Source organism: Delftia sp. PE138, assembly GCF_018320755.1.
GTDB lineage: Bacteria > Pseudomonadota > Gammaproteobacteria > Burkholderiales > Burkholderiaceae_C > Comamonas > Comamonas tsuruhatensis.
Map to the genome: position 1 here is coordinate 1 of NZ_JABEPN010000011.1, position 56,844 is coordinate 56,844.

The following is a 56,844-nucleotide window of genomic DNA, read 5'->3' on the forward strand; positions in this document are numbered from 1 at the left end:
GAGTTGCCCAGGCTGTCGACCTTCACGTTGCCCAACGAGCCCACGCTGATGTTGTCGCCAGAGTTCGCACCCACCTGGAACACGCCACCCGTGAAGCTGCCTTCCAGCAGCTTCTGGCCATTGAACGTGGTGGTCTTGGCCACACGGTCCACTTCATCACGCAGTTGAGACAGCTCCGACTGCAGCGCCTCACGGTCGCTCTTGCTGTTCGTCGCGTTGGACGACTGCACCGCCAGCTCGCGCATGCGCTGCAGCATGTCGCCGACCTTGCCCAGCGCGCCTTCAGCCGTCTGTGCCAGCGAGATGCCATCGTTGGCATTGCGCGAGGCCACGGCCAAGCCGCGCACCTGGGTGCTCATGCGCTCGGAGATGGCCAGGCCGGCTGCATCGTCCTTGGCGCTGTTGACACGCAGGCCCGAAGACAGGCGCTGCATGGAGGTAGCCAGCGAACTGCCAGACAGACCCAGGTTGCGTTGTGCGTTGATGGACACAACATTGGTGTTAATGGTCATAGCCATAGTGGTATTCCCCTTCTTCAAATGCTCGTTTCTTTGGCATCCGGCCGGCCGATCTTTTCTGCATCCGCCTTCCCGGCACCCGTTTCCAGGCAGTTCCGGCTACCCGTTCTTGCAAGAAGAACGCCGCTATGGCCAAGCCTCGCATGCGTTCTTCAAGTTCCGGACCCGGACGGCAGCGAGCCACCGCCGTCCAGGCCTTGTTCTTACTTCAGCAGGCTCAGCACTTGCTGAGGCAGCTGGTTGGCCTGGGCCACCATGGCCGTGCCAGCCTGCTGCAGGATCTGCGTGCGGCTCAGGTTCGCCGTTTCCTTGGCGAAGTCGGCGTCCACGATGCGGCCGCGTGCCGCAGAGATGTTCTCGTTCATGGAGTCGATGTTCTCGATCGACTTCTCGAAGCGGGTCTGGATGGCACCCAGGTCGGCGCGTGCGGAGTTGACCTTGTCCAGCGCGTTGTCGATGCGCTGCATGGCTTCCCAAGCACCGGCTTGCGTGGAGATGTCCACCTTGTCGATGCCCTTGCCNACTTGCTGAGGCAGCTGGTTGGCCTGGGCCACCATGGCCGTGCCAGCCTGCTGCAGGATCTGCGTGCGGCTCAGGTTCGCCGTTTCCTTGGCGAAGTCGGCGTCCACGATGCGGCCGCGTGCCGCAGAGATGTTCTCGTTCATGGAGTCGATGTTCTCGATCGACTTCTCGAAGCGGGTCTGGATGGCACCCAGGTCGGCGCGTGCGGAGTTGACCTTGTCCAGCGCGTTGTCGATGCGCTGCATGGCTTCCCAAGCACCGGCTTGCGTGGAGATGTCCACCTTGTCGATGCCCTTGCCTTCAGCGGCGGTCGTTGCCGTAATCGCGCCCACCGTGGCGCCAGTGATGGTGACAGCCACGCCGGAGGCATCGCCAGCGGCATCCGCTTCGGCACGGAATTGAATGGTGTTGCCGTCATCGCTGAGGAAGGCCGTCACGCCGGTGTCGGCCGTCTTGGCATTGATGGCGGCGATCACCTTGCCCACGGTTTCTTTGTCCGTGGAGTTGGCATCGGTGGCCACCGCGGTGAAGGTACTGCTGCCAAGCTTTCCGGTCACGGTGACCGAGACATCGGCTGCAGTCGCTGAAATGCCAGCGATGGCAGCCGTGCCGGAGGCGTATGAGGAATTCCCCAGGTCGGCCACCTTCATGTTGGCCAGCGCGCCCACCGTGATGTTGTCGCCCGCATTCGCACCCACCTGGAACACGCCCCCGGAGAAGCTGCCCTCCAGCAGTTTCTGGCCATTGAACGTGGTGGTCTTGGCCACACGGTCCACTTCGTCACGCAGCTGCACCAGCTCGGACTGCAGCGCTTCACGATCGCTCTTGCTGTTGGTGGCGTTGGAGGCCTGAACAGACAGCTCGCGCATGCGCTGCAGCATGTCGCCCACCTTGCCCAGTGCGCCTTCGGCCGTCTGCGCCAGAGAAATCCCGTCATTGGCATTGCGCGAGGCCACCGCCAGACCACGCACCTGAGTGCTCATACGCTCGGAGATGGCCAGGCCGGCTGCATCGTCCTTGGCGCTGTTGACTCGCAGGCCCGAGGACAGGCGCTGCATGGACGTGGCCAGCGAGCTGCCGGACAGGCCCAGGTTGCGCTGCGCGTTGATCGAGACGACGTTGGTGTTGATGGTCATTGCCATGATCGGGTCCTTTGGAACTGACGGTAAGGATGAAGAATTTGCTTGGTTTGCCGGGGCTTGCGGCCGTGTCTATGTGCACTGCTGCCAGCTTTGTCGCCTGCAGGCCTGCCCCGTACAAAGCTGTTATCGGGCCGCGTCAGGAGTTCTTTAGGGCTTTTGTGGGCCTTGCTTGTGTTGGCAAGGGCAGGCATGGGCCGAACGGGGCTTCGGCACACGCCGGAAGCCCGGGAATAAGGGGCAAAACGCACGCTTATCTGCGATATGAGCGAAGGCCCCTCATTGAAAAATAGCCCATCGCTAGCGTTGCCTGTCGCTCATCCGTGCTCATGGTTTCTGTAGCGATGCGATGCAACCTGCCTTTTCTGAAGGAAAAACAGCAATGGCCGCCACTATCAATACGAATCTTGCTTCGATCAACGCACAGCGCAACCTGGCCCTCTCGGGCAGTTCGCTGAATACCACCATGCAGCGCCTGTCTTCGGGCCTGCGTGTCAACAGCGCCAAGGACGATGCAGCCGGCCTGGCCATCTCGGAGCGCATGAATACGCAGGTACGAGGCCTGACCGTGGCCGCACGCAATGCCAACGACGGCATCTCGCTGGCGCAGACGGCCGAAGGCGCACTGGGCAAGGTGGGCGACATGCTGCAGCGCATGCGTGAATTGGCTGTGCAAGCCTCGAACGCCACCAACAGCAAAAGCGACCGTGAGGCATTGCAGGCTGAAGTCAGCCAGCTGTCCGCGGAAATCGACCGAGTGGCCAAGCAGACAAACTTCAACGGTCGAAAAATTCTGGACGGTAGCTTTGCCGGTGCGGTATTCCAGGTCGGGGCCAACTCTGGCGACAACGTGACACTGGGCGCCTTGGCAGACACACGCTCTTCCCAACTGTCGTCGGTGTCGTTCGCCTCCTCTTCTGCTGCGGCAGTCAGTACCACCAACACCACGGCCAACACCACGCTTTCGGACTATGACGACGCGATTGCCGCTGGCACTCTATCCGTCACCGTAGGCACGACACCCAACGCCACCGTGGTGCCGCTGGAGCAAATCGACTCTGCCAGCAACCGCCAGGAACGCCTGGGCCAGATCGTGACGGCCATCAACAACAAGTCTGCCGACACTGGCGTCACGGCCTATCTGACCAAGATAGATGGCACCGAAAACTACAAAGTGGAAATCATGTCCGGCAAGCTCGACGCCAATGGTCAACCCGTGGCAGTGGAGTTTGGGGGCTTTACTACGGAGCTGACGGGCGCGTCTACGGTCGACCTCAGCATCGCCGGCGGTACGGCTACCTCTTCCATCCTCGATGACAAGGGCATTGAAGACATCGACGTGACGACACAGGCAGGCGCCTGGGTCGCGCTCAAAAAGATCGACAGCGCTGTAGATCAGGTCAATAGCGCACGCGCCACCCTTGGCGCCATGCAGACGCGGTTTGAAAACGCGGTCAACAACATCGACATCCAGGTGGAAAACCTGTCTGCCGCCCGGGGCCGCATTGTGGATGCCGACTTTGCCAAGGAAACGGCGAACCTGAGCCGTACGCAGATCCTGCAGCAGGCGGGTACGGCCATGGTGGCGCAGGCCAACCAGCTGCCCCAGAACGTTCTGAAGCTTCTGCAGGGCTGATCTCAAGCAAGGGGCGGATCCGTAGTGCCAGCCTTACGGACCGCCGCAAACAGTCCAGCCGTCGCCAAAATGCGGTCATGACCTCACGGCCCATGCGCCTGGGCTTACCCACACCATGGACGCCGCACAAAGAAAACCCTGCTATCTGGTCACGGCCATCGGCTCGCTCTCAGCCGCTGCGGTGATCGCGTCGCTTCGCGACATTCCCGGATGCTCGATCGTGGGCACGAACGCCAGCCCAGCCGCGTGGATTCATGCCGCTTGTCTAGTGGATGCATTCCATCAGGTGCCGCCTGCCTCGCTGCGTGAAGCCTTCCTCGCTGCCTTGCTCCTCATATGCCGCGAGCATACCGTCACGCATATCCTCCCCCTGACCGATCCTGAAGTTGACGTCTTGTCGGACCTCGAGACGGTACTGGCCGCCGAGGGCGTCACCCTATGCATCGCCCCACCCCATGCCATCAAGGCCTGCCGGGACAAGTGGCTGGCATACCAGCAGTGCGTGCAGGCGGGTGATATTCCAGTGATTCCCACTTGGCTGCCTATGGATGCGGGAACAGATGCATTGCCTTTCCCGCTGATTGCAAAGCCACGCCTGGGCAGAAGCAGCGAAGGTCTCGTGCGGCTGGACGATGTCCGCGACCTTGAGCACTTTCGAACCAAATACCAAGGCCAGCCCTACATCATTCAGCCACTTCTGGCGGGTAGGGTCTGCGTGGTGGATATCGTTCGCCAACGCTCGACAGGCAAGTGGGCCGCCGCCAGCCGAGTCGAGTTGCTGCGCACGTCAAACGGCGCAGGCACCACGGTGCAGATGATGCCAGCCCCTCACTTGTGCGCGCTCGCCCAAAGAGTCGCAGAGCGCCTGGACACCAACGGCTGCATCAACATTGAATTTCTCTGGCCGGACGCATCCGGCAAAGAAAAAGAGCCTTCCGGGGATTCCTCGCTGCTCATGGATATCAATCCCCGATTCTCCGCCGGTGTCGGCTTCAGCAGAATGTTTGGCTATGACATGGTCAAAAACCATCTAGCCTGCTTTTCCTCCGACGCCCAGACTCTGGAGGAATTCCATCCACCGCTGGACTCTCCGATCATCACCCGGCACTACACAGCCACCATAAGCCGCTGAATCTCTCCTCTATGCAGCTGAAGAACCTTGACGAAACATCCACAGCATCTGCCTGGGATTCCAAGTGGTCCACGATTTTCGACCATTATCAAAAAGATCTCCGGCATGCACACTATATGCGTGCGTTGATGCACTCGGACGAGCGAAAAATCTTGGAAATGGCGGCAGGCAGCTTCCGTGACATGGCGGCGCTCCGGCGCGCCGGCCTGGACTGCCATGGAATGGATTTTTCTGGAGAATCCATCGAACGCGCCAAGGCCAATTTTCCGGAGTTTAAAGAGAAAATACACCAGATGAGTGCATTTGGGATGCCGTTTGATAACCAATTCTTTGATGTCAGTTATCACAATGGATTCTGGGTGCTTTTTTCTGATGAGAACATCAGGAAACTTGCCCAAGAACAAGCACGCGTCACGGGGAAACGCATGTTTGCGACTGTTCACAATGCACACAACCGGCAATTCGTGGATTATTTCGACAGATTGAAAAAAGACGATCCACTTTATGATGTGCGATTCTTTCATGTGGAAGACCTCACTGCATTGATGAGCGAGGTGTGTGATGATGTGCAGGTTATTCCGGTAGGCAAAGGCAAGCGCCGCCATGAGGATTGGCTGATCAAGATGGGCATTACCCACCCCCTTCTCCTTCGGAGTTACTTGAAGATTTCCGGAATGCAATACCTGAACAGCAGCGAACGTCTGCTTTGTGTAGGCACACCCAGGCACGCTGCCTAAATCACACGGTTTACGTCCAATTCTTGCCAGGTCTTGATGGCCTTTGCATATAGCCAGCAGCCAACCATCCATGAATCGCATGAACCCATCCCACCCTAGCCCCTCTGCAGCACCGTCCAACACAACGTATGCCGCAGGAGCAATGCACCAATATTACCGCGACACGCTGAGCCAAGATTTCAGCTTCCCGGCCATAGGAGGCATATCCAAGGACGTTATCATGCATCTGGTCCAGACCGGCTCATGTGATGTCACCCGCTTGCTGGATCATTTACTGAGCACTCCCTCAGGCTTGGGGGAAAATCAGGACAAGGCGCTGAAAATGCTGCTGGTGCTGATCTGCCAAGCCAATATGGCTCTGGACAAAAACAACAACGGCATACAGCAAAAGTTCCCACCATCCTACGCCAAGGCGCTATGGGAAGGACTGATGAAGGTCCTCACCCTGGACCCGAACGACCACTACCTCACCATTGCCGCCCAACTGCTGTTTCGCGTCGGCGACATCCAAACCGTGCTAGACATCGCACGCCAGCGCCCCATCATCGCTGAAAAGCACCGCACTTTCCAGAAGATCCTTGCCATGATCCACATGATGGACAAGGACTATGAAAAGGCATTACCCTACTTGGCGGATCTCATAGAGAACAAGCTTGAATCTCAAAACTCCCTGGTCACCCTGATGGCTATGAGTTGCATGTACAAGCTGGGAGGTCTGCCCGAAACACCCATGGACTTTTCCACGCTCGCAGCCGAAGAAGAGGCTGCACAAGCGTCGTCCACAGCAATCGACTGGTTTATAGAACCTGAACCCAGTCGTCAGGCAAAGCCCGTGGTCCTGATCGCCTGCGACGAACGCTATTTCTTCGATCATGCTTTGGCACTCATCTATTCACTGCAGGAAACCAATTCCGTAGAAATGGATGTCCACCTCCATCTCTACAATCCCAATCCCAGTGTTCTCTGGAAATTGCAGCAGCTGAATCAAGCACTTCCAGAACTGCATATCACAGCTACCCAGGAACGTATTCGCACGGATGCGACCAAGATACGTGTGGATTTTGCAAGCCGCAGGTTTGTTGCGGCAAACCAGGTGCTCCAACGACTGAATGCACCACTGATCGTGGTGGATGCAGATGGGCTTTTCCGAAAATCCTGGACGACCTGGCTTGGCAACGTTGATTTGACAGCAGACATCATATATGGCAGCAGCAATGCCGTTCCATTCTGGGAGGAGGTCCCTGCGGGTTTTGTATACCTGAAAAATAGCACTGCGGCCAGCAGCTATATCAGAGAGGTCGCGCGATTCATCGAAAACAACTTGAAAAAAAGCAACCATGTATGGTTTCTGGACCAGATGGCCTTGTCCGCGTGCATGGATCAAGTTTCAGGGGATGCCGCACAAATCTGGGCGCCCCCGGCCTCCACACTGGTGGACATCAACCATACTGCCGACTCTCTGTACTGGGCAGTCACGACAATGAAGTCCGGGGCCAGCCGGTACGATGAATACAAAAAATATCTTCTGGAAAAATATGAGGGCATATACCTTGGGAAACTGGAAGACATCTTCCATTATCTAAGCAAGAGCAAGGAAACAGTTAGGTTCGTACAGGTGGGCGCAATGGACGGCGTCAGCTACGACCCCATCCACAAATATGTGAAGAATTTTGGCTGGCAAGGTATTCTTATCGAGCCGCTTCCAGACATGATGCAGAGCCTCAAGTCCAGCTATCGTGATTGCAAAGGCCTGATTTTCGAAAATATTGCAATATCCGATAAAAAGGAGACCAAGACGCTTTACCGCGTAGAGCCAGAAGTCATCAAGAAACATCAGCTCCCGGACTGGCTTAAAGGCATGTCAACCTTTGTCGACGGCAAGCTTGACAACTACAGACAATATGTAAAAAAACAGCCTGTCCAGTGTTATCCACTGATGAGTGTTCTGGAGAAACATCGGCTTCCGTGCATTGACGTACTGCAGATCGACACTGAAGGGTTCGACTACAAGGTCTTCAAGCAATTGGATTTCAGCAAGTACCGTCCATCCGCAATAAATATCGAGGTTGTCAACCTCGAAGCGGAGGAATTCGATTTACTTCAATCGGAGCTGCTCAATCAGGGATACGTCTTTTACCGCTATGAAATGGACATGATCGCGGTGCACACAAGCCTGTACAAACAGGCGCAAACGGAAGCCTGAACCATGAGATGCAGGCAAGGCATCAGCCTGCATCCAAAAGAATACGGCAGAACGAGCGGGGGCCAGTTTGGCCCTCGTCTGCCCACTTGAGACACCCTAGAGCGTATGCACTTCCACGTGCCCGAGAAAGCCGCAAAAGGGTCCGGAACGAGGCGTAGCACGCATGTCGCGCGGTATCACATGACTCGACCAGGCTGCGCCAGAGAGACAGATGCCAGGCTCTGAACTCCCTGAGTTGCATGGCTTAGGGATGCTGGCGTAAAAACACTGCCAACCACCTCCTCGACCCTCGCAAATTGTTCTTGCGTCATGCCCAGAAAAAAAGGCAGGCCTATCAGGGTCTGAGAAATAGCCAAGGCATTTGGCGAAGGCAATGTATGGCAGCGCTGCTGCAACGCCGGCATATGCTGCAGCAAGGGTTGATACCAGCGACGCGTGGTTATACGGGCCTCCAGACAGAGGCGCTCGAGTTGAGTGCGCATAGCTTCTTGCGGGAGACGCACGCAAAGCGAAGTGGGTGCGAGCAAGGGTCCACCTGATCCCTGGGTCTGCCAACGTAGTTGGCCTCCACTGGCCATATCCAGCGCGGCCATGATGTCCGTCATCAGCGCCCGCCTTGAGGCTGCCTGCCCACTCCACGTCTGTAGCGAAGCCAAACCTATGGCTGCATGGTATTCACTCATCTTTGCGTTGGAGCCGCAAAGGGTCAGCGCCCCAATAGGCACGTTGGAACCCGCATCAAGATTGATGCCGAAATTAGAAAGCTGGCGCACACGTTTGGCCAAGCCTGGCTTGGTGGAGACGATCAAGCCACCCTCGCCGGCGGGCAGGCTCTTGGTGGTGTGCAGGCTGAACACCAAGGTGCCCTGTGCTCCGTTCAATTGCTGGCTGCCGAAAGCTGCGGCCGCATCGACGACCACAGGCAGCCCAGTCGTCTGTTCGAAATACTGCCATTCAGCCATGTCATGCGGCATGCCGAAGGCCGCCACCGGGAGCACTGCGTCCACATGTGTCTGCGCGCAGGCTTGCCGGGCCAGGCTGGGAGTAAGCATCCAGCTGTCTGCGTCCACGTCAGACAGCACGGGCACATGGCCCGCACGTAACACAGCCGTGGCTGTGGCGACGAAGGTAAAGGCCGGCAGCAGCACCCGCGACCCCGGCGGCAGATCAAGTGCCTGCAGCACCAGTTCAAGGCCCAGCGTGGCATTGGCCACCGTGGTCGCCTGGGCCGTTGTAACTCCCAAGTGACCGGCCAACTCGAACTCCAAGGCCTGCACCAAGGGACCGAAATTGGAGTATTGCCGTGCCGCATGCATGCGCTCCAGCCACGGCAGCATCATTTGCGGGCTGGGAAGCTCAGGACGCAGAAGGGGCACCCAATCGTTCAAGCCGGTAGCGGACATGGTCGTCACTCCTTTTCGATTTCCTGCACCAGGGCGTCAAGATCGACGTCCACGCTCAAGGAATTGCGGTCTCCACGCAGCCAGTTAAGCCACATGAGGCGGAACGCCTTTTCCAGATCAGCCGTCCGCGAGGCATAGTCCATGTAGCCGCAGCCGCGCATCTGTTCACGAATGGTCTTGCGCATCGCCTGCAGGCGCTGCGGGTCATCCATGAGAGCCAGCGCCGCCTGAACATAAGCTTCGTTGTCCTTGACAATCTCGCCCCCTGCACCGACTACCTGCAATGTCCTTGCACCAGAAGCATCGACACCTCGCTGGGCATCTATGGTGACGATGGGCAGCCCCATCCACAACGCATGCAAGGCCGTGGTTCCTGCGGAAATGGGGGCGGTGTCCAGCATGATGTCGGCAATATGTCCCAGCTCCATGAATTGGTTCAACGGCTGCTGGTGAAGCACAGACACCCTCTCCAGCGGCATTCCTGCCGCCTCCACGCGAGGCTGCATGCCGGCCTGAGCTGCGTTGGCGTCAGACTCCTTGACCATGATGATCAGACGAGCGTCCTGGCGCATCTCGAGAATGCGCGCCCAAACGGCCAGTATCTCGTCTGTGATCTTTGCAGAATTGTTCAGCGAGATCAGCGTGGGATAGCCGTTGCGCAGCATCGGTGGCAGCTCGCATAGGGGGGCATAGGCAGGAGGTGCGTAGCTGGACGAGTAGCGCAGCTGGAACAGTTTCTCCGCATAGAAAGAGGATTGGCTCGCTGGGACCATGTCCGGAGAAACCAGCCGGTAGTCCATGGCCTTCATGCCCAGCGTCTGCAGGTATCCCAGCCATGTCACCTGCACCGGCGCCGCGCGTCGGGCGAAGACACCAAGGCGATGTCCATGGGTGTAGCCAGACAGATCCACCAGCACATCAATACCGTCGGCGCAGATCCGTTTGTGCAATGCCTCGTCCGACAGCTCCATCACATCCTCCCAATGGGGCACCAAGGCACGCAGCTGCGGCGTGAAATGGTCCCAAGGGCCGTTGTAGTAGACGTGAATGTCGAAACTCTCGTGGTCGTGATTGCGCAGCACGGGCAGCATGAAAAATGCCACCGAATGCTCACGGAAGTCGGCGGTCACATAACCGATCTTCAGCTTCTTGCGAGGGCTACGGTCACGCAGCGGCAAAGGCCGGGCCTGCCGCGTAAGTGGGTCGGCAAAGCGTCGACCCCAGTCGCGAGCTACTTCCAGAGCCTTCATGGGATCCCGTCCGGTATGGGAGTGCAAGTAAGCCCGCATCATCCACTGCGGGCTCGTGCTGCTAGTTTTGACCACCTTGTCGATCAATTCGCAAGCCTCTTGCTGGCGACCCAGGCTGAAAAGAGCCAGGGCCAACAGCATCTTGGCTTGGTCTTCCTGGGGGTTCAGTTGTACGGCAGTCTCCAGCGCACCGATGGCAGGCTTCCAGTGGCCCATTCGCGTATAGGCAAGCCCTATGAACAGCCAGAGTTTGGAATTGCCCATATCTCTTGCCACACGCTGCATCAAGGCCGTCAGTGCCTGCACAAACTGATGGTCGTGGATCAGTTGGTGGATCTGAGGGAGATCGAGAAGCTCGTCCGACGCTTGCTCAGGTTTCTCGCTGGAAAGAATGGAGGACATAGATAGCTGGGAAAGGAGGTTTCAGAGCCTGAGATCTACAGTTGGCCAGTCCAACCGGGCCGGCCGGCATCTCTTAGCGGCACGGCCATTGGAGCATGGGGCCCCATAAATCAAGCCTGCGAATAAGCGGCCACGACACCCGCAATTCCCACCCTAGAACGAACGCGTCAGACGTGTCCGTGACAAGCCTGCCCGCCGTCGCAGCCAGGCTTTTCCGCAAACTCCCCCTACATCCCCTCATCAAGCTGCCGATCTAACAAACAATCACCCGGCTTTTCTTCCCAACGACGCCACCGCGCGCGCTCACAATCCACTCCCATGCTTGTCATCATCGGATACATCGTCGCCTTCGGTTGCATCTTCGGCACCTATGTGCTGCACGGGGGCAACGTCCAGGTCATTCTCAAGGCACTGCCTTTTGAAATGATCACCATTGGCGGCGGCGCCATCGGCGCCTTCATCGTGTGCAACCAGCCCAAGGTGCTCAAGGCCACGGCCAAGGCCATCCCTGGCGTGATGAAGAGTTCGCGCTACACCAAGGCCCGCTTCATGGAGCTGATGGCCCTGCTGTACGAGATTCTGCAAAAGGCCCGCAAGGAAGGCCTGATGTCCATCGAAGGCGATGTGGAGGCACCCAACGAGTCGCCCATCTTCACCAAGTACCCCGAGCTGCTGGCGGACCACCATGTGGTGGAGTTCCTGACCGACTATCTGCGCATGATGGTGTCGGGCAATCTCAATTCCCACGAGATCGAGTCGCTGATGGACAGCGAGATCGAGGCCCACCACGCCGAGGCCCATGCCCCCGTCAACGCACTGACCCGCCTGGCCGGCGCCCTGCCCGCCTTCGGGATCATTGCGGCCGTTCTGGGCGTGGTGAACACCATGGGCTCGGTGGGCCAGCCTCCTTCGGTGCTGGGCGGCATGATCGCCTCGGCCCTGGTCGGTACCTTCCTGGGCATCTTGCTGGCCTATGCGCTGGTGGAGCCCATGGCCGGCCTGGTGGAGCAGCGCGCCCAGGACGCCGCCAAGGAACTGGAGTGCATCAAGACCACCTTGCTGGCCAGCATGCAGGGCTACAACCCCGCCACCGCCATCGAGTTCGGCCGCAAGGTGCTGTTCTCTACCGAACGCCCCGGTTTCCTGGAGCTGGAAACCCACGTCAAGGGCAAGAAGTAATCCTGCACCCAGCAGCGTCAAGCCATGGCAGAGAAAAAGTTACAGCCGATCATCATCAAGCGCGTCAAGAAGACTGCGCATGCGCCCCACGGCGGCGCCTGGAAGATCGCCTATGCCGACTTCGTGACCGCGATGATGGCCTTCTTCCTGCTGATGTGGCTGCTGGGCTCCACGGCCAAGGGCGAGCTGCAGGGCATCGCGGCGTATTTTTCCTCGCCGCTGAAGGTGGCGATGGCCGGCGGCGACGGTGCAGGCAACAGCTCCAGCGTGATTCCCGGCGGCGGCAACGACCTGGCCAAGGTGCACGGCCAGGTACGGCGCTCCGAGGCGGCCGACAGCTCCAACCGGCGCACCAGCGTCGATTCGGGCCGCGCCGATCAGGCCCAGGTAGACTCCAACCGCATCAAGGCGCTCAAGGCCAAGGTGGACGCGATGATCACCAGCAATGCGCGCCTGAACGAATTCCGTTCTCAGATCCGCACCGACGTGACGCCCGACGGCCTGCAGATCCAGATCGTGGACGAGCAAAACCGCCCCATGTTCGACAGCGGCAGCGCCCTGGTCAAACCGTATATGCGCGACATCCTGCGCGAGGTGGGCGCGGCGCTGGCAGGCGCGGAAAACCGCATCAGCCTGTCCGGTCACACCGACGCGGCCCCTTACGGCAATGCCGACCGCGGCTACAGCAACTGGGAGCTGTCAGCCGACCGCGCCAACGCCTCGCGCCGCGAGCTGGTGGCCGCCGGCATGCCTCTGAACCAGCTGGCACGCATCACGGGCCTGGCCAGCAGCGACCTGCTGCTGCCCGACGATCCGCGCGCGCCCCAGAACCGGCGCATCACCATCACCGTGCTCACGCAGGAGGCCGAAAAGCGCCTGCTGGGCCACCGTGGGCCCGTGACGCGCAACGCCTTGCCGCCGTCATTGGCCGGCGGCAGCGGCGGCACCGCGAATGCAGCCACAGCCGAAGCCACGGCCGGCGAGACCGCCGCGCAGCCCGCTGCCGCCGCGCCCGCAGCCGCGCCTTCGGCGCCCGCGTCACCTGATCGTGTAACAAATTAAGGTTTGAGCCCGATGCTGCCGAAAAGCAGGAAAATTCCCACATTGCGCCAAGAAGGTTTCATATTGTTACCATCGCGGCGGATTCTTACCAGTACCGAGCACCTACCGACCGAAAGGGCCTCACGTGGCTAATGCCCTGCGTTTTTTGATCGTTGACGACTTCTCCACCATGCGGCGCATCGTGCGCAATCTGCTCAAGGAGAGCGGCTTTCCCGAAGCCGATGAAGCCGAAGACGGCGTCGTGGCACTGCACAAGCTGCGCAACAGCAAGTTCGATTTCGTGGTGACGGACATCAACATGCCGAACATGAACGGCTTCCAGCTGCTCACCGAAATCAAGCAGGACGACAAACTCAAGCACCTTCCCGTGCTGATGGTGACGGCCGAGGCCCGCAAGGAGGACATCGTGGCAGCGGCCCAGGGCGGTGCGGCAGGCTACATCGTCAAGCCCTTCACCAAGGCCACGCTGGAAGAGAAAGTCAACCTGATCCTCAAAAAGCTGGGCCTGTAGGGCGCGCGCCATGAGCAACCCGGATGTCCCCGACAGCGTCCACTACAAGGTAGGCGTTCTCACACGCCAGCTGCATGACTCGCTCAACGAGCTGGGCTATGCGGACCGATTGCGCGGCAGCATGGGAGAGCTGCCGGATGCGCAAAGCCGCCTTTCCTACATTGCGCGGCTGACCGGAGAGGCCGCCGAGAAGGTCCTCAACCGTGTCGAGCTGGCCAAGAGCCAGCAGGACCGGCTGGCCGAGCGCGTGCGCGCCATGCGCGCGCAGCTGGTCGAGGATCCCGTGGCGGCCGTGGCCAAGGGCCGGGTGATGAACTTCCTCGAAGAGGTCGAGCAGGACACGCAGCAGGCCGATGAGCACCTCACCGAGATCATGATGTCCCAGGACTTCCACGATCTCACGGGCCAGGTCATCGCCCGCGTGGTGTCGCTGGCCGCCGACCTGGAGGACCAGCTGGTGCAGCTGCTCATCCAGACCTCGCCCAACCCGCAGCAGACGGCGCTGGAGCCGCTGGAAAAGCCCAAGGAGCACCTGGCCGGCCCCGTGGTCGATCCCGAGAAGACACCCGATGTGGTGACTTCACAGTCCCAGGTGGACGATCTGCTGGCCAGCCTGGGGTTCTGACACACCCCGAGGCGCCATGCGCCTTTGCATTGGCATTTGCACGGCAACCCTTCCCGCTGCGGGGCAAGGGTTTGCCGGCATGCCGCTGCCTGCCGCACCACACCCCAGACAGCGCATAAGCGCCGCTTGAGCCCTGCTTATCGGGGCTTCGCCCATCCGGCTTGTTCCGACAATGACGCAAATCCTTCCGTCATTGCGCCATGGACTCCAGCCAAGACAAAAACCTGCCAGCCACCGAACGCAAACTGCAGAAAACGCGTTCTGACGGCCAGGGTGCGCGCTCCCGGGACCTGTCCCACCTGGCCATCCTGGGCACGGGCGCGCTGATGATGCTGATGGGCGCCGAGCCCCTGATCCAGCACCTGCGCATGGCGCTGGCCCAGCAACTGGCGTTCGACGCGCACACGGCCAAGACCCCGGCCCTGATGATGGAGCGCATGCTGTCCATGGGCAGCCTGGGCCTGAAGATTTCCCTGGGCGTTGCCGCCGTGACCACGGCCGCGGCCGTGCTGTCGGGCATGCTGGCCGGCGGCTGGATCCTGAGCCTCAAGCCCATACAGCCGCAGTTCAACCGCCTCAACCCGCTGTCGGGCCTGACCAATCTGTTTTCCAAGCAGCAGATGGTGACCGTGGCCAAGATGGTGGCGATGACGGCCATCCTCTCCTTCGTGGCCTGGAAGTTCCTGAGCAGCCACATCGCCGAGATCGCCGCCATCTCCTCCCAGCCTTCGGCCATGGCGCTGACCATGACCGGGCAGTGGCTGGCCAGCGGCGTGGCCCTGCTGCTGCTGGTGGTGTTCCTGATGGCCGTGATCGACGTGCCGCTGCAGGCCTACCTGTTCAAGTCGCGCCTGAAGATGAGCCACGAGGAAGTCAAGCAGGAGCACAAGGAGTCCGACGGCAACCCGCAGATCAAGAGCAAGATCCGCCAGAAGCAGCGCGAGATCGCCGACCGTGCCAGCGTCAACGCCGTGCCGCGCGCCGACTTCGTGGTCACCAACCCCACGCACTATGCCGTGGCGCTGCGCTACGACGAAAAGACCATGGCCGCCCCGCAGGTCATCTCCAAGGGCACGGACCTGGTGGCGCTGAAGATCCGCGAGGTCGCGGGCGCCCACAAGATACCGGTGCTCGAATCCCCGATGCTGGCGCGCGCCCTGTACGCGCACGCCGACCTGGACCAGGCCATTCCCGCCGCGCTGTACACGGCCGTGGCCCAGGTCCTGGCCTATGTCTACCGCCTGAAGGCCGCGCTGCGCGGCGAAGGCCCCATGCCTGGCGATCTCGGCGAACCCGCCGTGCCCGCCGAACTCGATCCGCACCAGGGCCGCCGCGCGCCCGCCGCCGCGACCACTGAAGGTACTGCTCCATGACGACGAATCCGCTCCAATCCCTGCAATCGATGTGGTCGGGCGAGAACACCAGGTTCGCCCAGGGCCTGATGGCGCCGCTGCTGGTGGTGGCCATCCTGGCGCTGATGGTGCTGCCGATTCCGCCGTGGCTGCTGGACACGTTCTTCACGCTGAACATCGCCGTGGCGCTGATGGTGATGATGGTGGCGGCCTACATGATCCGGCCGCTGGACTTTGCGGCCTTCCCCTCGGTGCTGCTGCTGACCACGCTGATGCGCCTGTCGCTGAACGTGGCCTCCACCCGCGTGGTGCTGCTGGAAGGCCACACCGGCCCCGGAGCGGCCGGTGCGGTGATCGAGGCCTTCGGCCACTTCCTGATCGGCGGCAACTTCGCGGTCGGCCTGATCGTGTTCGCCATCCTGGTGGTGATCAACTTCGTGGTGATCACCAAGGGTGCCGAGCGTATCGCCGAAGTCTCGGCCCGCTTCACCCTGGACGCCATGCCCGGCAAGCAGATGGCCGTGGATGCCGACCTGAACGCCGGCCTGATCGACGAAAAGGAAGCCAAGCGCCGCCGCGCCGAGGTGCAGGAGGAAGCCAACTTCTTCGGCTCCATGGACGGCGCCAGCAAGTTCGTGCGCGGCGACGCGGTCGCCGGCATCCTGATCCTGGTGATCAACATCATCGGCGGCTTCGCCATCGGCATGATCCAGCACGGCCTGTCGGCCGGCCAGGCCGCCGACAGCTACATCCTGCTGGCCGTGGGCGATGCGCTGGTCGCACAGATCCCCGGCCTGCTGATCTCGGTGGCCGCGGCCATGGTGATCTCGCGCGTGGGCAAGGAAACCGACATGGGCCAGCAGATCGCGCAGCAGCTGTTCATGTCGCCCAAGGTGCTGGGCATCACGGCCGGCGTGCTGGGCCTGCTGGGTGTCATTCCGGGCATGCCCCACGTCGTGTTCCTGAGCACGGGCGCACTGCTGGGCTGGCTGGCCTGGATGCTCTCGCGCCGCCAGCAGGAACGCGCCGCCCAGCAAACCCAGGCCCCCGCCCCCGTGGCCGCGCCCAGCGACGGCGAAGCCACCTGGGACGACCTGCAGCCCGTGGACCTGCTGGGCCTGGAGCTGGGCTACCGCCTGATCACCCTGGTGGACAAGGGCCGCCAGGGCGACCTGCTGACCCGCATCAAGGGCGTGCGCCGCAAGTTCGCACAGGAAGTGGGCTTTCTGCCCCCGGCCGTGCATGTGCGCGACAACCTGGAGCTCAAGCCCAGCGCCTACCGCATCACCCTGCGCGGCGTGATGGTGGGCGAGGGCGAGGCCTTCCCCGGCATGTTCCTGGCCATCAATCCGGGCGGCATCAGCACCCCGCTGATCGGCACCCAGACCACCGACCCGGCCTTCGGCCTGCCCGCCCACTGGATCGACGAACGCCAGAAGGAAGCGGCACAAATGGCAGGCTTTACCGTGGTTGATTCGGAAACCGTGATGGCCACCCATTTGTCACACTTGATGCAAGTGCATGCCGCCAAGCTGATCAGCCGTACCGAGACGCAGCAGTTGGTGGAGCATGTGGCCAAGCTGGCTCCCAAGTTGATCGAAGAAGTCATTCCGAAAATGGTGTCCATCACGACGTTCCAGAAAGTGCTCCAGCTGCTGCTGGAGGACTCGGTGCACGTCCGCGACATCCGCACCATCATCGAGACGCTGGCCGAGCACTCCTCGACCACCCAGGACCCCGTCGAGCTGGCCCGCCGCGTGCGCATTGCGCTGTCGCCTTCCATCGTCCAGCAGATCTACGGCCCGACCCGCGAGCTGAACGTCATCGCCATCGAGCCCGGACTCGAGCGCCTGCTGGTGCAGGCCCTGTCCAACCCCGGCGCCCCCTCACTGGATCCCGGCGTGGCCGAGATCCTCACCCAGAAGGCGGCCGACATGGCCAACCAGCAAGAAGAGCTGGGCCTGCCTGCCTGCCTGCTGGTCCCCGATTCCATCCGCAACTCCATTGCCCGCCTGGTGCGCCGCGTGGCGCCGCGTCTGCAGGTTCTCGCCCACAGCGAGATCCCCGAGACGCACACCATCCGCATCGGCTCGATTCTTAAAGGTGCATCCGCATGAACATCAAACGCTTCTACGCCCCTACCTCCCGCGAGGCCCTGGCCAAGGCGCGCATGGCTTTCGGAGCGGGCACCCTGATCCTGTCCAACCGCAGCACGCCCGACGGCGTCGAGGTCATGGCCACGGCCGAGGACACGCTGGAGCACAGCAAGGCCGCCGCCAGCAGCACGCCGCTGCAGCAGGCCATCGAGCGCCGCTCGGCCGAGGAGACCACGGGCCTGCGTCCCCAGCTGCAGGCCCAGCTGATCCAGGCACATACCCAGCCGCGCACGGCACAGCAGCCTTCGCCGGCGCCCTCACAGGCGGCTTCGCTGGCAGCCTCGCTGTCGGCAGATGGTGCCGAGCCTGCCGGCCTGCGCCAGAGCGTGCAGGAAGACACCGAGCAACTGGCCATGAGCACCCTGTCCTTCCAGGACTACGTGCGCGAACGCATGCTGCGCCGCCGCCACGAGGCCGGCGTCGACGAGCCCCTGCCCAGCTTTGCCCAGCGCCGCAGCCTGGGCGACGCCCTGCGCGAAGCGCCGGCCGCCTCGCCCATGGCCGCACAGCAGCCGTTCAAGGCACAGCCCGCGCCTTCCGTGGCCCGCCACAATCCGCTGCGCGCCAGCGCCGAGGCGCCGCTGCGCGAGCCCCTGCGCAGCGAACCCGCTCCAGCCATGGCCTCCCAGGCGCTGCGCGATGAGCTGCAGTCCGTGCGCGACCTGATCGAAGAGCGCTTCAACACCCTGACCTGGCTGGGCCAGACGCGCCAGAACCCCATCCACGCCAATCTCACGCACAAGCTGATCCGCGCGGGCTACTCCCCCGTGCTGGCCCGCGCCCTGGTCGAGCACATGCCCCAGGACCTGTCCGCCGGCGACGCCGTGCGCTGGCTGATGCAGGTGCTGGAACGCAATCTGCGCACCGACGCCGGCCAGGAGCCGCTGTACGAGCAAGGCGGCGTCTTCGCCCTGGTGGGCTCCACCGGCGTGGGCAAGACCACGACCACGGCCAAGCTGGCGGCCCTGTGCGCGGCCAAGTACGGCGCCTCCAGCGTCGGCCTGATCACCCTGGACACCTACCGCGTCGGCGCCCACGACCAGCTGCGCTCCTACGGCCGCATGCTGGGCATGGTCGCCCACCTGGCCCATGACCGCGCCGCGCTGCAGGACCTGCTGGGCCTGCTGGCCAACAAGCAGCTGGTGCTGATCGACACCACGGGCGTGGCCCCGCGCGATCCGCGCAAGGACGAAATCCTGGACCTGCTGGACCTGCCCGGCGTGCAAAAGCTGCTGGCCGTGAACGCGGCCGGCCAGGGCGATGCGCTGGACGATGTGATGCAGGCCTTCAAGGCACGCGGCTCCAGCCAGGCCATCCTCACCAAGGTGGACGAGGCCGTGAAGCTGGGCCCCTCGGTGGACACGCTGATCCGCCACCAGATGCAGCTGCGCGGCGTGACCAACGGCCAGCGCGTGCCCGAAGACTGGGAGCGCGCCGATGCGCAGCAGCTGGTCTCCGCCTCCATGCGCGCCTCCACCCGCTCGGCCTTCGATCCCAAGGCGCTGGACCTGGACTTCTTCTTCACCCCGTCCAGCCCCAGCACCATGGACAGCGAGGTCAGCCATGCTTGAGACCTTCCCCCAACTGCACCAGGGCCTGGGCCTGCACGGCCAGCCCGGCGCCGCAGCACCGTCCAGCCTGCGTGTGCTGGCCATGCTGCGCGACACGGCGGCCGACCCTGAAGGTCAGTCCGAGCAATCCCTGCTGTGGCCGGTCTGCGCCAGCCTGCAGCGCCTGGGCATGCCCGTCCTTGTGCTCGATGCCAGCCAGGGCGAGGCGGCCGACGCGCCTGGCCTGGCCCAGCTGCTGCAGCAAAGCGCCTGGCAGGCCCGTACCGGCCTGCACCCCGACCCCCGCCACAGCTCGGTGGCCGTGCTGCCTGCCCGCCAGGGCCTGGAGCTGCTGCCCCTGCAGGCACGACAAGCCGGCATGACGCCCATGCAATGGCTGCAGCGCCATGTGCGCGGCTATGCCATCGTCATGCTGTATGCCGATGCCGACACGCTGGCCCGCAATCTGCCCGGCCAGGCCGTGCACCCGCTGATGGTGCTGCCCGAACACGGTCCCCGCGTGCTGGGCTGCTACCGCCAACTCAAGCAGCTGGCCGTGCATGCCGGCCTGCGCTGCCTGCTGGCGCCGCTGCTGCCCGGCGCTGACCCCGTGGATGTGACCAGCTACGATTGGCGCCGCGGACAGACCGGTGCCCGCAGCCAGGCCGAGGATGCGCAACGGCGCCAGTCACAGATCGACGCGCTGCTGCGCTGCGCACAGCGCCATCTGGGCCACGCGCCCGGGCTGCTGCCCGTACGCCTGCACCATGCACCGGACCTGCAGCGCCTGGCGCTGCAGTTGCTCAACCATGCGGGCAGCGTATTGCCGCATGGCGGCCAGGACCTGGCCGCCGGCTACGCACCGCTGCCTGCATCCCATGCCTGGAGCCACTGACTGCCATGTACACCGCCAAAGGCCAACTCGACCGCGATGCACTGATCCGTCGGCACGTACCCCTGGTACGCCGGATCGCGCTGCACATGATCGCCAAGCTGCCTCCCAATGTGGAGCTTGATGATCTGATACAGGTCGGAATGATCGGCCTGGCCGAAGCCCTGTCCCGCTTCGAGAGCGAGCAGGGCGTGCAATTCGAGACCTTCGCCAGCCAGCGCATCCGCGGCGCCATGCTCGATGAACTGCGCGAGGGCGACTGGATGAGCCGCAGCTCGCGCAAGAGCCAGAAGGACATAGAGCACGCGCTGCACCGCCTGGAGCAGCGCCTGGGACGCACCCCGCTGGAGTCCGAGATCGCCGACGAGCTGGGCATGGACCTGGACGACTACCAGTCGCTGCTGGGCAAGGTGCGCGGCACGCAGCTGGTGTACCTGGAAGACATGTCAGGCGGCGACGAGGGCGAGGACTTCCTCGAACGCCACGTGGCCGACAGCGGCGCCGACCCCTTTGCGCTGCTGCGCGACCACCGCCTGCGCGTGGCCCTGGTCGAAGCCATCAAGGCCCTGCCCGAGCGCGAGCAGTACATCATGGGCATGTACTACGAGCACGACATGAACCTCAAGGAAATCGCCGCCGTGCTGGGCGTGACCGAATCGCGTGTGTGCCAACTGCACAGCCAGGCGATTGCGCGCCTGCGTACGAAGATGCGGGCGCATTGACTGGGGGCACCCCCTGAGGCGCTGACGCGCCTTCCCCCTCTCTACCCGCTTCGCGGGGGAGGGGGACGACACCCTCGCGGCGGGGCGGCCCTTGCTCGGTGTCCCTCGCTTTGGGCCTCGTCGGTTTTTTGCGCTGCTGGTCTGATCTATGTTTGCGGGTCGATACAGTCTTCCCCGCCTTCCGCCCCCTCCCCCTCTCCTCTCTCCCATTCCCTTTTCTATGCGCTGCCGCGCATGGCCTGGACTTCGCGTTCGAAGATGCGCCAGAAGGCGGGTTCCTGCGTGGTGGCGAAGTTGATGCGCATGCAGGTGCTGGGCTGGCGGCCGGCGTGGAACATGGAGCCGGGGGCGATGAAGTAGCCGGCGTCCAGCAGGCGCTGGGCCAGGGTTTCGGTGTCCACGCCGGTGTCCACCCAGCCGAACATGCCGGCCGGCTCGGCCGCGAAGCGGGCTCCGGCCTGCTGGGCCAGTGCCACGCTGCGCATGCGGGCCTGGGCCAGGTGCTGGCGCAGGCGCTCGGCATGGCGGCGCAGCTGGCCCTGGTCCATGCAGTGGGCCAGGGCGCGTTCCGTCAGTGCGGGGGTGGTCAGCGTGGACAGCAGCTTGGTGTCCACCAGGCGCTCCACCAGCGCAGGCGGCGGCGCCAGATAGCCCACGCGCCAGTTGGGCGCCAGCAGCTTGGCGAAGCCGCTCACGTAGATGCTGTGGCCCAGGCGGTCCAGCACGGTCATGCGTGCGGCGTGGTCGGGCGCGATCTCGCCATAGGTATCGTCCTCCACCACGTAGAAGCCGAATCGCCGCGCCAGCTGCAGCACCTCGTGGGCGCTGGCCGGCGACAGGCTGTAGCCGGTGGGGTTGTGCAGCACGCTCACGCTGACGTAGAGCTTGGGCGCGCAGCTTTCGCAGTACCGCTGCATCACGGCCAGGTCCGGCCCGTCGGGGCCGCGCGGCACGGGCAGCACGCGCATGCCCAGCGATGCCAGGCGCGCGAACTCCACGGCCCAGCCGGGCTCCTCCACCATCACCGGATCGCCCGGCTGCAGCAGGGCCCGGCTGACCACGTCCAGCCCATGCGTTGCGCCCATGGTGGTGATGATGTGCTGCGGCGCCGCCGCAATGCCCAGGCGCGCCAGGCGCCGCGACAGCGCCTCGCGCAGGCTGATGTCGCCCAGCGGGTCGCCATAGCCCACGCAGGAGTCGTGCAGGGATTTTCCCGAACAGGCCTTGCGCATGGCAGCGGCCAGAAAGCCTGCCTCCAGCCATTGGGCCGGCAGCACGCCCGCGCCGGGCTGGGGCCTGCCGCCCACGCTCTGGTGGAACATGCCGCGCACCAGCATGGAGGCATTGATGCGCGTGCCCTTGGGCGCGCCGGTGGCCTCGTCCGCAGGCGCGGCGCGGGCCTGTTCGGACTGCAGCAGCGGTGCGTCCTGCACGAAATCGCGCACGAAAAAGCCGCTTTGCGGCCGCGCCTCGACCAGGCCCTGGGCCTGCAGCAGGTCATAGGCGGCCACCACCGTGTGCGTGCTCACGCCCTGCTGGCGCGCGCATTCGCGCACCGAGGGCAGGCGTGCGCCCGCCGGCAGCAGGCGCATGCGGATGCGCTCTCCCAGGCGTTCGGCCAGCTGGGTACTCAGGGTCTGCGGCGCCAGCCGCGAAAGGGGAACGGGCATGATGGGGTCACCAAAACGTCACTGTATCGGGATGGGCGCCGATACAGAACATGCAATTGAGGGTTCAACTGTATTGGTACTGTACAGGTCTTGCACCTATATTGCAGGCATTCGTGCTGCGGAGCAGGCCTGCCGTGCCCTCCTCCCCAACAGCCCCTTGCCGCCTGTATGGAGACCTCCGGGGCCACCGCCTCATGCCACCGTCCGAACTCACCGCCTTGCTGCTGCTCGCCGCTTCCATGAGCTTCAGCCCCGGCCCCAACACCACGCTGTCCACGGCCCTGGCCGCCAACCACGGCCTGCGCCCGGCGCTGCGCTTCGTCCTGGCCGTGCCCGTGGGCTGGTGCTTGCTGCTGGTGCTGAGCACCGCCGGCGTGGGCGCGGCGATCGTGGCGGCACCGCTGCTGCTGTGGCTGGTCAAGGCCGCCGGCATCGGCTACCTGCTGTGGATGGCCTGGCGCCTGAGCCGCAGCGCACAGATGGCGTCACTGCAATCTCAGCAGCAGCTGCAGGTGGGTTTCTGGCAGGGCGTGGGATTGCAATTCGTGAACATCAAGGCCTGGCTGCTGGCCCTGGCCATCGTGGCCGGCTGGCTGGCGGGGCACGACGACCTGAGCGAGCGCCTGTCCGTGGTGCTGCCCGTCATGGCCGCCTATGCCTTCTCCAGCAATCTGCTGTATGCCTGCGTGGGCGCACTGCTGCGCCACTGGCTGGCCCAGGGACGCAGGCTGCTGTGGTTCAACCGTGCCATGGCGGCCATGCTGGCGCTGACGGCGATGTGGATGGTGGCCGCATGAGGGTCTGCCATCCACACCCAGGCAAAGGCCGTACTGGCCTGCCCAGCTATTGAAGGGAGGATGCGCAGACCCTTCACGGCCGCGACAAAATACCCTCATTGCCGGCGCAAGAGCGAAAGCACCATCCGCACTGCGCTCTTCACATGCGGCCGGCCCGTGCCCCACGACGGCATGGCAACCCATACCAGCCCGCCCGCATGGCGGGCACCGCAAAGACCTGGAACTGCTTTTTTTATGACGACCTGGACGCTGGCAGACCGTGCTGCCAAGATGAACCCCTCCGCCATCCGCGAAATCCTCAAGCTCACCGACCGTCCCGGCATCATCAGCATGGCGGGCGGCCTGCCCTCGCCGCTGGCCTTCCCGCTGGACGCGTTCACCCAGGCCTGCCAGACCGTGATGCAGCGCGATGGCGCAGCGGCCCTGCAATACGCCACCAGCGAAGGCTTCGCGCCCCTGCGCCAGGCCGTGGCCGACTTCCTGCCCTGGGAAGTGGACCCCGACCAGGTGCTGATCACCACGGGCTCGCAGCAGGCGCTGGACCTGATCGGCAAGGTCTTCCTGGACCGCGGCAGCCGCATGCTGGTCGAAAAGCCCACCTACCTGGGCGCGCTGCAGGCCTTTGCGCCGCAGGAACCGATTCCCGTGGGCGTGGACAGCGATGACGACGGCATCCTCGTCGAGGACTTCGCCGCCAAGGCCGGCACCGGCGCCGACAAGGCCCGCCTGGCCTACGTGCTGCCCAACTTCCAGAACCCCACCGGCCGCACCATGGCCGAGGCACGCCGCCAGGCCCTGGTGGACAAGGCGCGTGAACTCGACATCCCGCTGATCGAGGACAACCCCTATGGCGACCTGTGGTTCGAGCAGCCCCCTGCCCTGCCGCTGGCCGCGCGCAACCCCGAAGGCGTGATCTACCTGGGCTCGTTTTCCAAGGTGCTGGCCCCGGGCCTGCGCATCGGCTTCCTGGTGGCGCCCAAGTCCGTCTACAACAAGCTGCTGCAGGCCAAGCAGGCGGCCGACCTGCACACGCCCGGCTTCAACCAGCGCGTGGTCTCCGAGGTCATCAAGGACGGCTTCCTGGACCGCCATGTGCCCACCATCCGCGCCATGTACAAGCGCCAGCGCGACGCCATGCTGGCCGCGCTGGAACGCGAAATGGCCGGCCTGGACGTGCAGTGGACCCGTCCCGTGGGCGGCATGTTCCTGTGGGTTCGCCTGCCCAAGGGCATGGATGCGCAAAAGCTGCTGCCCGCCGCCGTGGAACGCGGCACGGCCTTCGTGCCCGGCGCGCCGTTCTACGCGGACGAGCCCCAGGCCAACACGCTGCGCCTGTCGTACGTGACGGTGTCGGCCGAGCAGATCGACAAGGGCATCGCCGCCCTGGCCGACGCCATCCGCTCGCAGCTGTCGGCCTGATACGCACAGCCCCGGCTGTTCCCTGAAAGCCGGCTTTGCGCCGGCTTTCTTCATCCTGCATTGCCCATCGCAACCCTGCCCCTTGCCATGACCTCCACCGCCGCTCCCCGCCAGCGCCCCTTCATGACCGTGGACGTGTTCACGGCACGGCCCTACCTGGGCAATCCGCTAGCCGTCGTGCTCGACGCCACCGGGTTGACCGATACGCAGATGCAATCCTTCGCGGCCTGGACCAATCTGTCGGAGACCACCTTCGTGCTGCCGCCCACCGAGGCCGGCCGCGCCGCAGGCGCCGACTACCGCGTGCGCATCTTCACGCCGGGCGGCGAGCTGCCCTTTGCCGGCCATCCCACGCTGGGCAGCTGCCACGCCTGGCTGGCGCAGGGCGGCGTGCCGCAGCAGGCGGGGCGCATCGTGCAGGAATGCGCCAAGGGGCTGATCTCGATTGCGCGCCAGGACGGACGCCTGGCCTTCCAGGCACCGGCCACCGACATCGGCGCCGTGGAGCCGGGCCTGCTGGCCGAGGTGGCTGCCGCGCTGGGCGCGGAGCCCGGCCAGATCCTGCGCGCCGCCTGGCTGGACAACGGCCCGCGCTGGATGGGCGTGCTCTTCGAGCATCCCGACCAGGTGCTGGCGCTGGAGCCCGACCATGCAAGGCTCAAGGCGCTGAACACCAAGGTGGGCGCCTGCGCTTTGTACGAAAGCGCGCAAGATGCACCGGCACTGATCGGCCGCAGCAGCCGCGAGGCACGCGCCTTTGCCACGGGCCAGCGCCCGGCCGGGGCCGATGCGGATGCCGCCCCCAGCCTGGAAGTGCGCGGCTTCGCCAGCCCCGTCGGCGTCACCGAAGACCCCGTCACCGGCAGCCTCAACGCCAGCCTGGCCCTGTGGCTGCGCGGCGAAGGCCTGCTGCGCGCGCCCTACATCGCCAGCCAGGGCTGCTGCGTGGGCCGCGACGGCCGCGTGCATGTCAGCGAGGACGCCCAGGGCGCGCTGTGGATAGGCGGCCATGTGGTGGAGTGCGTGAGCGGCCAGGTGCTGTTGTAGGGCCTGCCGGGCTGCTGGAATCTGTCGCCAAGGCGGCAGCCAGTCGCCCGCAGGACAAACGCCGGCGCCAGCGCTGGCCACAATCCGCGCCATGGGAACCCTCTATCTTGTGCGCCATGGCCAGGCCTCGTTTGGTGCCGAAGACTACGACCAGCTCAGCGAACGCGGCCAGGCGCAATCGCAAAGGTTGGGTGCCTACTGGCGAGAGCGCGGCCTGCGCTTCGACGCGGTCTACACGGGCACGCTGCGCCGCCATGCGCAGACGCTGGCCGGCATCGCCGAAGGCCTGGGCAGCCTGCCTGCCGAGCAGCACCGCACCCAGGCGCTTGCAGGCCTCGATGAATACGACAGCGGCGCGCTGCTGCAGGCCATCCATCCGGCGCCCCTGCCCAAGCCCGACACACCCGAGCTGTACCGCCACCACTTCCGGCTGCTGTGCGATGCCCTGGCCCAGTGGATGGCCGGCACCATCAGCCCCAAGGGCATGCCCAGCTGGGACGACTTCTCCGGCGGCGTGCGCCAGGTGCTGGAGCGTGTGCGGCATGAACATGCCGACGAAAACGTGCTGCTGGTCAGCAGCGGCGGCCCCATCTCCACCGCCGTGGGCCATGTGCTGGGCACCTCGCCGGAGGTCACCATTGCGCTGAACATGCGCATCCGCAACAGCGCCGTGACCGAGTTCACCACCAGCCCCAAGCGCCTGATGCTGCAGACCTTCAACACGCTCAACCACCTGGACACGGACGAGCACCGCAGCTGGATCACGCACGCCTGATCTAGCCCCGGCCAGGCCGCCACACGGCTATTGCGCCAGGGCATAGCAGCCAGAACACGGGCGATCTGGGCCGGCCTGCGCTTTTGCGCCACACTGGCCGGCCAGGAGACAAAAGACCCATGAACAAACGCCGCTTCACGCGCAGCGCCCTGGCCTGCGCGGCCCTGCTGCTGGCCGCCATCACCAGCCAGGCACAGCCCCTGTCGAACAAGCCCATCCGCATCGTCGTGCCCTTTGGCGCAGGCGGCGTGGCCGACGTCACCTCGCGCGTCGTTGCGCAAAAGCTGGCCTCGCAGCTGGGCCAGCCCGTCATCATCGACAACAAGCCCAGCGCGGGCGGCATCGTCGCAGGCGACACCGTGGCCAAGTCCGCACCTGACGGACACACGCTGTTCCTCATGTCCAACGGCAGCGCCGTCACCGTGGGGCTGTTCAACCAACTGCCCTTCGACATGGTCAAGGACTTCACGCCGATTTCCACCCTGGGCTACTTCGACATCGGCGTGCTCACCGCCAGCGACTCGCGCTTCAGGAACCTGGGCGAGCTGGTGGCCTGGGCCAAGGCCCACCCCGGCAAGCTCAACATCGGCAGCATCGCCATCGGCAGCACCCAGCACCTGGCGGCCGAACTGTTCAAGACCACGGCCGGCATCGACGCCCAGATCGTGCCCTTCAACGGCACTCCCGCCGTGGTCACGGCCCTGCGGGGCAGGCAGATCGACGCGGCCGTCGAAATCCTCACGCCCATCATGGGCCAGATCAACTCCAAGGCCGTCAACCTGCTGGCCATCACCGGCGACAAGCGCTCGGCCCTGCTGCCCGGCGTGCCCACGGCCCAGGAGTCAGGCGTCAAGGGCTTCGTCGCCTCTTCCTGGAACGCCCTGGCCGCCCCCGCCAAGACCCCTCCGGAAATCATCGCCCGCCTGAACAAGGAAATCGCCGCCGCCGTGAACTCCCCCGAAGTCACGCAGAAGCTGCGCGAAATGAACGTCCAAGCCCAATCCAGCACGCCCGAGCACACCGCGCAATTGCTGCAATCGGAAATCAAACGCTGGGGCGACGTGATCGTCCAGGCCAAGATCCCGAAACAGTAAAAAAGGCCGAGCGCAGCGAAGGCCCGCAACAACTCCCCGTATGTCAGCGCCTGCGTCGTGGCGGTTGCGGGGTTGCAGTCCTGCCGAAGGACAGGACTGCTTCGTCATCTGACTCGCCGTGATGTTTGAACGTAGCGCGCAGCGCGAAGAGAGTTTCACGGCGAACCCCGCAACCGTCACGGCGCAGGTGGCCCCGCAGCGCAGCGAAGGGGTCGCGGACATTTGGGCGCATTTCTTTGCCTACTTTCTTGCTGCGCCGCAAGAAAGTAGGTCGGCCGCCGGGCCGAGACCCGGCCTCGAAAAACCACCTTCCGGCAGGGTCCAAAAACGAACCCGCAACAAACCTACAACGGCTCCGGCGCCCGCCCCACCGTATCTGGGGCCAGGGCATGCATCTCCGAGAGCAACTGCACCAGCCCTCTAGCCGACGCCTGCACCATGGCTGCACCACGCTCGGCCGCAGCCCCGGCTGCATTGCCAACGGCGCCGCAAACGTTGTAATCCTCGATGGCCCAGCCCATCTTGGCGCTTCGCCCATTGCCCAGCAAGGCATGCCGCTGCGCCCGATCCTGCGAAGTGGAATGAAAGTCCCGCGCATGCTCCATGCGCACGGTCTCCGGCGCCAGGTGCAGCATCATCGACGTCTCCACCTCGCCGCCATGGATGCCGAAGCGGTGCTCATGCGCGCTGAACTGCGCATTGGCCGCATCGTCCACCAGGCCGAACCAGCTGCTGCTGTAGACCAGCAGGCCGTGGCGCATGCGCAGCTCGCGCGCCACGATGTCCATCACGCTGACCTGTCCGCCATGGCCGTTGAGCAACAGCAGCCGGCGCACGCCGGCCCGCGCCACGCAGGCGCCCAGCTCGGTCCACAGCGCGATCACCGTGGCGGGCGACAGCGTCAGCGTGCCGGCAAACGATTGGTGCTCCACGCTGAAGCCGATGTTCTGAGGAGGAAGAAAGAGCACGGGCAGGTCGGCCGGCAGCAGCGGCAGGGCCGCATCGATCACGCCCTGCAGCAGGCGGGCATCGACGGACAGCGGCAGGTGCGGCCCATGCTGCTCCACGGCGGCCACGGGCAGCACCGCCACGGTTTCCGCGGCAAGCCCCGCCTGGGCCAGCGCGAAATCGCGCGCCGATACTTCGGCCCACCAGCGCGATGGCCAGGTACCGAGGGACGTGTGTGGAGGCGGGGAGCTTGGCATGGCCATGATCTTAGCCCCCGCCCTGCGTCTCATTCGACCTTGAAGTTGGATTCCCTGACGATGCGCTTCCAGCGCTCGTTGTCGGATTCGATCAGCCGCGCGAACTCCTCGGGCGTGCCCCGGCGCGGCACATAGCTGTAGCTGCGCAGCTTGGCCAGCACGTCGGGCATCTGCATGACCTTGTCCATCTGCTGCGCGAGCTGGGCCACGATGTCGCGGGGCGTGCCCTTGGGCGCGAGCAGGCCCGACCAGGAGCTGAAGCCCATGCCGTCCACGCCGGCCTCCTTGATGGTGGGTACCTGGGGAAAGACTTCGGCGCGCTGGGGCAGCAGCACGGCCAGGGCCTTGACCTTGCCCGTGCGGATCATCTCCACCGAGGTGAAGGAGTCGAACGAGAAATCCACCTCGCCCGCCACCACGGCCTGCATCTGCGGCGCCGTGCCCTTGTACTGGGCGTTGACGATGCCCGGCGCGCCAATCACCTTCTTGAACTGCTCGGTGATCAGCGAAATCATGCTGCTGCCCGAGGACACGCTCAGCGGCTTGCCCTGTTTGGCCATGTCAACCAGCTCCTGCAGGCTGTTTACGGGCAGGTCCTTGCGCGCAATGAGGACGAAGCCCACGTCGCACAGATGGCTGATGGGCTCGAAGCTGGCCAGCGCCTCGTAGCTGGTCTTGTAGAGCACCGGGCTCAGGGTCTGCGCGCCGGCCGTGTTCATCAGCAGGGTGTAGCCGTCGGGCGTGGCGCGGGCGGCCAGTTCCGTGCCGATGACGCCATTGGCACCGCCCTTGTTGTCCACCACGAAGGACTGGCCGGTCAGCTCCCCGAGCTTTTGCATGGCCAGCCGCGCCACCACGTCGGTGGTGCCACCGGCGGGAAAGGGCACGATCACGCGCACGGACTTGTCGGGATAGGCAGCGGCCGCGCGCGCGTGCTGCGGCAGCCCCCAGGCGGCGGCCGCTGCCGCGCCGGCGGCCAGGAATTGGCGGCGAGATGTCTCCTGCATGGCTTGTCTCCTTGTGTTGCTCTATCCCGGATGGGTGGCCGGCCCATGATGGGCAACGGACCTATCGCCTGTCCAATACCAAGCGCCTATGCAACGATATCTTTTGCCAATCGTCTTGCAACAACGCACAGAGGATTCCATGGCGCATGGCCGCTACCATCGCCGCCTGTAGCCAGGGGAACCAAAGATCCCGCCCCGGGCTCCCATAGTCCGCCATGCCACTCCAAACGCCTCCTCGCCACACCGCACCCCAGCGCCTCGCCTTCTGGCTTCTTGCCTTCCTTCTGGCCGCCTCCAGCCTGCTGGCCTTCCAGGCCGGCGCGCAGATCCGCCTGAAAACCGGCAGCGGGGCGGCAGCGACCGTGGACACGCCGCGCGTGCGCGCCGAACTCGTGGCCCAGGCGCCCGAAGGCGTACAGCCTGGCCAGACACTGTGGCTGGGCCTGCTGATCACCCACCAGCCCGAATGGCATACCTACTGGAAGAACGCCGGTGACTCCGGCCTGGCCACCGAGCTGAACTGGCAGCTGCCTGCGGGCCTGACGGCGGGCGAGATCCAGTGGCCCGTGCCCGAGGCGCTGCGCGTGGGCCCGCTGCTCAACTACGGCTATGAGGGCCAGGTGCTGCTGCCCGTGCCCGTGCAGGTGGCCCCCGACTTCAAGCCGCCCGCGTCCGGCATGCTGGACCTGCGCCTGCATGCGAACTGGCTGGTCTGCCGCGTGGAGTGCATTCCCGAGGAAGGCGATTTCCAGCTGCAGCTGCCCGTGCAGGGCAGCACGGCAGCCCAGGGTCAGGCCTTCACCCAGGCCTGGGCGCTCAAGCCCCAGGCACTGTCCGCGCCGGCCCAGGCCAAGGTGGTGCCGGCCAGCCAGCCTGCCGCACAAGGCAGGACGCCCGACGAGCGCGTGCAGCTGCGCATCGAGGGCCTGCCGGAATCCCTGCAGGGCCGCACGCTGGACTTCTATCCCGAATCTTCCGACACCTTCCACCACGCGGCCGAACTGGGCAAGGACTGGCAGCAGCATTGGGACGGCACAGCCTGGGTGGCCGAACTGCCGCTGTCCGACATGCGCGGCGACACTCCGGCCAAGCTGCCCGTGGTCCTGGCCCTGCCGCCCGCCGAGCGCGCCGCAGCGCTGGAGCAGGGCCAGCCCGTGGCCTGGCGCGCCGAGGCCCCGGTCGAGGGCCGCTGGACGGCTGCCGCCATGGCCAGCGTCTCGCCCGCACTGGCTGCGGCCCTGGCGGCCAACCAGGCCGCTGCGCCTGCTGCCAGCGCCGCCAGCCTGTGGATGGCCCTGCTCGGTGGCTTGGTGGGTGGACTGATCCTCAACCTCATGCCCTGCGTCTTCCCGGTGCTGGCCATCAAGATCCTGGGCTTTGCACGCCATGGACAGGACCGCCGCGCCCAGCGCCTGGGCGGGCTGGCCTATACGGCCGGCGTGGTCCTGTCCTTCCTGGCCCTGGGCGGGCTGCTGCTGGCGCTGCGCGCGGCAGGCGAGCAGCTGGGCTGGGGCTTTCAGTTGCAGTCGCCAGCCATCGTGGCCCTGCTGGCAGCCCTGTTCACCCTGCTGGGCCTGAACCTGGCCGGCCTGTTCGAGTTCGGCTCCATGCTGCCCGGGCGTTGGGCTGCGGCGCATGCGCGCCACCCGGTGGCCGATGCCTTTCTGTCCGGCGTGCTGGCCGTGGCCATTGCCTCGCCCTGCACGGCGCCGTTCATGGGCGCCTCGCTGGGCTTTGCCATCGACATGCCGGCCCTGCAGGCGCTGACGGTGTTCGCCGCCCTGGGCCTGGGCATGGCCCTGCCCTATCTGCTGGCCAGCTTCGTTCCCGCCGTAGTGCGCTGGCTGCCACGCCCTGGCGCCTGGATGGACACTTTCCGCCGTGCCATGGCCTTTCCCATGTTCGCCACCGTGGTCTGGCTGGTCTGGGTGCTGGGGCACCAAAGCGGCATCGACGCCGCCACTGCGCTGCTGGCCCTGCTGCTGGCCTTCAGCGCCCTGGTCTGGACGCTGACGCTCAAGGGCCGCACGCGCGCCGTGCTGGCCACGCTGGCCGTGGTGCTGGGGGGCGCGCTGCTGGCCACCACCGCACCGCTGATCGCCACACCTGCCCAGGCGGAGGGCACGGGCATGGCGTCCGCTGCAGGCCAGCGCTGGCAGCCCTGGTCGGCCGCCCGCGTGGCCGAGCTGCAGGCGGCGGGCAAGCCCGTGTTCGTGGACTACACGGCCGCCTGGTGCGTGACCTGCCAGGTCAACAAGCGCACCACGCTCAACCATGAGGAGGTGCTGGCCGCCTTCGACAAGCACGGCGTGACCCTGCTGCGCGCCGACTGGACGCGCCGCGACCCGGCCATCACCGCCGCGCTGCAGCAGCTGGGCCGCAGCGGCGTGCCCGTCTATGTGCTGCATGCGCCGGGCAAGCCGCCGGTGGTGCTCAGCGAACTGCTGTCCAAGGGCGAGGTGCTGGGGGCGCTGGCCGCGCTTTGACGGCATCCCCTCCTGGGACAAACCCCGATTTTGGGTAGGTGCAAGACCTACATCTGTTGCAGTGCACGCCGTCCTAGACTGGATCCATCCGGGGAATACCGCAATCCGAACGCTAGGCGCCGCGGCTGCCGCCCGACTCCGGACCCGCCCGCGCGGCAACTGCCCGCCCTGCACGACACAGGAGGTGGGCCATGCATGCACTGATCACCCATTCGCACCCTTCGGGGGTGCACCATCGTTCACGCGGCAAGGGATTGCTGCTGGCGCTGGGACTGGCCAGCCTGGCTGTGGCGGGGATCGTCCTGCCCTTTGTCTGGGACCTGCTGGGCTTCGTCAACGGATTGCCCAAGATGGAGTGGCTGCAGTCCATCCTGGCAGTCTCGCCGGTGTTCAGCTGGCTGATGATGTTCGCCTGGGGCCTGGCCGTTCCCGTGGCGCTGATCTATGCGCTCTACCACCCGCAGACCCATCCCTGGGGCAATGCCGCCATGGTGGCGGGCGCCATGTTCATCGCCGTCACCTGGTACGTGCACATGCCCGCCGCATCGCAATGCACGGCCATGTATCCGCAGACCGGCATGGCCTGCTCGGTGCTGCAATGGGGCTTCAGCATGAGCCTGGGTGTGGCTACGGCGGCCTATGTGTTCCTGGTCTTCATGATTGCGCTGTCCTCGCTGGGGCTGCTGGCCGAATGCGTCTCGCGCAACGAACCGCCCAGGCCCTGAATCCGCACGGTCTTGCGCAAGAGTCCCGGCCGCCGATTTTTGCCGCCGGGCCGCCCCAAGGCAAAAAGCGGCCCCCTCGGGGGGCAGCGGACCTTGCGCAGCAAAGGGAGTGGGGGCTTCTTTTATAATGGCGGCTGGGTGTCCAGACCGCATGGGGCGGCAGGACAGGTGTTGATAGCGCAGGTCGGGCCGCCTGCGCACCGGGGCCGCAAGGCCCCTTTGCTGCTTTGCACATGAACACCTACACGACCCCGCGGCCGTCCGGCCCGCGCACGCCCCTTTTCCTGTCTTTCGCCGATCGCGTCGGCGCCTTCCTGTCCCGCTGGTCCCATGCCGAGGCTGCGGGCGGCATCGTGCTGCTGCTGGCAGCGGCCGCCGCCCTGCTCTGGGCGAACTCCGGCTGGGCCGGCTCCTATGAGGCGCTGTGGCACACGCCGCTGAGCCTGGGCCTGGGCCCGTGGCAGCTGTCGCAATCCCTGCATTTCTGGGTCAATGATGCGCTGATGAGCGTGTTCTTTCTCGTGGTCGGCATGGAGATACGCCGCGAGATGCATTCCGGCGCACTGGCCCGGCCGCGCCAGGCGCTGCTGCCCGTGATGGCCGCGCTGGGCGGCGTGGTGGCGCCGGCGCTGATCTTCCTGGCCTTCAATGCCGCGCCGCCGCTGCGCAATGGCTGGGCCGTGCCCACGGCCACCGACATCGCCTTTGCCATGGGCGTGCTGGCCCTGCTGGGCAGGGGGCTGCCGCCCGCGCTGCGCGTGTTCCTGCTGGCGCTGGCCATCATCGACGACTTGGTGGCCGTGCTCATCATTGCGCTGTTCTATTCGGGCGGGCTGCAATGGAGCCAGCTGCTGGTGGCCGCCGCCGGCCTGGCCGGCGTGTTCCTGCTGCAGTCGCTGGGCGTGCGCCGCGCCTGGGCCTATGTGCTGCCGGGCGCCGTGCTCTGGTGGGGCATCTGGCAGACCGGCGCCCATCCCACGCTGGCCGGCGTGGTGCTGGGCCTGGTGACGCCCGTGCATGCGCTGGCCGGCCGCGAAAGCGCCGCGCCCGTGGAGCGCGTGCAGGCGGACCTGCATCCCTGGGTGGCCTTTGGCGTGATGCCGTTGTTTGCGCTGGCCAATGCCGGCGTGCCGCTGCAGGGGGCGGGCACCGCTGGCATCGATACGGCGGGCACCTCGGCCGTGATGTGGGGCGTGGCCCTGGCCCTGGTGCTGGGCAAGCCGCTGGGCGTGCTGATCAGCTGCTGGCTGGCCGTGCGCCTGCGGCTGTGCGCGCTGCCGCCGGGCATGGGCTGGGGCGACACGCTGCTGGCAGGCCTGCTGGCAGGCATTGGCTTCACCATGGCCATCTTCATCGCCACGCTGGCCTTTGACAGCGAGGCCCTGCTCAATGCCGCCAAGCTGGGCGTGCTGTTGGCCTCGGCCACGGCCGCCGTGCTGGGGCTGGGCTGGGGGATGGTGCTGCGCCGGCGCCATGCTGCGGACGCGACAGCCCTGCCCGCCTGAGCGGAAGGCGCTGCGTACACTGCGGCGCATGAGTGATACAGCAACAGACTCCCGCCTGCGCGACATCCTCGTGCAGTGCCGCACCCTGGCCGTGGTCGGCCTGTCGCCGCAGCCCGAGCGGCCCAGCCACCAGGCCTCGCAGTACATGCAGCGCCACGGCTACCGCATCGTTCCCGTGAACCCCGTGGTGGCACGCGAAGGCGGAAGCATCCTGGGCGAGCCCGTCCATGCCAGCCTGGCCGACGCTGCGGCCGCGCTGGCCGCACAGGGCCTGCGCATCGACATGGTCGATTGCTTCCGAAAGAGCGAGGACATCCCGCCGCTGGCCGCCGAGGCCGTTGCCGTCGGCGCGCGCTGCCTGTGGCTGCAATTGGGCGTGGTCAACGACAAGGCCCTGGAACTGGCCCGCGCTGCGGGCCTGTGGACCGTGCAAGACCGCTGCGTGAAGATCGAACACCAGCGCCTTCTGGCCGATGCCCCGCCCACTGCCCGGTAACTCAGGAATTGCCCATGAAAAAGGCCGCAGCCCCGAAAAGGCTGCGGCCTGCAATTGGCGTGGACCAAGGCCCGGTCAGTCCGGTGCAGGTTACCTGCCTCCGTCCGGGTGTCTGCTTCAGCCCACATCCAGCATCATGCACGGTCTTTGTGACAGCCCTGTGATGCACATCACGGTCCGGCCCATTGCACAAGAAGCCGGCTCCGCCCTCTCTTTCCGAAAATTCCCAATTTCCCCAAAACGCTGCGACGGCCTCAGCCGCGCCGCGTGAACAGGCGCAGGTAGCGCGAAGGCAGGTCCTGCATGCGCATCATGATGGGCAGGTCGGCCGTGTTGAAGTCGCTGTCCCAGGCCGGCGCGCCCAGCACCTTGGCCCCCGTGCGCAGGTAGCCCTGGATCAGCGCAGGCGGCTCCACGCTCATGCCGCTGGTGCTGACGGATGCCAGCTCCTCGGGCAGGGCCACGCGGGGACGCACCTGCAGCTCGGGCTCGGCCAGATGGGTCTGGCGCAGTTGCTGCCAGACGCGCGCCGGGCCCTCGCCATGGGCCAGCCCCGGGTACTGCATGGGGATGCTGGCGCAGCCGACCATGGCGTCGAGCCGGTTGCGCTGCATGAATTCGGCCAGCGCGCCCCACAGCGCCAGGATCACGCCGCCCTGGCGGTGCGATGCGTGCACGCAGCTGCGGCCCAGCTCCACCATGCGCGGGCGCCAGGCGGCGAGCGGGCCCAGGTCGAATTCCTGGTCGGAGTACAGGCCCCCGGCGCGCAGCGCCTGGGTGGGCGTGAGCAGGCGGTAGGTGCCGATGACCACGCCCTTGTCGGCATCGCAGACCATGAGGTGCTCGCAGAAATCGTCGAAGGCGTCGATGTCATGCCCGGCCAGCGGCGTCTGCAGCACGGCGCCCATCTCGGCGGCGAACACCGCGTGGCGCAGGCGCTGCACCTGGCGCACCTCGTCGAGATGGCGGGCCCAGCGCACATCCAGCCGCAGCGGTTTGTCCGCGGCCTGGGGTGGCTGGAGAAGCGCGGAAAGCGGGGGCTTGGCGACGTCGATCGCCGCGTTGCGAAGGGTGTCCAGAACGTCCATATGCCCGCCTTCCTCGTCATGTTGGACGCAGTCGGTGACCTGCCTGTGCCACTCGGTTTGCCTGCGTGCCGCCATTGTGGAAAGCGGCCATGAAAGTCCCGCGACGGTTGCGTTACAGCAACATGTCACACCGCACTGCAATGGTGCACTGCAGCAAATGCCTCTATGACAGGTGTTGCGCGCAAGTTGGTGCACGCCACCACAGGGTTGGCATGTCGTCAAAAATGAAACAAATTGTGCGTTAATGACAGGGCCGCATGCCCGGCCATTGCGGCTTGCGGAGTCCTCAGTCTTCCCTTGCCGCGCCATGCTCCAGACCCTTCGCTCCAAGATCCTTGCCATCAGCACAGCCACCGTGGTCGGCGCCCTTGCCATCACGGGGGCTGCCACGTACCACATCGTTCGCGGCAGCACTTTCCAGACCATTGAACAGGACCTGGATGCCATCACCGCAGGCAACACCATGGCCATCGACCAGTGGGTGGCCTCCAAGGCACGCGCCGTCAGCGCCGCCGCCGCCGTGATCGAGCACGGCGACCCGCAGGGCTTTGCCGCCCACATGGGCCAGGCCAGCGGCTTTCCCATCACCACGGTGGGCTGGGAAGACAAGACCTACAAGTCCACCACCAGCACTCCGCCCGACTACGACCCCACGGCCCGCCCCTGGTACAAGAGCGCCGTGCAGGCCGGCAAGCTGGCCCTGACCAAGCCCTATGGCGACTCCACCACGGGCGTGCCCTATGTGGCCTTCGTGGCGCCCATGCTGCGCGGCGGCGCGCTGCAGGGCGTGATCAGCGGCGCCGTGCCGCTGGAGGGCGTGCGCGAGGTGGTCTCCGCCATCCGCCCCACGCCCGGCAGCCTGGGCTTCGTGGTCAGCCGTGACGGCCAGGTGCTGGCGCATGCCGATGCCAAGCTGCTGCTCAAGCCCACCTCCGACATCTCCGAGCTGCTGACGCCGGCCGCGCTGACTGCGCTTGCCAGCGCCACGGCACCGCTGGAAGTGAACCTGGGCGGCAGCGCCAAGCTGCTCAAGGCCCGCCCGGTGCAGGGCACGGACTGGCTGCTGGTGGTGGCGCTGGACAAGGCCGAGGCCACGACCGGCCTGCAAAGCGTGCTCAAGACGCTGGCCATCGCCATCGTGCTGCTGGCCTGCCTGGCCACGGCCGTGGCGGCGGCGCTGACGGCCCAGTCCTTCCGACGCCTGTCCCAGGTGCGCGACGCCATGGACAAGATCGGCTCGGGCGGCGGCGACCTGACGCAGCGCCTGCCGGTGTCGGGCAATGACGAAGTGGCGCAGATCGCCTCGTCCTTCAACGGCTTCGTCGAGCAGATCGGCACCGTGCTCAAGGATGTGCGCAACGGCGTGGAGTCCATGAAGACCGCCACCGACGAGATCAAGCTGGGCAACCTGGACCTGTCCAACCGCACCGAATCCTCGGCCAGCAGCCTGCAGGAGACCTCGGCCTCGCTGTCGCAGCTGACGGCCAATGTGCGCCAGTCGGCCGAGGCGGCCGCCATGGCCACGCGCCTGGCGCAGTCGGCCAGCTGCTCGGCCACCAAGGGTGGCGACGTGGTGGGCAGCGCCGTGAGCACCATGGACGACATCTCCCGGGCCTCGTCCAAGATCGGCGAGATCATCGGCGTCATCGACGCCATCGCCTTCCAGACCAACATCCTGGCGCTCAATGCCGCCGTCGAGGCCGCCCGCGCCGGTGAGCAGGGCCGGGGCTTTGCCGTGGTGGCCTCGGAGGTGCGCAGCCTGGCCCATCGCAGCGCGGCGGCCGCCAAGGAGATCAAGACCCTGATCGACGCCTCCGGCGCCAGCGTGGCCATGGGCACGGAGCGCGTGCGCGCGGCCGGCCAGACCATGGGCGAGATCGTGGACGGCATCCAGCGCGTCTCCCAGATCATTGTCGAGATCAACGGCGCCATGACCGAGCAGAGCGTGGGCATCGGCCAGATCAACCAGGCCGTGGCCGACATGGACCGCGCCACGCAGCAGAACGCCGCGCTGGTGGAGGAGTCCACCGCCGCATCGTCCGTGCTCAACGAGCAAGCCCACCACCTGTCGCGCACGGTGGCCGGCTTCACGCTGGAAGGGCGTGCACCTGCCCGGGACCAGTTGCTGCTCACGCACTGAGCCTTGACCAAGCGCCACTGAACCCCACCGGGGGCTGCGCGCTCAGGCCTGGGCCGGCGCTCCCAGGCGCTGGGACAGGCTGCGCGCCTGGGCCTGCAGCAGCCGGGCCGGCCGGCCCTGGGGGTCCAGATCCAGCGTGGCCGAGGGGCCGATGGCGGCAATGGCCAGCACCAGCTGGCCAAAGCCGTCGAACACCGGCACGGCCAGCGCGCTCACGCCTGACAGCAGCTGGTTCTCGACCCGGCTCAGGCGGCTGGCGCGGATGGCGGCCAACTCCTTTGCAAAGGCGGGCTCCTCCAGGCTGTGGCCTTCCGCGTCCAGCAGGGGCGCAATGCGCCCGGGCTCGCCAAAGGCCGCAAAGATCTTGCCCGTGGCCGTGTGGCGCAGCGATGCGGGCGTGCCGTGGCGCATGGCCACATAGACATGGGTGGGCCCCTCTTCCACGCGGATGATGGTCGGCCCCTGGCCGCTCCACATGGCAATCGACACCGTGCTGCCCACCTCCTGCGCCAGCGCGGGCAGCTCGGCAATCGCCAGGCGCACGGGATCGGCCTGCTGCAGGCTGATCAGCCCCATCTGTATGGCCAGCGGCCCCAGGCCGTAGTGGCCGCTGGCACGGTCCTGCTCCATCAGGCCCAGTTTGCAAAAGCTCACCAGGTAGGGATGGGCCTTGGCCGCCGCCATCTCGGCCTCGCGCGCCAGATCCTTGAGCGCCATGCGCCGGCCCGTGCGTGCCAGTGCCTTGAGCAACTGGCCGCCGACTTCCACGCTCTGGATGCCGCGCGGGCCGCGCGCGGGCTCGTCATCGCTGCTGTCAGGAAGGAAGACGGGGCTGTTCGGGGAAGAGGCGGCATCGGACATGGCAGGCATTGTGAAGGCTGGAACCCGGAGTTTGCGGCTCCGAGGGTTTTTCACTATGCCAAACGAATTGTTCAATGTTGAATTTTTCCCTAGCATTCAGGCATTCGATAAAAACAAATGCGTTTGTCCATTTCAAAAGCAGGATGCCCATGACCACCAAGACCTTTGCCTCCGCCGCCGACCTCGAAATCAAGCAGGTCAGCTTCGACAAGCTCTCCGAGCACGCCTACGCCTACACGGCCGAGGGCGACCCCAACACCGGCATCATCATTGGCGACGATGCCGTGATGGTGATCGACACCCAGGCCACGCCCGTCATGGCGCAGGACGTGATCCGCCGCATCCGCGAGATCACCGACAAGCCCATCAAGTACGTCACGCTGTCGCACTACCACGCGGTGCGCGTGCTGGGCGCCTCGGCCTTCTTCGCGGAAGGCGCCGAGCACATCATTGCCAGCCAGGACACCTTTGACCTCATCGTGGAGCGCGGCGAGCAGGACAAGGCCAGCGAGATCGGCCGCTTCCCGCGCCTGTTCCAGAACGTGGAAAGCGTGCCCGACGGCATGACCTGGCCCACCCTGACCTTCACCGGCAAGATGACGCTGTGGCTGGGCAAGCTGGAAGTGCAGATCCTGCAGCTGGGCCGCGGCCACACCAAGGGCGACACCGTGGTCTGGCTGCCCCAGGACAAGGTGCTGTTCAGCGGCGACCTGGTGGAGTTCGGCGCCACGCCCTATGCGGGCGATGCCTACTTCCAGGACTGGCCGCACACGCTGGACGCCATCGCCGCCCTGCAGCCCGAAAAGCTGGTGCCCGGCCGGGGCGCCGCGCTGCAGACGCCGGCCGAGGTGCAGGCCGGCCTGGCCGGCACGCGCGACTTCATCAGCGACCTGTGGACCGAGGTCAAGGCCGGCGCCGACGCCCAGCAGGACCTGCGCAAGGTCTACGAGGCCGCCTTCGCCAAGCTGCAGCCCAAGTACGGCCAGTGGGTGATCTTCAACCACTGCATGCCCTTCGATGTGACCCGCGCCTACGACGAGGCCTCGGGCCATGCCGACCCGCGCATCTGGACCGCCGAGCGCGACCGCCAGATGTGGGAAGCGCTCGAAGGCTGAACCACGGCGGCGTGCCGGTCCTGAGCACCGGCACGCCTGCCCATCGCACCCGCCCGCGCACCGGCATTCCCTGATGCCGGCGGGGATGGCTGCGCCTTTTCTCTCTCATACGCCCACGACAGAGGACGAACCCCATGTCCCACCCCGCCATCTCCCTGCAAGCGCTGCGCGGCAGCGGCGCAGACATACAGGCCATCCACATCCCCTACGAGCGCCATGCCGACCAGGACGCCGGTGCGGACACGCCCGCCCGGCATCCCGTGGTCATCGTCGGCGCCGGCCCCGTAGGCCTGTCGCTGGCCATCGACCTGGCCCAGCGCGGGCAGCGCGTGGTGCTGCTGGACAACGACTGCCGGCTGTCCACGGGCTCGCGCGCCATCTGCTTTTCCAAGCGCACGCTGGAGATCTGGGACCGCCTGGGCGTGGGCCAGGCGATGGTGGACAAGGGCGTGTCCTGGAACCTGGGCAAGGTCTTCTTCAAGGACCAGCCGCTGTACCGCTTCGACCTGCTGCCCGAGGACGGCCACGAGCGCCCGGCCTTCATCAACCTGCAGCAGTACTACGCCGAGGCCTACCTGGTCGAGCGAGCCCTGCAGCTGCCGTTGATCGACCTGCGCTGGCACAGCAAGGTCACGGCGCTCGAGCCGCACGCCGAGGGCGCGCTGCTGACCGTGGAGACGCCCGACGGCAGCTACCGCATCGATGCGCAATGGGTCCTGGCCTGCGACGGCTCGCGCTCGCCGCTGCGCGGCCTGCTGGGCCAGGAAAGCCATGGCCGCATCTTCCGCGACCGCTTCCTGATCGCCGACGTGAAGATGCATGCCGAATTCCCCACCGAGCGCTGGTTCTGGTTCGACCCGCCCTTCCACCCGGGCCAGAGCGTGCTGCTGCACCGCCAGCCCGACGATGTCTGGCGCATCGACTTCCAGCTGGGCTGGGACGCCGATCCCGAGGAAGAGAAAAAGCCCGAGAACATCATTCCCCGCATCCGCGCCCTGCTGGGCAAGGACGCGCCCTTCGAGCTGGAATGGGCCAGCGTCTACACCTTCGCCTGCCTGCGCATGGACCGCTTCGTCCATGGCCGCGTGGTCTTTGCGGGCGACAGCGCCCACGGCGTCTCGCCGTTTGGCGCACGCGGCGCCAACAGCGGCGTGCAGGATGCCGAGAACCTGGCCTGGAAGCTGGACCGCGTGCTGCGCGGCCAGGCCGATGCCTCGCTGATCGCCACCTATGGCGCCGAGCGCGAATACGCGGCCGACGAGAACATCCGCAACTCCACGCGCGCCACCGACTTCATCACGCCCAAGAGCGAGATCAGCCGCCTGTTCCGCGACGCCGTGCTGGACCTGGCGCGCGACCATGAATTCGCGCGCCGCATCGTCAACAGCGGGCGGCTGTCCGTGCCGGCCACGCTGCATGGCTCGGCGCTCAACACGCCCGACACCGACACCTTCGACGGAACGCAGCTGCCCGGCGCCGTGCTGGCCGATGCGCCCATGCGCCGGCCCGGCGTGGACGGCACGGCCTGGCTGCTGCGCGCCCTGGGACCGGACTTCACGCTGCTGCACTTCGGCCCCACGCCGGCCTGGGCGCAGGCGCTGCCCGGCGTGCTCAACCTGTCCATCGCGGCCGAGGGCGAGGCCCATGCACCAGACGCCGACCTCATCGATGCGCGCGGCCTGGCGGCCAAACGCCTCGATGCGCGCCCCGGCACCAGCTACCTGCTGCGGCCCGACCAGCATGTCTGCGCGCGCTGGCGCCGCCCCGACGAGGCCGGCGTGCGCGCCGCTCTCCAAAGAGCCTGCGGCGCCGCCGCCACGGCCTGAACCTCTTACGCCCCATCCACAGGAGACCGCCATGCTGCTGTCCACCCACCCCAACCTGCAGGCCTGCGACGATTTCTACGAAGCCCTGATCGCCACCCACCAGGGGCTCGACACCGCGCAAAGCCATGCCCTCAATGCCCGCCTCGTGCTGCTGCTGGCCAACCACATCGGCCACCAGGGCACCTTGCTGCATGCGCTCGAACTGGCCCGCGCCAGCGCAGGACTTGCGCCTGCCGGCGCGGAGCCGGCCGAGCGCGGCGCCGTGACACCGGTCGCCCCGGTGCACGCGGCCGCCTGAAGCCGCGCGCCGCCGCCCGTGCGGCGGCCTGCCATCCCCACAAAGGCGCCCGCCTCACAACTCGGACATCTCACAAGGGCGCCGCATACAACATGGAGACAAGGATGCAACGCAAGCAGTTTCTGGCCGCACTGGCCTGCTCGGGCCTGGCCCTGGCCGCAGGGCCTGCCGCCCTGGCACAGGACAAGCCCCTGGAATGGGTCGTGGGCTATGCGGCCGGCGGCGGCTCGGACGTGGTCGCCCGCGTCATCGCCGAAGCCATGGGCCGCAACATGGAGCGGGTCATCGTCATCAACAACAAGCCCGGCGCGGGCACCAATATCGCGGCCGAGTACAGCGCCCGCTCGCGCGACTACGGCAACCTGATGTTCACGGCCGACTTCGCCACGCTGGCGGCCAACCCCTTCCTGTTCAGCAAGCTCAACTACAACGCCGAGCGCGACTTCAAGCCCGTGGGCATGCTGGTGCGCTTTCCCATGCTGCTGGTGGTCAACAACGATGTGCCCGCCACCAACCTCTCCGAATTCCTGGCCTGGGCCAAACAGCAAAAGACCGGCGTGAGCTGGGGCTCGGCCGGACTGGGCAGCCCCCACCATCTGGTGGGCGAACTGTTCCGCGAACAGGCGGGCATCAGCAACATGACCCATGTGCCCTACCGTGGCGCCGCCCCGGCCGTGCAGGACGTGGTCGGCGGCCAGATTCCCGCCATGTGGGCCGACAGCGCCACCATCATTCCCTTCCTGAGCGAGAAAAAGCTCAAGGCCATCGGCGTGGCCAGCCCTGCGCGCGTGGACGTGCTGCCCCAGGTCGCCACGCTGCAGGAGCAGGGTCTGAAAGGTTTCGAGGGCTATGCCTGGCAGGGCATCGTCGTGCCCACGGGCAGCTCGGCCGAGGTGGTCAAGAAGTTCAGCCAGTCGCTGCAGCAGGCCCTGGCCGACACCCGCACCAAGGCACGCCTGGCCGCCATGGGCGTGGAGCCCATGCCCGGCAGCGCCGAGCAGATGGGCCAGTTCGTGCGCGCCGAGCGCGGCAAGTGGGGTCGGGTGATCGCGGCCAACAACATCAAGCTGGATTGAGCGCCACGCTGCAGACGCAAAAAGGCTGCCGGTCCGGCAGCCTTTTTCGTTGTGGCTGGGGGTTGCGTCTCAGGCCACCGCCGCCGCCTCCGCACTGCGCCCCATCCCCAGATAGGTATCGATGATGCGCCGGTCATGCAGCAGCTCCCTGGCCGCGCCGCTGAGGGCCACGGCGCCCATCTCCAGCACGTAGGCACGGTCGGCCACCTTGAGGGCGGCGCGCGCGTTCTGCTCGACCAGCAGCACCGAGACGCCGTGGTCGCGCAGGCCGGCCACGACCTGCAGCACCTCGCGCACGATCAGCGGCGCCAGGCCAAGCGAGGGCTCGTCCAGCAGCAGCAGGCGCGGGCGCGCCATCAGCGCGCGGCCGATGGCCAGCATCTGGCGCTCGCCGCCCGACAGGGTGGAGGCCATCTGCGGGCGCCGCTCCCTCAGGCGCGGGAAGATGGCGAAGACCTCGTCCATGCGCTGCGCCTGGTCGCGCAGGCCCCGGCGCCAGCGCGAGAAGCCGCCCAGCAGCAGGTTGTCCTCCACCGACATCTCGCCGAACAGCTCGCGCTTTTCGGGCACCAGGGCCACGCCGTTGGCCACCATGACCTCGACGCCGGGGCGTGCGATGCGCTTGCCGTCCAGATGGATCTCGCCGCGCGAGGGCAGCAGGCCCATGGCGGCCGACAACAGCGTGGTCTTGCCTGCGCCGTTGGGGCCGATGACGGTGACGATCTCGCCGCTGCGCACATCCAGATCCACCTGGTGCACCGCCTCCACGGGACCGTAGGACACGCTCAGGCCCTTGAGCTGCAAAAGGGTGTCGCTCATGCCGTCTCTCCGGTTGCCTCGTCGTCGTCGCCGCCGCCCAGGTAGGCATCCAGCACGCGCTGGTTGACCTGGATCTGGGCCGGCGTGCCTTCGGCGATCACGGTGCCGAACTCCAGCACCGTGATGCGGTCCGCAAGATTCATGACGAACTCCATGTCGTGCTCCACGACGAGAATGCCCAGCCCCTCGGCGCGCAGCTGGCGCAGCAGGTCGGCCAGGGCCTGTTTTTCCAGGTGGCGCAGGCCGGCTGCCGGCTCGTCCAGCAGCAGGGCCGCGGGCTGTCCGGCCAGGGCGCGTGCGATCTCCACGATGCGCTGCTGGCCCAGGGCCAGCGAGGCGGCCGGCACGTCGGCGAAGGCGCCCAGGCCGCAGCGCTCGATCTGGCGGCGCGCCTCGGCCAGCACCGAGGCCTCCTCGGCCCGGTCCAGGCGCAGCATGGAGGCCAGCCAGCCCCGGTGCGCGCGCCGGTGCGCGCCCACGGCCACGTTCTCCAGCACGCTGCGCTGGCCCAGCAGGCGCACATGCTGGAAGGTGCGGCCCAGGCCCAGGGCGGCAAAGCGGCGCGAGGGCGCATCGTTCATGGCCTGGTCCATGAAGCGCACCTGGCCCTCGGTGGGCGAGTCCACGCCCGAGATCATGTTGAAGAAGGTGCTCTTGCCCGCGCCGTTGGGGCCGATCAGCGCATGCACCTCGCCGGCCTTGAGCGTCATGGCCACATCGTTGTTGGCCACCAGGCCGCCGAAGCGCTTGGTCACATGCTCGGCCGCCAGCAGCACCTGGCCCGCCGCGGGCAGCGCGCGCTGCGCCAGCGGCGCAGCGTCCGCCAGCTTCAGATCAGACACGGGCCGGCGCACCCAGCGCGCCGTGAGCGCCTGCAGCGTGGGCCACAGGCCTTCTGCAAAGCGCTGCAGCACCAGCACCATCAGCAGGCCGAAGACGATGACCTCGAAGTTGCCGCTGGTGCCCAGCAGGGCCGGCAATATGTCCTGCAGCTTTTGCTTGATCAGCGTGATCAGCGTGGCGCCCAGCACCGCGCCCCACAGGTGGCCGGCGCCGCCGACCACGGCCATGAACAGGTACTCGATGCCCACGTTCAGGTTGAAGGGCGCCGGGCTCACGAAGCGCTGCATGTGGGCGTAGAGCCAGCCCGAGAGCGTGGCCAGCAGGGCCGCCAACACGAAGAGCTTGACGCGGTAGTGCGCCGTGTCGATGCCCATGGACTCGGCCATGACGCGGCCGCCGCGCAGCGCGCGGATGGCCCGACCCTCGCGCGAGTCCAGCAGGTTGTGCAGCAGCCACAGCGCCACCAGCAGCACGGCCCAGATCACCACGCCCATGGCGCGCGGCGAGGCCAGCGAGACGCCACCGATCACCAGCGGCGCAATGCCCGTGATGCCGGTCTGCCCGCCCAGGAACTCCATGTTGCCGAACAGGTAGTACAGGCTCAGCCCCCAGGCGATGGTGCACAGCGGCAGGTAGTGGCCCTGCAGCTTGACCGTGACCGCGCCCAGCAGCCAGGCCACGACGAAGGTGATGAGCAGGCCCAGCGCCAGGCCCACCCAGGGCAGGCCCGCCGCGCCCACCAGCCCGCCCAGCGCGGCCACCGAGGCCGGTGCCGTGCACACCCAGGCCGTGGCATAGGCGCCGATGCCCACGAAGGCCGCCTGGCCGAACGAGGTCATGCCGCCCACGCCGGTCAGCATCACCAGGCCTGCGGCCACCATGGCGAACAGGCCGATGTAGCTGAGGATGACGACGGTGAAATCGGGCAGGAAGCCCCAGGACGCGGCCAGCAGCGCAATGGCCGCCACCGTGAGCACGCGCGTGCTGATGCCACCCGAAGCGGCCTTGGCAGGCGCCGTGGCCTGCGAGGAAACGGGGGCGCTCATTCTTCTTCCTCCACATGGTGGCTATTGCGCGATCGCCACCACAGCACCGGGATGATCAGCGTGAACACCAGCACCTCCTTGTAGGCACTGGCCCAGAACGACGAGAAGGCCTCCAGCAGCCCGACCAGCAGCGCGCCGGCCAGGGCCAGCGGGTAGCTGGCCAGCCCGCCCACGATGGCGGCCACGAAGCCCTTGAGGCCGATCAGAAAGCCGGTGTCGTAGTACACCGTGGTCAGCGGCGCGATCAGCAGGCCCGAGATGGCGCCGATCAGCGCGGCCAGCGCAAAGCTCACGTCGCCGGCCATGGCCGTGGGAATGCCCATGAGGCGTGCGCCCACGCGGTTGATGGCCGTGGCGCGCAGCGCCTTGCCGATCATGGAGCGCTCGAAGAACACGAACAGCAGGGCCACCAGCACCAGGGTCACGCCCACCACCACCAGGGACTGGCCCGAGATCGTGATGTCGCCCAGGCGCAGCTGCGCCTCGGAAAACGCGGGGGTGCGCGAGCCTTCGGCACCGAAGAACAGCAGCCCCAGGCCGACCAGCACGCCGTGCATGGCCACCGAGACGATGAGCAGCATCAGCACCGAGGCATGGGCCAGCGGCCGGTAGGCCAGGCGGTACAGCAGCGGCCCCATGGGCGTGATCAGCACCAGGGTGGCCAGCGCCTGCAGCATCAGCGAGGACGGGCGCAGCCCCCAGGCCAGGGCCACGGCAATGGCCGGCAGCGCCAGGCACCACAGGAAGGTGGCGGGCCAGCTCACCTGGCTGCCCGCGCGCCAGCGCAGCAGGTCCACCACCAGCACGGCGGCGGCCAGGGCCAGCAGCAGCCACAGCGTGGTGGGCACGCGTCCGGCCTGCATCATGGCCAGGGTGAGCGCGCCGAAGGCGACGAACTCCCCCTGCGGGATGAAGATGATGCGGGTGACCGAGAACACCAGCACCAGGGCCAGCGCCATCAGGCCGTAGACGGCGCCGTTGACGATGCCGTCCTGCCCCAGCAGCAGGGCGATTTGCAGATCCATGATCGACTTTCGAGCAGACGCGGCCAAGCGCCACAGCGGCCGCCACCAGGCGCGGCAGCCGCTGCGGCCTCAGGCCTGCAGGTTCAGGGCTGGTACTTCCAGGTACCGTTCTCGATCTTGACCATGACGGCCGCGCGCTGGTCCAGGCCCAGGTGGTCGGTGGGCGTCATGTTGAAGATGCCGTGGGCGCCGGCCACGTCCTTGGTCTGCTCCAGCGCATCGCGCAGGGCGGCGCGGAACTCGGCCGTGCCGGGCTGGGCCTTCTTGAGCGCGGCGGGAATCGCCGCTTCGAGCACGCGGCCCGCATCCCAGGAATGCGCGCCAAAGGTCGAAGCCGTGCCCTTGCCGTTGGCGACCTCGTAGGCCTCCACATAGGAGACGGCGGACTTCTTGACCGGATTGCTGTCGGGCAGCTGGTGGGCCACCAGCACGGGGCCGGCGGGCAGCAGCGTGCCTTCCACATCCTTGCCGCCCACGCGCAGGAAGTCGGCATTGGCCACGCCGTGGGTCTGGTAGATCTTGCCCTGGTAGCCGCGCTCCTTGAGCGACTTCTGCGGCAGCGCGGCCGGCGTGCCCGAGCCGGCGATCAGCACCGCATCGGGCTTGGCGGACATGAGCTTGAGCGTCTGGCCCGTGACCGAGGTATCGCTGCGCGAATAGGCCTCGGTGGCGGTGAGCTTGAGGCCCTTGGCCTCGGCCACCTTGCGGAATTCCTGCAGCCAGCTTTCACCGTAGGCGTCGTTGAAGCCGATGTAGCCCACGGTCTTGATGCCGGCCTTGGCCATGTGCTCGCCGATGGCGGCGGCCATCATGGCGTCGTGCTGGGGCGTCTTGAAGACCCAGAACTTCTTGGCATCCACGGGCTCGACGATCTTGGCCGAGGCCGCCAGCGTGATCATGGGCGTCTTGGCCTCGGAGACCACGTCCACCATGGCCAGCGAGTTGGGCGTGATGCTGGAGCCCAGGATCACGTCGACCTTGCTCTCGCTGATCAGCTTGCGCGTGTTGGCCACGGCCGCCGTGGTGTCGGAGGCGTCGTCCAGGATGATGTAGTTGACCTTCTGGCCCGCCACCGTGCGCGGCATCAGCGCCACCGTGTTCTTCTCGGGAATGCCCAGGGAGGCCGCCGGTCCGGTCGCCGAGACCACCACGCCCACATTGATGTCGGCCAGGGCCGAGCCCCAGACCGTGGCCAGGGTCGCGGCCAGCAGGCCCAGTTTCGTCAAACGCTTCATGTCTGTCTCCTTGTGTTGGATGGGGCGTGGCACCTTCAGGCGCCACAATTTACCGTGGTAACTATTTTTTTGCCAGCGGTTTGATGCACGGGTTTGCCTGGGGTCTGCACGGCAGGCAAGCCTCCGAGGAACAGGTCGGCCACCACGGGGGCCATGGCCTCGTGGTCCAGCGTTCCGTCGGGCCGCAGCCAGGTGAACATCCAGTTCATCATCCCGAACAGCAGCATGGCCAGCGCCTTGGACAGGCCCGCGCCGTCGGCGTCCGGCCGCAGCTGGGCCACCGCCTGGGCAAAGGCCTCGACCACGGCGCGCTCCTTGCCCACCACGCGCTGGCGGTCCTCGTCCTGCAGGAAGCGCACGTCCTCGGTCAGCACGCGGTGGGCATGGCGGGCATGGGCGTACTCCTGCACGAAGCGTTCGATCAGCATGCGCAGCCGCGGCTCGGGCGGCAGGCCCATGGCCTGCACCTCGTCCACCAGGGCCTGCAGCCGCGTCATGTGGCCATCGGTGATGTCCACCAGCAGCGCGTACTTGTCGCGGAAGTAGTGGTAGATGGTGGGCTTGGACAGGCCGCAGGCCTGGGCCACCTCGTTCATCGAAGTGCCGGGGTAGCCGCTGCGCGCGAACAGCGCGGCGGCATGGCCCAGGATCAGTTCGCGCTGGTCGTCGTATCCGGAAGATCGGCCTCGGGCCATGGGACTCCTGTGCGCGCTCAGCGGCTGCGGTGGTCGATCACGCGGCGGGCCTTGCCCACCAGGGTGCGCTCTATGGAATCGGGCCGCAGCACCTCGACCTCGGCGCTCACGCCGACCAGGGTCTTGATGCGCTGCTGCACCCACAGGGCCAGCGCCTCGGTGTCGCCCTGCGTGCCCGGCTGCATCTCGCAGCGCACGGCCAGCCGGTCCAGGTTGCCGTCGCGCGTGACCACCAGCTGGTACTGGCCCGACAGCTGGGCGTTCTGCAGCACGATCTCCTCGATCTGCGTCGGAAACAGGTTCACGCCGCGGATGATGAGCATGTCGTCGCTGCGCCCCACGATCTTGCCCATGCGCCGGAAGCTGCGCGAAGTCGGCGCCAGCAGTCGCGTCAGGTCTCGCGTGCGGTAGCGAATGATGGGCATGGCTTCCTTGGACAGCGACGTGAAGACCAGCTCGCCCTCGCTGCCGTCGGGCAGCACCTCGCCCGTGTCCGGGTCGATGATCTCGGGGTAGAAATGGTCTTCCCAGATCACCGGCCCGTCCTTGCTCTCCACGCATTCGCTGGCCACGCCCGGGCCCATGACTTCGGACAGGCCGTAGATGTCCACGGCATCCAGCCCCGCCTTGCCCTCGATCTCGCGGCGCATGGCCTCGGTCCAGGGCTCGGCGCCGAAGATGCCGATCTTGAGCGAACTCTCGCGCGGGTCCATCCCCTGGCGCTGCATCTCCTCCACGATCACCTGCATGTAGCTGGGCGTGACCATGATGATGTCGGGCCGGAAATCCTGGATCAGCTGCACCTGCTTTTCGGTCTGCCCGCCCGACATGGGCACCACGGTGCAGCCCGCGCGCTCGGCACCGTAGTGCGCGCCCAGGCCGCCCGTGAACAGGCCGTAGCCGTAGGCCACATGCACCATGTCGCCGGGCCGCCCACCCGCCGCGCGGATGGAGCGCGCCACCAGGTTGGCCCAGTTGTCGATGTCATTCAACGTGTAGCCCACGACCGTGGGCTTGCCCGTGGTGCCCGAGGAGGCATGCACGCGCGCCACCTTCTGGCGCGGCACGGCGAACATGCCGAACGGGTAGTTCTCGCGCAGGTCCTTCTTGGTGGTGAAGGGAAAGCGGGCCAGGTCGGACAGCGTGCGCAGGTCGGACGGGTGCACGCCCTTTTCATCGAAGGCGCGGCGGTAGTGCGGCACATGGTCGTAGGCATGCTGCAGCGACCAGCGCAGGCGCAGCAGCTGCAGCGAGGCGATCTCGTCGCGGCTGGCGGTTTCGATGGGATCGAGTTCGCCGGGGGCGGGGCGCTGGACAGGCATGGCTGGGTCTTTTCAGACGGGCTGGTTCAGGCCGGGCACGGTGGGCCGGCCCTTGAAGCTGTGCGAGCGGCCACGGAACAGCGCGATCACTTCCTGGCGCTGGTTGGTGACCTGCACGTCATAGACGCCGGTGCGGCCTGCACGCGAGACTTCGCGGGCCTGCGCGGTGAGCACGTCGCCGGGCCGCCCGGGCGCGACGAAGTCCACGCTCAGGCCCGAGGCCACCGTCATCTCGTTGCGCGCATTGCAGGCATAGGCAAAGGCCGTGTCGGCCAGCGCCGTGATGAAGCCGCCGTGGCAGATGTCGAAGCCATTGAGCATGTCGTCGCGCACGGCCATCTCCATGCGCGCCGTGCCGGGCGCGATCTCGGTGATGCGCAGGCCCAGTCCTTGCGCGGCGCGGTCGCGCGCCAGCATGCCGTCGCGCACCTGCTCGGCCAGTCGCTGGGCGGCCTCGCCCGGGGTGTGGTTGTCTTGCATGGCGCCGCTCCTCAGCGGTCCGAGAACACGGCAGCCCGCTTGCCCAGAAAGGCGGCCACGCCCTCCTGGTAGTCGTGGGCTGCGCCCAGCTGGCCCTGCTGGCGCGCCTCGCGCGTGAGCGCATGCTCGTAGTCCAGCAGTTGGGCCGAGTCCATGGCCTCCCGCGTGCGCGCCAGGGCCCGCACCGGCATGGCGGCCAGGCGCTGCGCCAGGGCCTGGGCCTCGCTGCGCAAATCGGCATCTTCCACGCAGCGCCAGATCAGGCCGATGCGTTCGGCCTCGGCCGCAGGCAGCTTGTCGCCCAGCAGCGCAAGGCCCAGGGCGCGCGCACGGCCCACCAGGCGCGGCAGCAGCCAGGTGCCGCCGCAGTCGGGCACCAGGCCGATCTTGGCAAAGGCCTGGATGAAGCTGGCCGAGCGTGCGGCCAGCACCAGGTCGCAGGCCAGCGCGATATTGGCGCCCGCGCCGGCAGCCACGCCGTTGACGGCGGCCACCACGGGCACGGGCATGGACTTGAGACGCAGGCACAGCGGCTGGTAGCGGCGCTCGATCAGGTCGCCCAGGTTCTGGTCGGGCGCGGCCTCGGGGTCGGAGAGATCCTGGCCCGCGCAAAAGCCGCGCCCCGCGCCCGTGAGCACCACGCAGCGCACCGAGGCATCGCCGGCAGCCTGTTCCAGGGCCGAAAGCAGCTGCTCGTGCAGCTGCGCGTTGAAGCTGTTGAGCGCGTCGGGGCGGTTCAGCACCAGGGTGCGGACGGCGTCTTGCTGCTCAACCAGAACCAGCGATGGGGGCATGGAAGTCTCCGTGGCCTGTCTGCCGTCTTTATGCGGCAGATCAAACATAATTTACCGAATGGTCGGTAAATGTTAGTCGCCAGACCCTTTCCACCACAAGCGCCCAGGCACCGAGGAAACCCTAGGCCCCATGAAAAAAGGCCCTCACGGGCCGATTTGTCGAAGGTTCAGGGCTTGAAACCCGAGCGCTGCACCACCGGCGTCCACTGGGCGCGGTAGGCCTTGAGCATCTCGGCCGTCTGCGCGCTGCTGCTGGAGACCGGGGTCAGCCGGCTGGCCTCGAATTTCTGGCGCGTGTCGGGCTCCTTCATGATCTCCTGCACCATGCGCGACAGGCGCTCGGCAATGTCGGGCGCCATGCTCTGGGGCGCGAACAAGGTGTTCCAGCCCATGCCCGACAGGTTCAGGCCCGATTCCTTGAGCGTGGGGATGTCCGGCGCCATCGTGCTGCGGCGCTCGCCCGACACGGCCAGCACGCGGATCTTGCCGGCCTCGTGCTGGGGCAGCAGCACGTCGAAGGTGTCGATGGCCAGCGGCACCTGGCCGCCCACCAGGTCGGTCAGCAGCGGGGCCGAGCCCTTGTAGCCCACGGTTTCGGTCCGGACCTTGGCGGCCTCGCCCAGCATCAGCGAGAAGAAGTGCGGCAGGCTGCCCGTGGCCGGCACGCCCACGTTGGCCTGCTGCGGATTGGCACGCAGCCAGGCCAGCAGGTGCGACAGCTGCCTGACGGGCACGGCACTGGCCACGGCCACGCCGAATTCGTAGCGATTGACCTCGCTGACCGGGCGGAAGTCCTTGTCGGGGTCGTAGCCCGAGTCAGGGAACACCAGGGGCGCCACCAGCATCACGGCCGGGTTGGCCAGCAGCAGCGCGGGCTGGGAGGCCGGCGCGTTCTTCACATACTGTGCCGACAGGCGGCCTCCCGCGCCGGGCTTGTTCTCCACCACCACGGGCGAGCCCACGCGCGCCTGCAGCTTGTCGGCCACGATGCGCGCCACGCGGTCGGTGGCGCCACCGGGCGGGTAGCCGACGACGATGCGCAGCGGCGCCTTGCCCGGAAACAGCGGCTCGGCCGCCGTGGCACTTCCAGCCAGCCCGCTGGCAGCCCAAACGGCCGAGGCCGGTGCCAGGGCCAGGATCTGGGTCAGGGTTCTTCGCTGCATCGCAAACTCTCTCCTTGCATGGACGGATTCCCGTGCGGAACGCACGCCGCACAATGTAGCGGCCTCAAAAAGCCCGTTGCCGCCGATATTGACCAGGGTTAACCCGGGGCAAGACGCCCTGCGCTGCTCGGGCATCGCGGCAACCTGGCGAAGCCGACTCGGCGACAATCGCCCACCATGAGCTTCGCCCCCCTGACCAACGACACCTTCCTGCGCGCCTGCCGGCGCCAGGCCACCGACTACACGCCGCTGTGGCTGATGCGCCAGGCGGGCCGCTATCTCCCCGAATACAAGGCCACGCGCGCCCGGGCCGGCAGCTTCATGGGCCTGGCCACCAACGTGGACTACGCCACCGAGGTCACGCTGCAGCCTCTGGAGCGCTTCCCGCTGGACGCGGCCATCCTGTTCTCCGACATCCTGACCGTGCCCGACGCCATGGGCCTGGGCCTGTCCTTTGCCGAAGGCGAAGGCCCGCGCTTTGCCAAGGTGGTGCGCGACGAGGCCGCCGTGGCCGAGCTGGCCGTGCCCGACATGGACAAGCTGCGCTATGTGTTCGACGCCGTGACCAGCATCCGCCGCGCGCTCGATGGCCGCGTGCCGCTGATCGGTTTCTCGGGCAGTCCCTGGACCCTGGCCTGCTACATGGTCGAGGGCAAGGGCAGCGACGACTACCGCCTGGTCAAGAGCCTGATGTATGCGCGCCCCGACCTGATGCACCGCATCCTGGCCATCAACGCCGACAGCGTGGCCGCCTACCTCAACGCCCAGATCGATGCGGGCGCCCAGGCCGTGATGGTGTTCGACAGCTGGGGCGGCGTGCTGGCCGATGGCGCCTTCCAGGAATTCAGCCTGGCCTATACGAAGCGCGTGCTGGCCGGACTCAAGCGCACGGGCGTCGATGGGCAGGACGTGCCGCGCATCGTCTTCACCAAGGGCGGCGGCATCTGGCTGCCCGACATGAAGGACCTGGACTGCGAGGTGCTGGGCCTGGACTGGACGGCCAACCTGGCCCGCGCCCGCGCCATCGTCGGCGGCGAGGTGGGCGGACCCGGCAAGGCGCTGCAGGGCAACATCGACCCCAATGTGCTGTTCGCGCCGCCCGAGCGCGTGGCCGAGCAGGCGCGCGCCGTGCTCGACAGCTTCGGCGCCCCGCACACCGACAGGACCACCACGGGCCCCACGCACATCTTCAACCTGGGCCACGGCATCAGCCAGTTCACGCCGCCCGAGCATGTGGCCGCCCTGGTCGAGACCGTCCACGGCCATTCGCGCGCCATGCGCCAGCGCTGAGCGCCCGCCCTGCTCCTCATCACACGCAGGACCGGATGCCAGCGCAGCGCCGGCCCCCTGCCGTGACAGCCACCGGCCCGGCTGGGCCGCGCTGTCCACAGTCCGCGCGCCCGGCCGGCGCTTGCTGCACAAGATGGCCACAGACCATCTTATGCACAGAAAAATCTGAGCGAGGTCTTAGGACTCACAGTTGTCACCCGCGCCTGCACGCGGGCGACATATCGATATAAGCCGTTGTTTTTGAAGATTTTTTTTGATAGCACCGTTTTCAGAATGCACCACTCGGAAAGGTCAGACAAATGGGGGGATGGCCATAGATCCGAATAATCCCCACAAAGTTATCCACAGAAATTGACGATATACCCAGAAACCCGTAGCCACCGCCCGGGATGTCTGGTGTAGAACGCCGCTTCCCACGCCTCGGACGCTGCCCAAGGCTTATGCTTGGCGGCTTTGTTGCCGCTGTTCGTGCCCTGCGGCGCCAGCGTTTTCAGGCCCCGCTTTCTTCCCATGCCCCTTCCCGCCCATACCGTCCATGTCGCCGTCCAGACGCCGGCGCACAGCGCCGTGGGTGATCTGCTGAGCTACACCTGCGAGCAGCCGCTGGAGCCGGGCACCCTGGTGCGCGTGCCGCTGGGACGCCGGGAACTGCTGGGCGTGGTCTGGGACGCGCCGGCCCAGCCGCCCCCCATGCCCGAAGGCGTGGAGCTGCGCGCCATCTGCGCCGTGCTGGAGGGCATCGCGCCGCTGCCGGCGGCCTGGCGGCGGCTGGTGGCCTTCGCCGCCTACTACTACCAGCGCAGCGTGGGCGAGATCGCCGTGACGGCCCTGCCGCCGCAGCTGCGCGACATGACGGCCGAGCAACTGGCGCGCCGGCTCAGGCCGACCAAGGCCGCGGCGAAGAGAGCGGCCAAGGCTGCAAAGGCGGAACAGGCGCAACCGGCGCCTGGCGCTGCGCCTGCATCAGCGCTCGCACCGGCCCCGGCCGCCGCAGACATTCCCCCCATCGTCCTCAGCGCCGAGCAGGCCGACGTCTTCACGCAGATCGCCGCCCACCCCGGCCCCTTCCTGCTCTACGGCAGCACGGGCAGCGGCAAGACCGAGGTCTACCTGAGGACCACCCAGGCCGCGCTGGATGCCGACCCCGGCGCCCAGGTGCTGGTGATGGTGCCCGAGATCAATCTCACGCCCCAGCTGGAGCAGCGCTTCCTGGCGCGCTTTGCGCCGCAGTACGGCGCGGCCTGCGTGGTCAGCATGCACAGCGGCATGACCAACCCGCAGCGGCTCAAGAGCTGGCTGGCGGCACACACGGGCACGGCGCGCATCGTGCTGGGCACGCGCATGTCGGTGTTCGCCAGCCTGCCGGGGCTGTCGCTGATCGTGGTGGACGAGGAGCACGACGCCAGCTACAAGCAGCAGGAAGGCGCGCGCTACTCGGCGCGCGACCTGGCCATCTGGCGCGGGCGCGATACCGGCGCCAAGGTCATCCTGGGCAGCGCCACGCCCTCGCTGGAGAGCTGGCACGCCAGCCGCCCGCCCAGTGCCGACGAGCCGCAGGGCGGCCGCTACCTGCGCCTGCACATGCCCAGCCGCATCGGCGCGGCCGCCCTGCCGCGCGTGCGCCTGGTGGACATGGGCCAGCAGCCGCGCAAGGCCGTGTTCTCGCCGCCGCTGATCGATGCCATCACCGAGCGTGTGCAGCGCGGCGAGCAAAGCCTGGTGCTGCTCAACCGCCGCGGCTTCGCGCCCGTGCTGTTCTGCGCCGACTGCGGCTGGAAAAGCGACTGCCCGCACTGCAGTGCCCACCAGGTCTTCCACAAGGCCGACCGCACGCTGCGCTGCCACCACTGCGGCTACACCCAGCGCGTGCCCATGGCCTGCCCCGGCTGCGGCAATCCCGACATCCTGCCGCTGGGCAAGGGCACGGAGCAGCTGGAGGAAGAACTGGCCCGCCTGCTGCGCAACGTGCAGCGCCCCGACCGCGAGCCCGCCCGCGTGGCGCGCATAGACGCCGACACCACGCGCGCCAAGGGCGCGCTGGAGGAGCAGCTGGCCCAGGTGCATGCCGGCGACATCGACGTGCTGGTCGGCACCCAGATGGTGGCCAAGGGCCATGACTTCCGGCGCATCACCCTGGTGGCCGCCGTGCAGCCCGACAGCGCGCTGTTTTCCAGCGACTACCGCGCGCCCGAACGCCTGTTCAGCCTGCTGATGCAGGCGGCCGGCCGCGCAGGGCGCGACGCGCACTACGTGGCCGCCCAGGGCAGCCATCCGGAGATGTGGATACAGACGCACGACCCGTCCCATCCCGTCTACACCGCGCTGCGCTCGCACGACTACCCAGCCTTTGCGGCGCGCCAGCTGCGCGAGCGGCGCGATGCGGGCATGCCGCCGTTTGCCTTCCAGGCCATCGTGCGGGCCGATGCGCGCAGCCAGGAGGCCGCCCAGGCATTTCTGGCCGCCGCCGCCCAAGCCGCGCGCCAGGCCGGCCTGCCCCATGTGGACGATGTG

47 protein-coding genes (1 of these 47 only partly in view) are annotated in these 56,844 nt (G+C 66.6%); 29 read left to right on the plus strand and 18 right to left on the minus strand.

What is annotated here, in order from left to right; all coding sequences use genetic code 11:
* Nucleotides 1-518 (minus strand): flagellin N-terminal helical domain-containing protein (locus HFGMBDPB_RS26515; RefSeq protein WP_442874103.1); only part of this gene is annotated, 518 nt, incomplete at its 3' end.
* 203 nt (nt 519-721) lie between these two features.
* Nucleotides 722-2,182: a flagellin gene (locus HFGMBDPB_RS26520; RefSeq protein WP_212646607.1), complete on the minus strand. Its 1,461-nt coding sequence runs from the start codon at nt 2,180-2,182 to the stop codon at nt 722-724.
* Between the two features lie 379 nt (nt 2,183-2,561).
* On the opposite strand from HFGMBDPB_RS26520, the gene HFGMBDPB_RS26525 reads away from it, so the two are divergent.
* From HFGMBDPB_RS26525 to HFGMBDPB_RS26540, 4 genes are all read left to right on the plus strand, one after another.
* The gene (locus HFGMBDPB_RS26525) at nt 2,562-3,815 is read left to right on the plus strand and encodes a flagellin (RefSeq protein ID WP_047219434.1); all 1,254 of its coding nucleotides are present in this window, start codon (nt 2,562-2,564) and stop codon (nt 3,813-3,815) included.
* Nucleotides 3,816-3,930: 115 nt separating this feature from the next.
* On the plus strand, nt 3,931-4,947 hold the full coding sequence (locus tag HFGMBDPB_RS26530; RefSeq protein ID WP_047219435.1) for an ATP-grasp domain-containing protein: 1,017 nt from the start codon (nt 3,931-3,933) through the stop codon (nt 4,945-4,947).
* Nucleotides 4,948-4,958: 11 nt separating this feature from the next.
* A complete protein-coding gene (locus HFGMBDPB_RS26535) occupies nt 4,959-5,684 on the plus strand; it encodes a class I SAM-dependent methyltransferase (protein WP_212646608.1) in 726 nt (241 codons plus the stop codon).
* A gap of 79 nt (nt 5,685-5,763) precedes the next feature.
* Complete coding sequence (locus HFGMBDPB_RS26540) at nt 5,764-7,887, plus strand: FkbM family methyltransferase (RefSeq protein ID WP_212646609.1); 2,124 nt, start codon at nt 5,764-5,766, stop codon at nt 7,885-7,887.
* A 176-nt stretch (nt 7,888-8,063) separates the two neighbouring features.
* Here HFGMBDPB_RS26540 and HFGMBDPB_RS26545 read toward each other — a convergent pair whose 3' ends face one another.
* Nucleotides 8,064-9,290, minus strand: coding sequence for a DegT/DnrJ/EryC1/StrS family aminotransferase (locus HFGMBDPB_RS26545; RefSeq protein WP_082138153.1), 1,227 nt, complete (start codon nt 9,288-9,290; stop codon nt 8,064-8,066).
* 5 nt (nt 9,291-9,295) lie between these two features.
* Nucleotides 9,296-10,942, minus strand: coding sequence for an O-linked N-acetylglucosamine transferase, SPINDLY family protein (locus HFGMBDPB_RS26550; RefSeq protein WP_212646610.1), 1,647 nt, complete (start codon nt 10,940-10,942; stop codon nt 9,296-9,298).
* A 318-nt stretch (nt 10,943-11,260) separates the two neighbouring features.
* Here HFGMBDPB_RS26550 and motA point away from each other — a divergent pair, with 318 nt between their 5' ends.
* From motA to HFGMBDPB_RS26595, 9 genes are all read left to right on the plus strand, one after another.
* Nucleotides 11,261-12,121 carry a flagellar motor stator protein MotA gene (gene motA / locus HFGMBDPB_RS26555; protein ID WP_016449292.1) on the plus strand — a complete coding sequence of 287 codons (861 nt, stop codon included), beginning with the start codon at nt 11,261-11,263 and terminating at the stop codon, nt 12,119-12,121.
* A gap of 24 nt (nt 12,122-12,145) precedes the next feature.
* The gene (motB, locus tag HFGMBDPB_RS26560) at nt 12,146-13,183 is read left to right on the plus strand and encodes a flagellar motor protein MotB (RefSeq protein ID WP_212646611.1); all 1,038 of its coding nucleotides are present in this window, start codon (nt 12,146-12,148) and stop codon (nt 13,181-13,183) included.
* 124 nt (nt 13,184-13,307) lie between these two features.
* A complete protein-coding gene (gene cheY / locus HFGMBDPB_RS26565) occupies nt 13,308-13,694 on the plus strand; it encodes a chemotaxis response regulator CheY (RefSeq protein WP_012202534.1) in 387 nt (128 codons plus the stop codon).
* Nucleotides 13,695-13,704: 10 nt separating this feature from the next.
* Complete coding sequence (locus HFGMBDPB_RS26570) at nt 13,705-14,319, plus strand: protein phosphatase CheZ (RefSeq protein WP_016449290.1); 615 nt, start codon at nt 13,705-13,707, stop codon at nt 14,317-14,319.
* A gap of 200 nt (nt 14,320-14,519) precedes the next feature.
* Nucleotides 14,520-15,692 carry an EscU/YscU/HrcU family type III secretion system export apparatus switch protein gene (locus tag HFGMBDPB_RS26575; protein WP_016449289.1) on the plus strand — a complete coding sequence of 391 codons (1,173 nt, stop codon included), beginning with the start codon at nt 14,520-14,522 and terminating at the stop codon, nt 15,690-15,692.
* Complete coding sequence (gene flhA / locus HFGMBDPB_RS26580) at nt 15,689-17,788, plus strand: flagellar biosynthesis protein FlhA (RefSeq protein ID WP_016454350.1); 2,100 nt, start codon at nt 15,689-15,691, stop codon at nt 17,786-17,788. Before HFGMBDPB_RS26575 ends, flhA begins: the two co-directional genes overlap by 4 nt.
* Nucleotides 17,785-19,398, plus strand: coding sequence for a flagellar biosynthesis GTPase FlhF (gene flhF / locus HFGMBDPB_RS26585; RefSeq protein ID WP_212646612.1), 1,614 nt, complete (start codon nt 17,785-17,787; stop codon nt 19,396-19,398). The genes flhA and flhF overlap by 4 nt, the downstream gene beginning before the upstream one ends.
* Entirely contained in the window at nt 19,391-20,272 is an 882-nt protein-coding gene (locus HFGMBDPB_RS26590) for a hypothetical protein (protein ID WP_016449286.1), read from the plus strand. Before flhF ends, HFGMBDPB_RS26590 begins: the two co-directional genes overlap by 8 nt.
* A 5-nt stretch (nt 20,273-20,277) precedes the next feature.
* Nucleotides 20,278-20,991, plus strand: a complete 714-nt coding sequence (locus HFGMBDPB_RS26595; protein WP_012202528.1) for an RNA polymerase sigma factor FliA — start codon at nt 20,278-20,280, stop codon at nt 20,989-20,991.
* 218 nt (nt 20,992-21,209) lie between these two features.
* On the opposite strand, the gene HFGMBDPB_RS26600 is transcribed toward HFGMBDPB_RS26595, so the two are convergent.
* Nucleotides 21,210-22,661 carry an aminotransferase-like domain-containing protein gene (locus HFGMBDPB_RS26600; RefSeq protein WP_016449285.1) on the minus strand — a complete coding sequence of 484 codons (1,452 nt, stop codon included), beginning with the start codon at nt 22,659-22,661 and terminating at the stop codon, nt 21,210-21,212.
* Between the two features lie 194 nt (nt 22,662-22,855).
* Between HFGMBDPB_RS26600 and HFGMBDPB_RS26605 the strand changes: the two genes are divergently transcribed.
* The 5 genes from HFGMBDPB_RS26605 to HFGMBDPB_RS26625 all read left to right on the plus strand — a co-directional run bounded on the left by HFGMBDPB_RS26605 (nt 22,856) and on the right by HFGMBDPB_RS26625 (nt 27,793).
* Nucleotides 22,856-23,458, plus strand: coding sequence for a LysE family translocator (locus HFGMBDPB_RS26605; protein WP_016449284.1), 603 nt, complete (start codon nt 22,856-22,858; stop codon nt 23,456-23,458).
* Nucleotides 23,459-23,692: 234 nt separating this feature from the next.
* Nucleotides 23,693-24,877 (plus strand): aminotransferase-like domain-containing protein, encoded by a 1,185-nt coding sequence (locus HFGMBDPB_RS26610; protein WP_016454353.1) that lies wholly within the window; start codon nt 23,693-23,695, stop codon nt 24,875-24,877.
* An 87-nt stretch (nt 24,878-24,964) separates the two neighbouring features.
* Complete coding sequence (locus tag HFGMBDPB_RS26615; RefSeq protein WP_046987043.1) at nt 24,965-25,924, plus strand: PhzF family phenazine biosynthesis protein; 960 nt, start codon at nt 24,965-24,967, stop codon at nt 25,922-25,924.
* Nucleotides 25,925-26,015: 91 nt separating this feature from the next.
* Nucleotides 26,016-26,699: a histidine phosphatase family protein gene (locus tag HFGMBDPB_RS26620; protein WP_016449281.1), complete on the plus strand. Its 684-nt coding sequence runs from the start codon at nt 26,016-26,018 to the stop codon at nt 26,697-26,699.
* 119 nt (nt 26,700-26,818) lie between these two features.
* Nucleotides 26,819-27,793, plus strand: a complete 975-nt coding sequence (locus HFGMBDPB_RS26625; protein ID WP_212646613.1) for a Bug family tripartite tricarboxylate transporter substrate binding protein — start codon at nt 26,819-26,821, stop codon at nt 27,791-27,793.
* A 344-nt stretch (nt 27,794-28,137) separates the two neighbouring features.
* On the opposite strand, the gene HFGMBDPB_RS26630 is transcribed toward HFGMBDPB_RS26625, so the two are convergent.
* Together HFGMBDPB_RS26630 and HFGMBDPB_RS26635 are read right to left on the minus strand one after the other, a co-directional pair.
* Nucleotides 28,138-28,998 carry a creatininase family protein gene (locus tag HFGMBDPB_RS26630; protein ID WP_061290036.1) on the minus strand — a complete coding sequence of 287 codons (861 nt, stop codon included), beginning with the start codon at nt 28,996-28,998 and terminating at the stop codon, nt 28,138-28,140.
* Between the two features lie 29 nt (nt 28,999-29,027).
* Nucleotides 29,028-30,005, minus strand: a complete 978-nt coding sequence (locus tag HFGMBDPB_RS26635) for a Bug family tripartite tricarboxylate transporter substrate binding protein (RefSeq protein WP_016449278.1) — start codon at nt 30,003-30,005, stop codon at nt 29,028-29,030.
* A 215-nt stretch (nt 30,006-30,220) separates the two neighbouring features.
* Between HFGMBDPB_RS26635 and HFGMBDPB_RS26640 the strand changes: the two genes are divergently transcribed.
* From HFGMBDPB_RS26640 to HFGMBDPB_RS26655, 4 genes are all read left to right on the plus strand, one after another.
* Nucleotides 30,221-32,491: a protein-disulfide reductase DsbD family protein gene (locus tag HFGMBDPB_RS26640; protein WP_212646614.1), complete on the plus strand. Its 2,271-nt coding sequence runs from the start codon at nt 30,221-30,223 to the stop codon at nt 32,489-32,491.
* 191 nt (nt 32,492-32,682) lie between these two features.
* On the plus strand, nt 32,683-33,216 hold the full coding sequence (locus tag HFGMBDPB_RS26645; RefSeq protein ID WP_016454714.1) for a hypothetical protein: 534 nt from the start codon (nt 32,683-32,685) through the stop codon (nt 33,214-33,216).
* Nucleotides 33,217-33,449: 233 nt separating this feature from the next.
* On the plus strand, nt 33,450-34,721 hold the full coding sequence (nhaA, locus tag HFGMBDPB_RS26650) for a Na+/H+ antiporter NhaA (RefSeq protein ID WP_212646615.1): 1,272 nt from the start codon (nt 33,450-33,452) through the stop codon (nt 34,719-34,721).
* 28 nt (nt 34,722-34,749) lie between these two features.
* Nucleotides 34,750-35,217, plus strand: coding sequence for a CoA-binding protein (locus HFGMBDPB_RS26655; RefSeq protein WP_016454716.1), 468 nt, complete (start codon nt 34,750-34,752; stop codon nt 35,215-35,217).
* A 254-nt stretch (nt 35,218-35,471) separates the two neighbouring features.
* On the opposite strand, the gene HFGMBDPB_RS26660 is transcribed toward HFGMBDPB_RS26655, so the two are convergent.
* Nucleotides 35,472-36,305 carry a GNAT family N-acetyltransferase gene (locus tag HFGMBDPB_RS26660; protein WP_016454717.1) on the minus strand — a complete coding sequence of 278 codons (834 nt, stop codon included), beginning with the start codon at nt 36,303-36,305 and terminating at the stop codon, nt 35,472-35,474.
* Between the two features lie 307 nt (nt 36,306-36,612).
* Here HFGMBDPB_RS26660 and HFGMBDPB_RS26665 point away from each other — a divergent pair, with 307 nt between their 5' ends.
* Nucleotides 36,613-38,445, plus strand: coding sequence for a methyl-accepting chemotaxis protein (locus HFGMBDPB_RS26665; RefSeq protein WP_212646616.1), 1,833 nt, complete (start codon nt 36,613-36,615; stop codon nt 38,443-38,445).
* Nucleotides 38,446-38,487: 42 nt separating this feature from the next.
* Here HFGMBDPB_RS26665 and HFGMBDPB_RS26670 read toward each other — a convergent pair whose 3' ends face one another.
* Nucleotides 38,488-39,306, minus strand: a complete 819-nt coding sequence (locus HFGMBDPB_RS26670; RefSeq protein WP_374725862.1) for an IclR family transcriptional regulator — start codon at nt 39,304-39,306, stop codon at nt 38,488-38,490.
* 149 nt (nt 39,307-39,455) lie between these two features.
* Between HFGMBDPB_RS26670 and HFGMBDPB_RS26675 the strand changes: the two genes are divergently transcribed.
* From HFGMBDPB_RS26675 to HFGMBDPB_RS26690, 4 genes are all read left to right on the plus strand, one after another.
* Entirely contained in the window at nt 39,456-40,421 is a 966-nt protein-coding gene (locus HFGMBDPB_RS26675; protein ID WP_016449270.1) for an MBL fold metallo-hydrolase, read from the plus strand.
* Nucleotides 40,422-40,555: 134 nt separating this feature from the next.
* Nucleotides 40,556-42,247, plus strand: a complete 1,692-nt coding sequence (locus HFGMBDPB_RS26680; protein ID WP_016449269.1) for an FAD-dependent oxidoreductase — start codon at nt 40,556-40,558, stop codon at nt 42,245-42,247.
* 31 nt (nt 42,248-42,278) lie between these two features.
* Nucleotides 42,279-42,545 carry a DUF2783 domain-containing protein gene (locus tag HFGMBDPB_RS26685; protein ID WP_016449268.1) on the plus strand — a complete coding sequence of 89 codons (267 nt, stop codon included), beginning with the start codon at nt 42,279-42,281 and terminating at the stop codon, nt 42,543-42,545.
* Nucleotides 42,546-42,649: 104 nt separating this feature from the next.
* Nucleotides 42,650-43,621, plus strand: a complete 972-nt coding sequence (locus tag HFGMBDPB_RS26690) for a Bug family tripartite tricarboxylate transporter substrate binding protein (protein ID WP_016449267.1) — start codon at nt 42,650-42,652, stop codon at nt 43,619-43,621.
* Nucleotides 43,622-43,690: 69 nt separating this feature from the next.
* Here HFGMBDPB_RS26690 and HFGMBDPB_RS26695 read toward each other — a convergent pair whose 3' ends face one another.
* The 9 genes from HFGMBDPB_RS26695 to HFGMBDPB_RS26735 all read right to left on the minus strand — a co-directional run bounded on the left by HFGMBDPB_RS26695 (nt 43,691) and on the right by HFGMBDPB_RS26735 (nt 53,043).
* Nucleotides 43,691-44,440, minus strand: coding sequence for an ABC transporter ATP-binding protein (locus tag HFGMBDPB_RS26695; protein WP_016449266.1), 750 nt, complete (start codon nt 44,438-44,440; stop codon nt 43,691-43,693).
* Nucleotides 44,437-46,329: a branched-chain amino acid ABC transporter ATP-binding protein/permease gene (locus tag HFGMBDPB_RS26700; RefSeq protein ID WP_016454720.1), complete on the minus strand. Its 1,893-nt coding sequence runs from the start codon at nt 46,327-46,329 to the stop codon at nt 44,437-44,439. The genes HFGMBDPB_RS26695 and HFGMBDPB_RS26700 overlap by 4 nt, the downstream gene beginning before the upstream one ends.
* Nucleotides 46,326-47,354, minus strand: coding sequence for a branched-chain amino acid ABC transporter permease (locus HFGMBDPB_RS26705; protein WP_012202505.1), 1,029 nt, complete (start codon nt 47,352-47,354; stop codon nt 46,326-46,328). The genes HFGMBDPB_RS26700 and HFGMBDPB_RS26705 overlap by 4 nt, the downstream gene beginning before the upstream one ends.
* Nucleotides 47,355-47,437: 83 nt before the next feature.
* Entirely contained in the window at nt 47,438-48,589 is a 1,152-nt protein-coding gene (locus HFGMBDPB_RS26710; RefSeq protein ID WP_212646618.1) for an ABC transporter substrate-binding protein, read from the minus strand.
* A gap of 35 nt (nt 48,590-48,624) precedes the next feature.
* Nucleotides 48,625-49,284, minus strand: a complete 660-nt coding sequence (locus HFGMBDPB_RS26715) for a TetR/AcrR family transcriptional regulator (RefSeq protein WP_016449263.1) — start codon at nt 49,282-49,284, stop codon at nt 48,625-48,627.
* A gap of 17 nt (nt 49,285-49,301) precedes the next feature.
* Nucleotides 49,302-50,606 carry a phenylacetate--CoA ligase PaaK gene (paaK, locus tag HFGMBDPB_RS26720; RefSeq protein WP_212646619.1) on the minus strand — a complete coding sequence of 435 codons (1,305 nt, stop codon included), beginning with the start codon at nt 50,604-50,606 and terminating at the stop codon, nt 49,302-49,304.
* Between the two features lie 12 nt (nt 50,607-50,618).
* Nucleotides 50,619-51,086: a hydroxyphenylacetyl-CoA thioesterase PaaI gene (gene paaI / locus HFGMBDPB_RS26725; RefSeq protein ID WP_016450385.1), complete on the minus strand. Its 468-nt coding sequence runs from the start codon at nt 51,084-51,086 to the stop codon at nt 50,619-50,621.
* An 11-nt stretch (nt 51,087-51,097) separates the two neighbouring features.
* Nucleotides 51,098-51,880, minus strand: coding sequence for an enoyl-CoA hydratase-related protein (locus tag HFGMBDPB_RS26730; protein WP_046238612.1), 783 nt, complete (start codon nt 51,878-51,880; stop codon nt 51,098-51,100).
* Between the two features lie 167 nt (nt 51,881-52,047).
* Complete coding sequence (locus HFGMBDPB_RS26735) at nt 52,048-53,043, minus strand: tripartite tricarboxylate transporter substrate-binding protein (RefSeq protein WP_016450384.1); 996 nt, start codon at nt 53,041-53,043, stop codon at nt 52,048-52,050.
* Nucleotides 53,044-53,220: 177 nt separating this feature from the next.
* Here HFGMBDPB_RS26735 and hemE point away from each other — a divergent pair, with 177 nt between their 5' ends.
* Together hemE and priA are read left to right on the plus strand one after the other, a co-directional pair.
* Entirely contained in the window at nt 53,221-54,333 is a 1,113-nt protein-coding gene (hemE, locus tag HFGMBDPB_RS26740) for a uroporphyrinogen decarboxylase (protein ID WP_212646620.1), read from the plus strand.
* 510 nt (nt 54,334-54,843) lie between these two features.
* Nucleotides 54,844-56,844: the 5' portion of a replication restart helicase PriA gene (gene priA / locus HFGMBDPB_RS26745; protein WP_212646621.1), read on the plus strand. The gene runs 201 nt beyond the window's last position; only the first 2,001 of its 2,202 coding nucleotides appear in the window; its start codon is at nt 54,844-54,846; the stop codon falls past the right edge of the window.

What these genes read in the sequence shown, in the direction of transcription:
- HFGMBDPB_RS26595 (WP_012202528.1), top strand. Translation starts at nt 20,278, where the DNA reads ATGTACACCGCCAAAGGCCAACTCGACCGCGATGCACTGATCCGTCGG.
- HFGMBDPB_RS26575 (WP_016449289.1), top strand. Translation starts at nt 14,520, where the DNA reads ATGGACTCCAGCCAAGACAAAAACCTGCCAGCCACCGAACGCAAACTG.
- HFGMBDPB_RS26590 (WP_016449286.1), top strand. Translation starts at nt 19,391, where the DNA reads ATGCTTGAGACCTTCCCCCAACTGCACCAGGGCCTGGGCCTGCACGGC.
- HFGMBDPB_RS26680 (WP_016449269.1), top strand. Translation starts at nt 40,556, where the DNA reads ATGTCCCACCCCGCCATCTCCCTGCAAGCGCTGCGCGGCAGCGGCGCA.
- HFGMBDPB_RS26695 (WP_016449266.1), bottom strand. Translation starts at nt 44,440, where the DNA reads ATGAGCGACACCCTTTTGCAGCTCAAGGGCCTGAGCGTGTCCTACGGT.
- HFGMBDPB_RS26655 (WP_016454716.1), top strand. Translation starts at nt 34,750, where the DNA reads ATGAGTGATACAGCAACAGACTCCCGCCTGCGCGACATCCTCGTGCAG.
- HFGMBDPB_RS26705 (WP_012202505.1), bottom strand. Translation starts at nt 47,354, where the DNA reads ATGGATCTGCAAATCGCCCTGCTGCTGGGGCAGGACGGCATCGTCAAC.
- nhaA (WP_212646615.1), top strand. Translation starts at nt 33,450, where the DNA reads ATGAACACCTACACGACCCCGCGGCCGTCCGGCCCGCGCACGCCCCTT.
- HFGMBDPB_RS26600 (WP_016449285.1), bottom strand. Translation starts at nt 22,661, where the DNA reads ATGCCCGTTCCCCTTTCGCGGCTGGCGCCGCAGACCCTGAGTACCCAG.
- HFGMBDPB_RS26525 (WP_047219434.1), top strand. Translation starts at nt 2,562, where the DNA reads ATGGCCGCCACTATCAATACGAATCTTGCTTCGATCAACGCACAGCGC.
- HFGMBDPB_RS26660 (WP_016454717.1), bottom strand. Translation starts at nt 36,305, where the DNA reads ATGGACGTTCTGGACACCCTTCGCAACGCGGCGATCGACGTCGCCAAG.
- HFGMBDPB_RS26570 (WP_016449290.1), top strand. Translation starts at nt 13,705, where the DNA reads ATGAGCAACCCGGATGTCCCCGACAGCGTCCACTACAAGGTAGGCGTT.
- paaI (WP_016450385.1), bottom strand. Translation starts at nt 51,086, where the DNA reads ATGCAAGACAACCACACCCCGGGCGAGGCCGCCCAGCGACTGGCCGAG.
- HFGMBDPB_RS26635 (WP_016449278.1), bottom strand. Translation starts at nt 30,005, where the DNA reads ATGCAGGAGACATCTCGCCGCCAATTCCTGGCCGCCGGCGCGGCAGCG.
- HFGMBDPB_RS26620 (WP_016449281.1), top strand. Translation starts at nt 26,016, where the DNA reads ATGGGAACCCTCTATCTTGTGCGCCATGGCCAGGCCTCGTTTGGTGCC.
- HFGMBDPB_RS26605 (WP_016449284.1), top strand. Translation starts at nt 22,856, where the DNA reads ATGCCACCGTCCGAACTCACCGCCTTGCTGCTGCTCGCCGCTTCCATG.
- HFGMBDPB_RS26710 (WP_212646618.1), bottom strand. Translation starts at nt 48,589, where the DNA reads ATGAAGCGTTTGACGAAACTGGGCCTGCTGGCCGCGACCCTGGCCACG.
- motB (WP_212646611.1), top strand. Translation starts at nt 12,146, where the DNA reads ATGGCAGAGAAAAAGTTACAGCCGATCATCATCAAGCGCGTCAAGAAG.
- flhA (WP_016454350.1), top strand. Translation starts at nt 15,689, where the DNA reads ATGACGACGAATCCGCTCCAATCCCTGCAATCGATGTGGTCGGGCGAG.
- HFGMBDPB_RS26630 (WP_061290036.1), bottom strand. Translation starts at nt 28,998, where the DNA reads ATGCCAAGCTCCCCGCCTCCACACACGTCCCTCGGTACCTGGCCATCG.
- HFGMBDPB_RS26535 (WP_212646608.1), top strand. Translation starts at nt 4,959, where the DNA reads ATGCAGCTGAAGAACCTTGACGAAACATCCACAGCATCTGCCTGGGAT.
- HFGMBDPB_RS26670 (WP_374725862.1), bottom strand. Translation starts at nt 39,306, where the DNA reads ATGTCCGATGCCGCCTCTTCCCCGAACAGCCCCGTCTTCCTTCCTGAC.
- HFGMBDPB_RS26685 (WP_016449268.1), top strand. Translation starts at nt 42,279, where the DNA reads ATGCTGCTGTCCACCCACCCCAACCTGCAGGCCTGCGACGATTTCTAC.
- HFGMBDPB_RS26640 (WP_212646614.1), top strand. Translation starts at nt 30,221, where the DNA reads ATGCCACTCCAAACGCCTCCTCGCCACACCGCACCCCAGCGCCTCGCC.
- HFGMBDPB_RS26700 (WP_016454720.1), bottom strand. Translation starts at nt 46,329, where the DNA reads ATGAGCGCCCCCGTTTCCTCGCAGGCCACGGCGCCTGCCAAGGCCGCT.
- HFGMBDPB_RS26735 (WP_016450384.1), bottom strand. Translation starts at nt 53,043, where the DNA reads ATGCAGCGAAGAACCCTGACCCAGATCCTGGCCCTGGCACCGGCCTCG.
- HFGMBDPB_RS26645 (WP_016454714.1), top strand. Translation starts at nt 32,683, where the DNA reads ATGCATGCACTGATCACCCATTCGCACCCTTCGGGGGTGCACCATCGT.
- flhF (WP_212646612.1), top strand. Translation starts at nt 17,785, where the DNA reads ATGAACATCAAACGCTTCTACGCCCCTACCTCCCGCGAGGCCCTGGCC.
- HFGMBDPB_RS26730 (WP_046238612.1), bottom strand. Translation starts at nt 51,880, where the DNA reads ATGCCCCCATCGCTGGTTCTGGTTGAGCAGCAAGACGCCGTCCGCACC.
- HFGMBDPB_RS26545 (WP_082138153.1), bottom strand. Translation starts at nt 9,290, where the DNA reads ATGTCCGCTACCGGCTTGAACGATTGGGTGCCCCTTCTGCGTCCTGAG.
- hemE (WP_212646620.1), top strand. Translation starts at nt 53,221, where the DNA reads ATGAGCTTCGCCCCCCTGACCAACGACACCTTCCTGCGCGCCTGCCGG.
- HFGMBDPB_RS26675 (WP_016449270.1), top strand. Translation starts at nt 39,456, where the DNA reads ATGACCACCAAGACCTTTGCCTCCGCCGCCGACCTCGAAATCAAGCAG.
- HFGMBDPB_RS26530 (WP_047219435.1), top strand. Translation starts at nt 3,931, where the DNA reads ATGGACGCCGCACAAAGAAAACCCTGCTATCTGGTCACGGCCATCGGC.
- HFGMBDPB_RS26540 (WP_212646609.1), top strand. Translation starts at nt 5,764, where the DNA reads ATGAACCCATCCCACCCTAGCCCCTCTGCAGCACCGTCCAACACAACG.
- HFGMBDPB_RS26625 (WP_212646613.1), top strand. Translation starts at nt 26,819, where the DNA reads ATGAACAAACGCCGCTTCACGCGCAGCGCCCTGGCCTGCGCGGCCCTG.
- HFGMBDPB_RS26615 (WP_046987043.1), top strand. Translation starts at nt 24,965, where the DNA reads ATGACCTCCACCGCCGCTCCCCGCCAGCGCCCCTTCATGACCGTGGAC.
- HFGMBDPB_RS26610 (WP_016454353.1), top strand. Translation starts at nt 23,693, where the DNA reads ATGACGACCTGGACGCTGGCAGACCGTGCTGCCAAGATGAACCCCTCC.
- HFGMBDPB_RS26550 (WP_212646610.1), bottom strand. Translation starts at nt 10,942, where the DNA reads ATGTCCTCCATTCTTTCCAGCGAGAAACCTGAGCAAGCGTCGGACGAG.
- motA (WP_016449292.1), top strand. Translation starts at nt 11,261, where the DNA reads ATGCTTGTCATCATCGGATACATCGTCGCCTTCGGTTGCATCTTCGGC.
- HFGMBDPB_RS26690 (WP_016449267.1), top strand. Translation starts at nt 42,650, where the DNA reads ATGCAACGCAAGCAGTTTCTGGCCGCACTGGCCTGCTCGGGCCTGGCC.
- HFGMBDPB_RS26665 (WP_212646616.1), top strand. Translation starts at nt 36,613, where the DNA reads ATGCTCCAGACCCTTCGCTCCAAGATCCTTGCCATCAGCACAGCCACC.
- paaK (WP_212646619.1), bottom strand. Translation starts at nt 50,606, where the DNA reads ATGCCTGTCCAGCGCCCCGCCCCCGGCGAACTCGATCCCATCGAAACC.
- HFGMBDPB_RS26715 (WP_016449263.1), bottom strand. Translation starts at nt 49,284, where the DNA reads ATGGCCCGAGGCCGATCTTCCGGATACGACGACCAGCGCGAACTGATC.